Here is a 57,671-nt window from a genome sequence, read left to right as displayed (position 1 = left end):
GGATATTGTGTTATGTTTTTGTAGGAGGGAGTTATATGTCCAAGAAATTAAAAATTTTCTTATCTATAACGGCTATTTTGTTAGGGGTATATTTTTTAAATTTAACATTAAAAGATGATGTTAAAGAAATGAAAAAGGCTGTGTACTCATTAAATCAACCTATGACAAACATTGCTCATATTGAATTTTTGGATAACAATCAAGCAATCGTCTTTTATGAATGGGGAAATCATGAAAATCAACATTTCGGAAGTGCACTTTTTAAAAAAAACTTATTAGGCTGGGGATTTGTTAGTGGAGGCACTGGTTCACTTGCTCACGGATATAAATTAGATTGGGGTTTCTCAAATTTAGAATACTACTTTTCTGATTATACGGATTTAATCAGAGGGAAGATACTTGACCCTGAAATAGATGAAGTAAGCATTAAAACTAAGGATGGAAACTTATTTAAAGCCAATCTAATTGAGTATAACAATGACGAGAAGTTTTGGTTTTTAGTGAGTGATGGAGAGGACCTTGTAGGTTCTACAATAACAGGGTTGTCTTCGGACGGAAAAATAATTGAACAGATAACAAAGTGATTTTTCCTTCTTCAACAAACGGGGAGCATTAATTAAATAGGATTTGTGAAATATTACATCAAAAAGCGCTCAGAAAATAATCTGAGCGTTTTTCTTTGCAATTTATATTGCCATTTTGTTGTCAAATTCCGTGCTAATTATTATGTTATTTACAATCCTATTAGCATTTTTCTCTCCCCAAACGGAACCCGTTACAACTTTAGACACGTTTCTTTTTTATAGATGTTTTTTAAACCATTCGACAGATGCTAACAAGCCCGCTCTTGACACTTTATGATCAGCACGCGAATCTGCTATAAATGACAGGTTCTCTTCTTTCTCGGTGTAAAGTGGTTTAATCTCTTCATAAAATGTATATGTGTAGTGGAATGGTACCACTTCATCTTTTTCACCGTGCCAAAATAACAATGGCCTTCCGTTAACTTTTTCTGGCTGTTGGCTTAGGTCATACTTACGCAACTCTGCGTACATCTCTTCTAATTGTGCCTCAGTTAATGGAAGTTGAACATTATGTCGCTTTAATTCTTCAATTTGCCCACGACAAAAATCCTCATAATACGGACTACCCATCAGACTTACAGCAGTTTTGATCCAAGGATATTGAGTAAGTGCCCCAAGTGTAACAATTCCTCCCATAGAAGTTCCAGCTACACCAATTCTTGCTTCATCAATTAACTCTTGTTTCTCTAATTCATCTTTAATAATTTGAAGCTCTTTGATTTCATTCACGACAATTTCCCAGAACTTGAAATTCATTTCGAGATCTTTTAATCCCTTGTCTCTTTCGCCGTGATAGTTTGCCTCAGGTAAAACAACTCGATACCCTTTTTCTGCGTATAAGTAAGCATAATGTAGATTATGTTCCTTTGCACTTCCAAACCCGTGTATAAAAAGAATTACAGGTAATCTTTCATCTTTTATTTGATTTTTTACAATATGTAATGCCGGGATATCTGCATACGTATTATGTTCAACGATTATCATCTGTGTATACTCCTTTATGTAAAATAGCTCCGTAATTAGTGTATCATTAAATGTTCATTTTTTGTAAATATTGGTTTTTCATTTGACGATTTTTTTATTTTCTGTTTAAGTAAAAAGAGATACTAACAGTGGACTAGGGGGATAATATGACGAAACAACATTTAATTGCACTTGACCTAGATGGAACTTTACTCAAGGATGATAAAACCATATCAAATAGAACAAAGGAAACGTTAGTAAAAGCAGAACTAGCAGGTCATAAGGTTATGATTGCAACAGGTAGACCGTTTCGTTCTAGCTCAATGTACTACCAGGAACTAGGTCTTACAACCCCAATCGTTAATTTTAATGGTGCTTTTGTCCATCACCCTCTGGACAATAACTGGGGCGTGTACCATGATACGCTTGATCTAAAAACGGTAAATGAAATCGTAGAGGTTGCAAATAGCTTTCGAATCAAAAATATATTAGCAGAAGTAATTGATGATGTATATTTTCATAATCATGATGAAACAATGCTTGATATTTTCGGTATGGGAGAGCCAAATATTGCTACTGGGGATTTGAGGGAAATTTTAAAAGATAATCCTACCTCATTACTTATCCATCCGGAAGAACCAGATGCTGATAAAATACGTAAATATCTCTCTGACATGCATGCAGAGGTAGTTGATCATCGAAAATGGGCGGCACCTTGGCACGTTATTGAAATTATTAAGCTAGGATTAAATAAGGCGGTCGGAGTTCAAAAGGTAGCCGATTATTACAGCATACCTAAGGATCGCATCATTGCATTCGGTGATGAAGATAATGATTTAGAAATGATTGAGCACGCAGGCCACGGAATTGCAATGGGGAATGCAATTGACGATTTGAAGAATATTGCAAACAACATAACCCTTACAAACGAGCAAGATGGGATCGCCCTTTACTTAGAGGAAGTCTTGAAGTTAGGGAAGAATTAATCGAAACCAGTACGAACTGGTTTCTTTTTGTTTTGTAGGTCATGGTTTGAAATACCACTGCGATTTCCTGCTATATCGATTATTTGTATTTTTTCTCATAAGTGACTACTAGTCTTTTATATCTCTTGTTTACGTTAAAGTATTTTCCATGTTTATCCAACAATTCGGTTTATCCGTTCTTTTATCCAAAACCAAAAAACAGCAGTTATAATACACCGTATTTTTTACTACTTAGACCGACATTCTGGTGCTCACCAGTAGATAAGAACCTCAGAAATAATTACCTGCTATTAGTCACCTGTAACAAACAAATACTAGTACTGGCGTTATAAAAACGCTTCTTTTAAAGCTGTTAAAGGGGGAATTACGGATGGGTAGTAATAAATCAAAACGATTTGTTCATCAAAGTGCAGATGCAGTTCAACAACATGCTCAGCGCTTTCCTTACCGTTCAACTTTAGCTGAGGCAGAAGCAAAGAAAAAACAGAATGTTGAGAATTCATCACTTGGGGGAATTTAACATGGGTAATCGTTTATTCCAAAAAGCTCGTGAAACCGTCGAAATTGCAAAATTAGCGAATACGGGTCAAAGTGATGCTTCAGTAGACGATGCGATTTCTGTTGCAAAGAATGCACTTTCTTCTGCTTATGCCAACTCTACAACAGCCGAGAAAGAACAACTCCGAGAATTACAGAATGAATTAGATCAACTCCAATAGTTGGTGCTAATTCAAAAGAAGCACAAGGTGATTGCTTATCGGCTTATGACCTCAAGCCGATAGCACCTTAAGCAGACAATCGAGTAGAGGGAAAATAACTTAATTTATTTCCGCCCCTCTCACAACACCGTACGTACGGTTCGCGTATACGGCGTTTCAATTTATATTCCAGTGTGTACTTTTAGGTAACGTTCCAAGGCAGAGGGAATTCCCCTCTGCTTTAGTCTTTTATTTGAAAGTGCTCTTTGAACTACTTTTGATAATCCTATATATCGGTAGCCTTTTCGACAAAAGGTTAATCCTTTCGCTTCTTCCTTTGGAATTCCTAGTTGAATTAGCGATTTGATTTGTTTTCTCGGTACCTTCCATTGTTTCCATATGATTACCCTAATTCTTGAGCGTAACTTCTCATCAATACGAGTCATTACCTTTTTCATATTTGATATTCTAAAGTAATTTACCCATCCGAAAATGACTTGTTTCAATTTCAATATTCGGTAATCTAACGGAATACTCCAGTTTCGCTTTGTCAATTGTCGAAGCTTCCTTTGAAATTTCTGTACAGAAGTTAGGTGTGGTTTCACTTGATATCTTCCGTTTTTAGCATCGTAGTAGTAACCAAAGCCTAAGAACTTCAAATCTCCCGGACGGGAGACTTTACTCTTTTCTGTGTTGACTAACAAGCCTAATTTCTCTTCTATAAATCTCACGATTGATTTCATCACTCTATTAGCTGCTTTCTCGCTCTTCACAAAGATAAGAGCATCGTCAGCGTACCTAACGAATCGTAGTCCTCTATTTTCTAGTTCCTTATCTAGTTCGTTCAACATAATGTTACTTAAGAGAGGGCTGAGATTGCCTCCTTGCGGAGTCCCGACTGGTGTTTCTTCATATCTACCATTCACCATGACCCCACTAACTAAGTATTTTCTTATTAGTGAGATAACATCTCCATCGTCTATTGTGTTGGATATAATTCGCATTAGTTTATCATGGTGGACTGTATCGAAAAACCTTTCAAGGTCAATGTCCACTACCCAATCGTGTTCATCATTCAGAAATTCCAAGCTTTTTATAATTGCCATCTCACAACTTCTTCTTGGTCTAAAGCCATAACTGAATTCACTGAACTGCTTTTCAAATATCGGACTAAGTACTTGATGAATGGCTTGTTGAACTACTCTATCCACTACTGTTGGTATTCCCAATTTGCGCATCTTTCCATTTTCTTTTGGGATTTCCACTCTTAAGGCAGCTTGTGGTTGGTATTTTCTTGTTCTGATGCGCGTGCGCAATTCATCCTTGTTCTCTTTCAGATATTGTTTAAGTTCGTTGACTGTTACTCCATCCACTCCACTTGTGCCTTTATTTTTATATACACGCAAGTAGGCTTCATTCATGTTTTGATTACTTAGAATTTGTTCTAAAATCGACACACTCGTTTCCCCTTTCCTCTCACGTAATAAGTGATAGCTCTATCTTTTGGTTATCCTTTGAGATACGCTCATACTTTCACCATTAACACATTCAGAGTTCGTCACTTACGCATTCGTGGTGTTGAAACACTATAAATTGTTCAGCCCTTCATGATTTAACTCATTACTATGGCTTCTGCTGACTTCTTGCGACTAACCTTTTCCGACTGTACTACTGTACATCCGCAAGACCTCCCAGGGTAAGACAACTATCTTTCCTCTTTTACTCGCCTGATTTACTCTACAAAGTACGCACATCTTTTGGACTTTGACTTGTTATGGAGCCTCATCCCCTTATAGAGCCTTAGTATCAGATTTCTGTACGTCGAGCCAAGATTTTATTCCACGCTTCCTCCAGCCCTTATCTCACGATAAGTACCTTGCGCTTCCTTAGTGGTTGGTGATGTGTACCCCCACAGTGGACTTTCACCACCTAGATAGCTGCCATGCCTGGCACACATAAAAAAGGGTCAGACATTACGTCTGGCCCTTCCCCATTTCTTATTGAAACTGCTGAAGTTTTGCATGATAAAGATTAGTGATTGATCCATCTTTCGCACTTCTTTCATACAAATGAAGAATTAATGCACCGTTAGCAGGTAATTTTTCCTTAGGTATGGATATTTTTATTTCAAATGGTGCCCATGCTGGTGCACCCTCAGATGCGTTTTGAAGCGTTTCTGGAATTACATAATCATGACCATCTTCAACTGCGTAGAAAAATGTTGCTTCAAAGACTCTTACTTCTCCTGTTACAACATATTCTCCATTTTCTCCTAACACTTGCACATTTCTAAATGCTGTATTTCCCTCAGGCTCTGCAGGAATTGTGAAATTTTCTTCATTTTGTAAATCGTCTGCAGCAATCGTTTGGCCATTTATCTCGGATACTGTTAGTGCGACAGTCGCTTTGTACTCCCCAGCAGCTAATCTAGATCCATCATTCGATGTATAATTCCATGGTTCTTCCCAAACCTTTTCTTCTCCTGGTTCAAGCTCCATTTCTTCAATGGACTGAATGAACATCTTATCTATGGAATAGCGATAGACTTCCTGATTACTCTTGTCAGTCACCACAATCTCATACCTTTGCCCAGATGGAATTGTAACCTTCACTGTATCCTTACTTGTATTCTTTAACGAAATCGTAAAAGTAGCCTCATTTTCACCAGCGTTAACTGATAAGTTCGTTTCGAGTTTTTCTAACACGTTCTCATCAACTCCAGTGTCTTCTTTCTCTGTTTGAGGTGGCGTTTCACTTTCAACCTGCTCACCGTTACCTGAGTTGACTGGTATTGCGTCCTCAGTAGATGCCCCACATCCTAAGAGTAAAAAAATACTCATTATAAATAATGAAACTAGTAGAAGCCATTTTCTCATGTTTGTCACCCCTTTATCTTATTTGTCGAGGAATACCTCAAAAAAGTTACTATTCTTTGCGAAATAATCCATAGACTCCAATTGTTTGTACAATATTTGTGAAAGCTTGAGGGTCAACCTCTTTAATGACATGCTCCAAATCAAATAATTCATATCGTGTTAAAACAATCATTAACATGTCCTTACTTTCACTCGAAAATGCTCCTTTTGCTGGTATTAGTGTAATTCCTCGAACCAACTTAGAGTGGATCGCTTTTTTTAACTCATCCGCATGCTTCGTTACAATCATGGCGGTTACTTTCACATGACTAGTATGAACCATATCAATAACCCTTGTTGCAACATATAACGATACGAGTGTATATAATGCTTTTTCCCACCCAAAAAGGAAACCCGCGGTAATGATAATGAGTCCATTAAGCGCAAAAATGTACGTACCAATAGGCTTATCCTTTGATCTCGATAACACCAATGCTACAATGTCAAGCCCACCAGTAGAAGCACCCCATTTTAGTGTCAGGCCAATACCTAGAGCCTGTATGACACCTCCAAAAACCGCGTTAAGTAAAATATCATCTGAAATTCGTTGAAGTGGAATTATTGCTAAGAATAAACTAGTTAAGGCCACCGAGATGAAACTATATAACGTAAAAGACTTGCCTACCTTACGCCAACCTAAAATTGCAACAGGTATATTTAAGAGTAACAATATAACACCTGTTGAAATATGAATAGGCGTATAATCACCAAGAATTCGGAAGAGCAATTGTGATACACCCGTGAATCCCGAAGAATATACGTCAGCAGGAATTAAAAACAGATTTAAACCAATTGCATTTAATAAAGCACCAATAATAACAATGAAAATTTTCTTACCCTCATTATGTAACATAGTTTGTCCTCCCGAAAATGCATTCAACATTAAGTTACCCCAATAAAAGATTATTAAGAACAATCATCACAAAATTTCCCCACAATTTGTTGTAATTTTATTCAATACTCGCTACACTTAACGGTAGACACCGATAATTTGTCTAAGCTTGATAAATGTAAAAGAAGGTGAAAAAATGACCGTTAGAATTCTTACAGATAGCGGTAGTGATCTATCACTTCCATTTTTAAAAGAAAACAATGTTACTTTATTCTCCTTAGGAGTTCATCTAGATGGGCAAGACTATGAAGATATAGCAACAATTGAGCCGGTCCAAGTGTACAACGCAATGAGAGATGGGAAGTCTCCAAAGACGTCACAAGTTTCTCCGCATCGGTTTAAAGAAGTATTTACCGAAATCGCAAAAGAAAAGCAACCAGCCGTATACATTGCTTTTTCATCACAATTATCAGGTACCTACCAAACAGCGGTAATGATGATGGAAGAAGTAAAGGAAGAATACCCTGAACTTGATTTAACAATCGTTGATACTAAATGTGCCTCGCTTGGTCAAGGTCTTGTGGTAAGAGCAGCTGTGGAGCTTGCTTCCAAAGGTGCATCAAAAGAAGAAGTTATGAATATCGCAACATTTTATAGCACCCATATGGAACACCTTTTTACCGTGGACAATCTGGATTATTTAGCTCGTGGAGGAAGAATTAGTAAAGCATCTGCGTTTGTTGGGGGACTTTTAAATATTAAACCTCTTTTAAATGTAGAAGATGGAAAGCTCGTTCCTCTTGAAAAAATTCGTGGCAAAAAGAAGGTAAACAAACGAATCCTTGAGCTCATGGAACAACGAGGAAAAGACTTATCTCAACAAACAATTGGAATTAGTCATGCGGACGCTGAAAATGAAGTACAAGAATTGAAACAATTAATGGAAGACAAGTTTGGTTGTCAATCATTCTTTATCAATAATATTGGTGCTGGGATTGGTTCACACGTTGGACCTGGAACAATGGCTATATTCTTTTTAAATGGTTTACCGAATAGCTAAGTTTACATATGTTTACTGACGACTGGATATCCTAATTTTGAAAAGGATTGAAGGGAGTGTCATCAATGCCAAAGACTAGTGATAACGATAAAAAAGCACAAGATAATAATGCTTTACGTCACGAAAAGAATATGATGAGAGAAAAGAATCGTAAAGCTGGCAAACACCAATATTCTAAGAAAACTGATCATCTATAAAAAAGCTCTTGGTGGCATCGTTCCAAGAGCTATCCAGTAAGTAACGCATCGGCTCATATAACCGATGCGTTTTTTCATTACTCGTCTTTTTTGAAATAGGTCCAGCCTTCCTCTTGATAGACCTTTCCTTCCTTCATAAGCTTACCTATTGCACGCTTGAAGGCTGCTTTACTCATATCAAATCTAGCTGAGATATCCTCGGGAGAGCTTTTATCCCAGTACGGCATTGCACCACCACGGTCTTCCATGTACTTGAACACTTTCTTTGCATCATCATCCATGATTTCATGACCTCTGCCAAGAAGTGAAACATTTACAGAACCATCCTCTTTAACATCAATAATGCGTCCCTCTACTTTTTCGCCAAGGCGCGGCTCTCTTTTCCGTTGGCTCTCATGAATAAAGCCTACATATCCTTCTTCCGATATGATAAATGACCCTACTAACAATAATCGATATACCGTCCCGGTAATGTTTTTATTAAAATCTTTTCTGGTAGCAGGCTTCGAAATCGAACGAATAACGTCCTCAGTAGCAAGTTTTCCAAAAAGTCTTCCGTTTTTATCCGTTTTTAACGATACATATAAGCGGTCACCTGGCTTTGGCCATAGGTCCCATAGTTCATGAAGGTCATCCTTTGATACTAGAATGTCCTTGTTGATGCCAATATTAACAAAAGCACCTAGTTCATGTTTAATTTCTACTACTTCTGCCCAATCATATATACCATTTTGAACAGTAGGAATCTTCATGGATGCTGCTAGTCTTCCTTGATGATCTTGAAAAAGGAAAACAGTTACATCCTCATCCTCGTCAAATCCTTCCAAAATTTCGTTTGTATGAAGCAGAACCTCTTCCTCACCGTTTGTTAAAAAATAGCCAAACGGGGCATCTCTATCTACACGTAACGTTACTACCGTACCTGGTACTAATGCTTCCATCAATTATTGCCCTCTTTCATTTGTACTTATGCGTTAGCGCATTATCCTTTACATAGTATAGACGTTATCGCCTATCTTTTACTAGTATAGTTTTGGAAAAAGTTGTCCAAAATGCGAACATTTACTATAATTTAATTTAAAGAGGATGTTCAAAAAGTCACCAAAATGATAAGCGGCGAATCTCAGCGTCACTCGGCCTCTCCGGTCCTCACGTATTAATAACATACGCTCCGGTCCTCACGTATTAATAACATACGCTCCGGTCCTCAAGTCGCGAGTTCCTTGACCTTCTTGCTTCTGATTCGTCGACTTTTTGAACCTCAATAAAGGATACTATTTGGAGGTAAATGATGTCAAAAGAAAGCTCATTCGATATTGTGTCAAAGGTGGATTTACCGGAAGTAACAAATGCAATTAGTATTGCCAAAAAAGAAATTCAAAATCGCTATGATTTCAAAGGCAGCAAAAGTGATGTGACACTTGATAAGGAGGAGCTAGTTTTAATCTCTGACGATGAATACAAGCTTGAGCAGTTAAAGGATGTACTCATTAGCAAAATGATTAAACGAGGAGTTCCAACTCGAAATATCGACTATGGAAAAATTGAAAATGCATCAGGTGGAACTGTTCGTCAACGTGCTAAGTTAATTCAGGGGATTGATAAAGAGAATGCAAAAAAAATAAATACTATCATTAAAAATAGTGGACTGAAGGTTAAGAGTCAAGTCCAGGATGACCAAGTGCGTGTTACCGGTAAAAACAGAGATGATCTGCAACAAATTATTTCAGCTATCCGTGGAGCAGATTTGCCGATTGACGTACAATTTATTAATTATCGCTAAGAAAAGCGCAAGCGCCAGCCTACGTACTTAGTTTTCTATGTCTAGCTTCAGGCGCCATTGTCTATGTGACCTCGAGCCGAACTTTCTTACCTTTTTATAAAACAATGCAGCGGAATTTTGAGCCGCTGCATGCTTTATTCAAAGATATAGCTTATTACGTCTAATGCTTGGTCAATAGTCTCAACCGTTACGTTTGCTTTATTTGAAAGTTCCTTTAAGGGATGAATCAGTGAGGCAGGCCGAATGATTATTGTTGGCTTGTTCATAGTTATGGCTGCACTTGCATCCATTGCCGTATTCCATTGCTTGTATTTTTCTCCAAATAATGCAATGACAACATCAGATTTTTGCATGAGTACTTGAGTTCTGAAATTGTTGATGTCAGATGCTGCATCGTCTTTATACAAGCTGCTTGGTTGGTTACCTAATATTTCTTCCCCAATATTATCAGACTTTTCATGGTTCGTCTGTGGACCAACAAATGACAAAGGTAAACTTTTTTCATTCGCTTTTTCCCTTATTTCCTCTCGCCAATTATCATGAATTTGTCCTGCTAAATATACTGTAATCTCCATTATAATCCCTCCTACTTGTTTTCTACCATGGTATCATACAATGACACCTATTTTACAAATTTATACATTAAAATCTCATCTGCATACTCGGATTCACTTAATTTAACAAATTTCACTTTTCTTCCTTCTTCCTGGAAGCCTAATTTTTTATACAGGTGTATCGCTCGATCGTTATGGGAGAATACCTCTAGGCATACCTTCTCAAGACCTGGTTCTAGCTTTGCCCATTGAAGTAAATACGTTAGTAGACTTCGACCAATTCCACGATTGCAGTACTCCTCTTGAATACTTATTCCAAAATATCCAATATGAGAAAGTCGTTTATGTTTTTTTGTTTGAAAGTTCAAATTACCTATGATTCTTCCATCGATCTCTGCCACAATAAGTAAATTACCCTGGTTAGAATGATTCTCAATCCATTCTTCCTCTTGGTCAACGGTTAAAGTAAATTCATCTGGTGAGGTTAGCAGGAACGTCGACTCATTTATAACCTTTTTTGTATGTTCAAGTAAGTGGGCTGCATCTTCTTTTGTTACATGTCTTATTTTTACTTCCATATTTTCCACCTAATCCCCTTTGTTTATCTTTATCTTTATCTAATTCTTTATAAACTTAGAAATCCCCTTCAACATATAGCCAAAAGAGACTTCTCACATTTGAAAAGTCTCTTTTTCACTAGCCATCTAGAACCAATACAAGTCTGCTTGGACTAAGACTGGATAGCAGGAGTGCACAGAAATACCGTGAGTCCTCCTACAATCGCTAGTATCACTCCAATTGGACTGAAAGAAGACAAATAGATTCCTAATGGGAATATAACTGCACCCGTAACAAATAAGATCTTTGCAAGTTTCAAACCATCACCTCATTTACCTACTAACTGACTCCTTAAATCTATCAATCATCCAACGTCTTCTTATAGAATTTCCCCAATCTTCCTTAGATTGTTGTAATGTTTGAATTCTCCAATACATGGGTGGGTGAAGCATAAACTGAAATTCTAAAAACCTCCATAGAACTGAGCCTCTTTCAATTGAAGAAATATCCTTATCATTCCGCTCCTTTACCGTACTATAGTCAAGTGATTTATTAATTGCCTCATCTTGTGCTATCGATAATGTCGTTAAACTCTTCGCCATTTGTTCTTTCCCTTTACTAAGAAGTGTTGCACCAAGGTGATCAGCTCGAACCTCCATCCATTGTGAACAGAAAGACTGTAGAATAGGGAAAAGCATCATTAGTGACCAGATGATAATGAAGATAAGAGTTTTATAGTCTTCTATTAATGGCAAAAGCTCTTGGATGAGTAGTACTGCACCTATCACGACGATCATATAGCCAAATCTCCATAATTGACCCCAAAGAACGTCACGTTTTTTTACATGTATAGCTTCATGGGCCAAAATACCCTCAATTACTTCAGTTGGTAGTTTAAGTGTTGCACTAGTAAGAGTGACCATTGATTTACCAATACTCATTCCTGTCGCTAAGCCATTGTATTCTGTACTCTCAGATTCATATAGACGAATATTGGGTACTCCTGCTTTTTCAAAAATGCGTTGAGCCACTTCAATTAAATGTTGGTTTGTCGTTTCCTTTGCATCCATAGCGACCTTAAGTACTTGATCAGAAATGTAAAGATTAAATAACCAATACAACATAATGATACCAACCATAATCCAGGATGGGACTTCGAAATAGTACAGGAGAAGGAGCAAACCTGTATAAGCTGATACTCCCTTTACTGTGGTAGCAAAATATAATTTTCCAACTAATCGCTTTATATTTCTGATATGCCATAACGGCAATACGGTTCGCATCTCTTGAATTTTTTCATCTGGCTTGGAAAATTGTTCAAAGTACAACTTCCATTTCTCCGGCTCCTGTACAGTTAGATATATCTGTTCCCCTGGAAAAGAAAGACATAGCACTCTTTGTAAACTCGTTGTAAAATCAGTATTTGGTGAAAACAATGTGAGCAAAGGGTGGAGCTTTAGTATATCTACATTTGATTCAATTCTCGCACCTTGCAAATCATCTACAGGTAGCTTCCTCGACTCAAAATGTGATGAAATATATACTAGTTTTTCCGGCTTAGCGATGTACACATTAACAGTGGTAAATGTCACTATCCTCTTCGTCAATTCTGTAACCGCACTTACCAGTCCAAAAACAATGAAATACTTTAACGGACTATGCTCAGGTCCATATATGCAAAAAGCGAGTGCTCCAAGAAGTACAAGAACAGTTAGACCAATATCAATGAATAGTCTTTTCCAATTTCTATGAAACTGAATTCTTTCTGCTACAACGTTCATTAACTCATTATTTATTTCATTTCGTTTTTCTTTACCCGAGGTTAACGTGCTCGCTGAGAGGTATCCACTAGCCATAAATGCGATATAGATAAACACTTCTGTAATAGAATGTTGATATATTACGAAACCTAGTATGAGTATTACAAGGCTGATTTCAACAGAGGTACTGACTTTTTTGTTCCACTTTATAAAGAGTAAACCAATTAGTTGAATCACAATACCCATAAAAATGAAGATTATTATTTCATACCAGCTTGGCAACATTGATTCACCCCTACAAATCTGAACTGAACTGCATATTTTTAGTCAAAGTAATGACTTCTTCTATTGAAATGTCAGGATTTTGAGGAATAATCGTGTATCGGAGTCCATCCTCATCCCATGATAGGGCATTAATAAAATCATCATACTCTGCATCCTGTCCTCGAACCTGCCATTTACCTGGCTTTAAACTCATCCCTTCTCCCTCAGGAGTTGGAAACACAGAGACTATTAATGATGGGATATTCTGATCCATATAATATACTGTTACCTCGGTCCGGTTGGTCTCTCCTTTAAGGTCAGTGATTTCTACGCTTTCCAAAGTCAGATCGTCCTCCCTAAAAACAAGAATGGACTGACCAATCGCATGCTCCGCATCATGAATTGTTCCATTGGTAGAATTGGATTTTGAATCAATCTGAGTGATTGCAACATTCTCAGGAATCTCAAGAGTAAACGTATTTTCACTAAAATCTGGTGAGAAATCCAGAACTTTATATTCAACCTCAGATTTTGCTTCACCTACAATAGAAATGATTTTTACCATTACCCATGTCTTTTGATCAACCCAAATTTCAACATCTCCTAGAAAACTACTATCCGTTTTTGATGTAGCTTTTACATGATATACCTGTAAATCATGTAAAGTCTCTTCCCCAACAATTTCATAATCATGTGTATCCCTAATAGAATCTAACATGACCATAAGTTGTTCTTTAGGTGAACCAAGAGCAGGCATTTCCTCAGCTGAAAGATCCATACGTAACGCTTCTTCACTGTCTTGTTCGTAAGAAATAATTTGTTTTCCATCGTTCAAGGTATATGATTTTTGATTATTTTTCATATGGTCAGTTAAGATTATCTTACGTTTACCATCTTCAAGTGCAAATTCTTCAAACGTTGCATGCTCTGTTACTTGATCATTCGTAAGAAGCTTCATTACACCTTCCCCATAATAGGAAATATTTTTCTCCTTTGAAGCCAGTACATTTGAAATGATCTCTTCAGACGACACAGTCATCTCCTCCTTACAGCCTGTTAAAAGGCATATTAACAAGATTGAAAGTAGTACCACGTTCCATTTTTTCATTTTATTTCCTCACCCTCATTAAGCCAACATGCCACCAGTGTACCTACATTTTCCGCTGACCAGATTTTTATTTTTCCATTGTGTTGTTCCATTAGCATTTTCGCTATACTAAGTCCTAGTCCTGAACTACCGCCATTATTTCTTGCCCGTTCTGCTTGGTAGAAGGGTTGATAGACATGTTCTACTTCTTCGTTGGGGATACCTACCCCTTCATTTTGGATAACTATGATTGTTCCATCCTGCCTCCAGGATTCAAGTTCTTGATAAAAGTCCTTAAAGATCCATTTCGGAAGTTCTGAATTACTGGAAAGTGCACTTAACCAGATAAACTTTCCTTTATCTGTGTGTCGGATTGCATTTCCCATTATGTTATCAACAATTCGAATCATTTGTTTCGGATCAAGCTGATAGATATCTTTAACAGACTGTTTGACAATGAGCGATATTCCTTTTCTGTTACAAGGCTCCTCATAGCCAGATAATAGCATTTCAAAATATTCGTCACCTTCAACCTCGACTAAATCTGTCTGTTGCTTCGAAGTTTGTAAATGAGTATACACAGATAAGTCATCAAGCATTTGTTTCATATAGTCAAGCTTGTCGAATAGGATTTCTCTATATTCCATCCTTTCTTGCACAGATAAATCTCGATTTTTCTCTAATGCCTCCGTATACGTACGGATTACGGTTAGTGGAGTCTTTAAATCATGTGATAGTGCTGCCACAATAAATTCTTTATCTTTTTGTTCGGCAGCTAATTCTGCTTGTGTCTGTTCAATCTGAGCTTTCATTTTTTGAAAATGTTTAATTAGCTCCCCTATTTCATCTTTCGATTCTCGAATCTGATTCGAAGAAGACTTTCCTTGTGCGAACGCAATCATGTGAGCCTGCAAGTGGGCTAACGGGCGATTTAATTTTCTATTTAATAATTTCACCACAACAATATAAATAAGAAAGAAAATAATGCTAAAGCTAATTCCTAAATAAATGTATCTGTTTGATACTCCTTTCATCCAAGCTTCCCTAGCAATTGAAATTTCAAAGACCCCGATAATTTCTCCCGAATTAATTACTGGTTTTTTCAGTGAATATGTTCGGGGATTCTTTTGAATTTCGTTTAAATTTTGATAAAGTCTCTCCATACTTTCTGTAACAAACCCAAAAGAACCTAGATTTGGTATAGAAGAATATACGACTACTCCATCTGGGCGATATAACGATATTTTAGTAGACTCATTTGCGAGCGATTTTACCACTTCATACGTATCAACTGGCTGTATTTCATATAAAGTAGGTTCAAGAAGATGTTTTTCTATTTCTTGCATCTTATTTGACACCTCAATATACTCTACAAGGGCCTGTTTATCATCAAGATTACAAAGACTGACATACAGAAAATATAGAGCCACAACTGGCAGTAACATGACAACAAAGAAGCTCACCATCAACCATTGTTTAATTTTCATACCATTGTTCCCCTATAAAACGGTAGCCTACTCCCCATACTGTTTGGATAAATTTTGCTGATCTTGTTGTATCTCCTAATTTTGTTCGTAAACTTTTAATGTGAACTGTAACCGTATTATTTCCTTCGACATCCTCCTGTTGCCAGATATGCTCATATAATTCCTTTTTTGAAAAAGTCTTTAACGGATTTCTTGCTAATAAGAAAAGTAGCTCTAGTTCCTTTGAGGTCACTTGGATTATAGAACCTTTTAGAAAAACAAGTTCATTTGTGAAGTCAATCGTGAGGTCATTCAGATAGTTGATTAAATTATCAGTAGTGACATTATTGTTGTATCTCCTAAATCTACGTAGATGAGAGCTAATTCTTGCACCTAACTCCTCAAGGCTGAATGGCTTTGTGACATAATCATCCGCTCCAAGATTGAGTCCTCTTATTTTACTTTCCTCTTCATTTCTTGCACTTAAAATGAGTAATGGAATTTCACTTTCTAATCGGATTGACTCACAAAGTGTATATCCATCCATTTCAGGAAGCATTAGATCAATCAACGCGAGATCATACTTTTCATGTTTAAAATCTTCCCAACCCTCTTTACCAGTAGATGCCCAAGTGACACGATAGCCTTCCTTACGTAAATAATCGACTACGATTCGGGCTATTTCTTTATCGTCTTCTACAAGCAGAATATTTTCTTTTTTTGTCATAAGCTATATCCCTCTTTCTATCTACTTTCATTATAAAGCAAGTTTTGAGGAGACATTATTATTTTATAATTACTTAATAATTGTCTACATGTATATTCGAGCCCACTTTATAAGAAAGTAAATAAGGTATATTCAATCTATAAAAGAGGTGTTTTTGTATGTCTACTAATAAGGGTAAGAATATTTTACCTCCCCAGCATCAAAATCAGCAGCCGGGTATAGAGTCTGAAATGATGCCTAAGCCAGTTTCAGAGGATCACTCCTATCAGGGCAGTAATAAGTTAAAAAACAAGGTTGCCATCATTACTGGAGGTGATAGTGGCATTGGAAAAGCAGTAGCCATTGATTATGCAAAAGAAGGCGCAAATATTGTCATTGTCTATTTGAACGAGCATGATGATGCGAAGGAGACAAAACGCCAAATTGAAGAGGAAGGGCAAAAATGTTTGCTTCTAGCTGGTGATATTGGGAATGAAGAATTTTGTAAGGAGATCATAAAGAAAACAATTGATACATTCGGTAAACTAGATATTTTAGTCAACAATGCAGCTGAGCAGCACCCGCAAAAGAGTATTACGGATATTACGTCTGAACAGTTGGAACGAACCTTTCGAACAAATATCTTCTCCTATTTTTATTTAACGAAAGCTGCTCTAGCACATTTACAACAGGGTAGCACTATTATTAATACTACGTCAGTTACAGCGTATAAAGGAAATGAGCAACTAGTAGATTATTCAGCTACCAAAGGAGCAGTTGTATCATTCACGCGGTCCCTCTCTGCCCAAATTGTTGGAAAGGGTATTCGGGTAAATGGTGTTGCTCCAGGACCTATTTGGACACCACTCATTCCATCAACCTTTACAAGTGATCAAGTTGCGAAGTTTGGCTCAACTACACCAATGAAACGACCTGGTCAGCCTGAGGAGGTTGCACCAGCTTATGTCTTCCTAGCAAGTGACGATTCCTCGTATATGACTGGGCAAATCCTACACGTTAACGGAGGAGAGATTGTTAATGGGTAATTTCATTAAGTGAATTTAGCCATATAATGCAAAAGCATCATCCCATTGGATGATGCTCCACTTATTATTCAGGTTTTGTTTTACCATGTCTCTTTTTATTTAAATATAAGAAGCCAATCATGAGGATGGGAATAATAAAGACAGATATGAATAAGACATAATTGATACTAGTTGAATTTTGGACAAGGTATACCTCAGCAATATCTCGTTTTACAACAACATGAAATGTATCTTCAGTTGGACGAATTAAATCCTCTGTCAATAGTCCAATTAACTCCTTATCTTCTCCAACCTGCTCAGTTGACAATGTGAAGCTTTGGGTTTCAGTTGTATTGTTTAGAGCTACAAAAGTAACTTGGTCTTCATGCTCACGTTTAAAAACGAGCAGACCTTCTTTGTTTAATACTAATTCGATAGTCCCTTCAGTTAAGGCAGGAACCGTAGACCTTACTTTCGCTAGTAACGTGATATACTCAACTATTTCTTGATCTGTTCGAAAATTCATAAATCCTAGGTTTGTTGGTGGTTCACCACCATTTAAAGCGATCTCAGTACCATAGAAAACTGATGGTATGCCAGGTGTTGTGTACATATAAGCTAAAGCTAATTTTAATCTTGGTGCTGGGTGCTCATTTTCCTCTGTAGCCAAATAAGTAAAACGAACGGTACTTGGATTATCAATAAATTTAACAAAATTAGATGTATTTGCAAATTCTTCAAATGCCTGATCCCATATTTTTTCTACATCCGAGAATGATTGGTCGGGAACACTATAGCTCGTCAGACCTTCATACGAGTCTGTATGAAAAAATAAATCAATACCTGCTGATTCAAATTCACCTACATTTTGTGATGTCATTTTTTCCGGCTGTCCAAAAAAGATAAAATCTTCCTTTTCTGCTTCTACAGATGTTGTTAAGTTGTTAATGAAGTCAGTTGAAAGATCAGGAACAAGATCTAGTTTGAAACCATCAATATCCGTTTCCTGAACCCACCATTTTGCAGATTCCACTATTCCAGCTTCATCTAGAGGTTTTTTTTCTAATTGAATGCCTAAGTCAAGAATAACTTTCATATCCTTCTTATGTGTGAGTTCCACTAATTGTTTAAAATCATCAATTGATCCGTAGTGTTCATCAACCTCTTGTCTATTTTTTAAATTAAAGGGTTCATGAGTATTTGCTTCATTGGCAAATACCGGTGATAGTAGTATAGATGTAAAGCCCATGTCTTTGAGATAATCGAGCTCATCTATAATACCTTGAATATCTCCCCCGTGATACGCCATTGGATTTGTTGGATCTGCTTCAAAATCATTTGACGTATCTCCATTGTTAAAGCGGTCGATTACTATATAATAGATACTTTCTTCCCCTAGACCTCGTTCTTTCTTCTTCTCGTCTGCAAATACTGGCATGGCAGCTAAAAAAAGGAAAGGAATAAGGCAAGCTATTATGTATACCTTTTTCTTCATCATGCGACTCCTATCTCTTATTAATGTACTATTTAAGGTAACCTCATCGGTTCTAAAAAGTCAAATATAACAAGTGGTAATTCATATATCGTTCATATTTTCATGTTTTTTACGTTTACTAAAAACCAACTATTGCTAATGAAAAATTTATACTTTGCGGAACTATTCTGTGATAAACTATTGTAGTTTAAATTTATTTAACTTACGAAATAACAATAAGCGTTCACGGTTACATATAACTTTGATGTAGAATCTAAGTAAGAACCTGACACTTTGATTGTACCTAGAGGGGTTGATACATCTTGAGCACTACTATGAACACGAAAAAACTAACTTTATTTGCTTTAACCTGGCCTATTTTTATTGAATTGCTCCTACATATGTTAATGGGAAATGCTGATACGCTAATGTTAAGTATGTATTCTGATAATTCTGTTGCCGCAGTAGGAGTGTCAAATCAGATTTTATCATTAATTATTGTGATGTTCGGATTTATTGCAACCGGGACCGCAGTTTTAGTCGCACAGCATTTTGGCGCTAATAATGAAAGAAGTGCATCTGAAGTAGCGGTTGTTTCAATTGCTACTAATTTTATATTTAGTCTTATTTTAAGTATTGTTGTTTTTTTGTTAAGCAAGAAATTACTTCTGTTAATGGATTTACCGATTGAATTGTTAGATGAGGCAGACAGCTACCTTCGAATAGTAGGTTTGTTCTCATTCCTTCAAGCACTGATTATGACAATTGGAGCAGTACTACGAAGCTATGGATTTACACGAGATACCATGTACGTAACAATCGGAATGAATATTCTTAATGTTATAGGAAACTATATTTTTATCTTTGGACCATTCGGATTACCAGTTTTAGGTGTTGAGGGAGTCGCTATATCTACTACTTTTAGTAGACTTGTAGGGTTAGTCGTTATTTCATACCTACTGGTAAAACGAATTGACCACGGGCTACCTTTTAAAAAAATCTTTTCCTTGCCTGCCCATCATCTTCGAAATTTACTTAAAATCGGCATACCATCTGCAGGAGAACAACTCTCCTATAATTCCTCACAGATGCTTATTACGTATTTTATTACGATTATGGGTACTCAGGCTCTAACAACAAAAGTGTATGCTCAAAATCTAATGATGTTTATATTTTTGTTTAGTATTGCAATTAGTCAAGGAACTCAAATATTAGTCGGGCAAATGATAGGAGCACGTGACATCACAAATGCTTATAAGCGCGCTATTAAAAGTCTAAAACTTGCTATTATCATTTCGTTTGCAATGGCTCTCGTATTCTCAATTTGTAAGGATCCTCTACTCTCCATCTTTACTACTAATGAGGAAATTATTCAAACTGGTGGATTACTTATTCTATTAACAATTATTCTTGAACCTGGTCGGGCTTTTAATCTTGTTCTCATTAACGCGTTGCGCGCTGCTGGTGATGTGAAATTACCTGTTTATATGGGAATCCTGTCGATGTGGGGAATTTGCGTGCCAATTGCGTACGTGCTTGGAGTTCAACTTGAATTAGGCCTTGTCGGCGTATGGATATCTTTCATTGTCGATGAATGGTTCCGTGGCTTAGTCATGCTATGGAGATGGCGCTCTAGAGCTTGGGAAAGAAAGTCTTTTGTTCCATCAGTTGAAAAAGCTGTTTAGCACTATCCTTATCTGGTTCAACAGCCTGTTTTATGCAGGCTGTTTTTTTGTCGTCATTATTTAAATTTTGTTAGAACCTCCACCTTAAAAGTACAGGTTATAAATTCTCTCACTTTTGTCTAAAAAGAGGATAACAATACTTAATCAAATAGACCTTAGCGGATTGCCAACCCAATCACTTTAAATAATCGTGGCATCCACGGAGGGATAACTTTATTCTGTCGATACTCCGACTGTATAAAGTTGCTATTACACCAACGGATGGAGGATTTACTTTGGATCTACAACAACGTCTTGGCAGCATAAATGAGCAACAACGTTCTTTTGTAATGGGTACGACTGAGTGTATAAATGATCAATGGATATTCTTTGATGCTGAAACTGATGAAGCATCAATGTTGGAGGAAATGATAGGAAAGGAAGTAGAAGTATTCACACTTAATAAATGGGAAAAGGGGCTATTTGTTGAGGATGGCCTTATTCAAATGTGCGATTATTTTTACAAGCTTGAAAATGGGGATTGTCTTCGCTTTCGAAAAAGGCTTAACCTTGCATATAAGGAGTTACTTGAAAGCTTCTCAGAAGATCAATTTTTACGATTCACCTCTACTTTAAATAAACTTTCTTTTTCATTATATGATTGCATTCATTGTCACAATCAACTAATGTATCTTCAAGAAGAAGATGTACAAAACGAAGGTGTAAACTTTCTTTTATTTGATAACACAGATCTACTTTTATCTATTCATCATCATTTTACCCGAGGCAAATTAAAAAAGGATCGCTTTGAATTTACATTGGCCAATGGAAAAAGAGCCATTCTTTCTACATTATATAAATAGAAAAGGGGGCTGTCCATAAGTCTACGCTTAGACTATTGGATGCCCTTTATTTATAATGTTTTTACATGTATAAGTCCTTTTTCAAATTCTTTAGATTTCATTGGTCGATCAATATAGAAACCCTGTGCATAATGGCATTCAAGTTCTTTAAGAAGGGCAATTTGCTCATTAGTTTCCACACCCTCAGCAACCACTTTTACAGCTAGACCGTGCCCCATGGTAATGATTGCTTTTACTATTGCAACATCAGAAGTATTTACTTTAAGATTATTAATAAAGGTTCGATCGATTTTTAACGTATTAATAGGCAAATCCTTCAAATAACTTAGAGATGAGTAGCCTGTTCCGAAATCATCAATTGAAACCTTTACACCAAGCTTCTGTAATTCCTTCATAACAAACACACTATGAGTTATGTTTCTAAGCATTACACCTTCTGTTAGCTCAAGTGTTAAATATTGCGGTGGTAATCCTGTCTCTAATAAAGCTTCCTTCACTTCATCTATAAAACTAATTTGCTGAAATTGGTTCGCCGATACGTTTACAGATATCGTTAAATAATCAAACCCCATATCATGCCATTTTTTATTCTCTTGACACGCTTTTGTAAGTACCCATTTTCCAATTGCATGTATAAGCCCAGTCTCCTCAGCTAATGGAATGAATTCTCCTGGAGGAACAAGTCCTAGCTTTGGATGCTCCCATCTTATCAACGCTTCACTACCGTATATCTCTCCAGAAGCTAAATCGATTAAAGGCTGATAACATAAGTGAAATTCTTCTTTTTCAAGTGCTCTTCGTAAATAGCCTTCAAGTTCAAGTTGATACAAAACTTGTTGATTCATTTCTGTCGAATAAAATTTCATTTTATTTCCGCCATGTTGCTTCGAGAGGTTCATTGCTGTATCTGCATGTTTAAATAATAGCTCTGTGGTAATTCCATCATTAGGGTACAAACTAACTCCAATACTTCCGGTTAAAAAGAACTCCCTTGCTTCATACATAATGGGCTTAGCAATATCATGCAGAAGCTTTTGACCAAGGTCAACAATCCTATCGATTTCTATGTCCTCTGTCAGTAAAATGGTGAATTTATCACCACTAAATCTCGCAAGATTGCTCTTATCTGGTATGAGCACTTGAATTCGATTCGCTAGTTCCTTAAGAATAATGTCACCAGCATGATGCCCTACCGTATCATTAATAATTTTAAATCGATCTAAATCAATAAACAGCACAGCTAACCTTTTCTTTTTACCGTTTTGAACTATTTCCTCAACCTGATTTGTAAAATGAAGTCGATTTGGCAAGCCAGTATGTGCATCAAAATAGGCTAAACACGCAATCTTTTCTTCGGCCTTTTTTTCATAATACTCCTCTAAATCACTTAAAGATCTATGTATCGAGTCAGATAAAATCAAGAAATCTTGCAGCTCATCCTTTTCTAAAATTGACCGTATTTTTGCCATTTGTTCTGAATTAGAGAAAATGGTGCAGATCATTACAACGCCGTTTGTTACCTTTGTACTCCCCTGATATTCATTGTTTTTTGATACATCCACTATTGTCGCAAATGGCATCTGTTCACTAATTCTAGTTACTACACTTTCTATAAAAGATTTTCCTGTCATTTTTGTAAAGAGTTGAATCAATACATTTTTCTTAGTAGAAAGATGGTGTTGCTCTACGAATTCGTTAATTTCATTTACCTTCTCACAAACTACGCTATAGGTTCTCAATATGAGTTTCACCACTCTTATTTACTCTTGAAGTATATCTACTTTTAAAGATAGCATAATTTTTTGTCGAAAAACACAGAAAAAAACAAAAAAGCTACCATAAATGGTAGCTTTTTCACAATATTGTTAAGAACCCCATAAACCGAGTGGAAGTCTCATGCCTAATGCAATCGTTAATACAATCGCTATGATTAATAGAACCCAGAAAAGACCAGTTGGCTTACCTTTACTAGAGCGCGCTAAGATCATTTCCATGAATCCAATGACCAAGATTCCTAGAATTGCTTTTCCTATGTATTCTCCGTCAATTGCTACTCCACCAAATAGAAGAAGTGCTCCTGTTGCTAAAACGAATAAATAGAATAAACGGAGAATCATTTTAACAATTTTTTGTGATTTCTCTTTTCCTGCCTTATTTAGAACTGTCGCTGCTATAACGAATAAGATAATAGCAACTGCCCAAGAAGTAATATGTGCATGAGTGTTTACTGTCATGTACTACTTCCTCCCTTTTATCATTTTACATTCAAGGATTATAATAGCATGTTTATAGCAAAAATAAAAAGGTTCAATCTAACGAATTCACTATCTCTACAGTAAATATGTCATTTTTGTGAAGCGACAATTCCGTTGATTCAACTGTTTGAATAAGCTATTGTAAAGATATAAACTATTTTACCGGAGGGATTAACTTTGAGTAAATCAGAAGAACTCATTTCATTAACCGATAGATACGGAGCTCATAACTACCACCCACTACCAATTGTAATCTCAAAAGCTGAAGGTGTTTGGGTAGAGGACCCAGAGGGTAACAAATATATGGATATGCTTAGCGCTTATTCAGCAGTCAATCAGGGACACCGTCATCCAAAAATTATTCAGGCATTAAAGGATCAAGCTGATAAAATTACATTAACCTCTAGAGCATTCCATAATGACCAGCTTGGACCTTGGTATGAAAAAATAGTAAAGCTTACTGGTAAAGACATGGTCTTGCCTATGAATACAGGTGCTGAAGCTGTAGAAACTGCATTTAAAGCAGCGCGTCGTTGGGCATACGATGTAAAAGGTGTAGCTGACAATCAGGCAGAGATAATTGTTTGTGAGGATAATTTCCATGGCCGAACGATGACAGCGGTTTCAATGTCATCTAGTGAGGAATATCAACGTGGCTTCGGCCCAATGATTCCGGGGATCAAGGTGATTCCTTACGGAGATATTGATGCATTAAAAGGAGCTATCACGCCCAACACCGCTGCCTTTATCTTTGAACCAATTCAAGGCGAAGCTGGTATAAATATCCCACATGATGGCTATTTATCACAAAGTTATCAGATTTGTAAGGAAAATAATGTCCTATATATCGCAGATGAAATTCAAGCCGGTCTTGCTCGCTCTGGAAAAATGTTTGCTTGTGACTGGGAAAACGTTGTCCCTGATATGTATATATTAGGGAAAGCGCTTGGCGGTGGTGTCTTCCCAATCTCTTGTGTTGCTGCGAATCAAGATATTCTTGGAGTGTTCAACCCTGGTTCTCACGGTTCCACTTTTGGAGGGAATCCCCTTGCATGTGCTGTATCCATTGCAGCAATTGACGTAATACTTGAAGAAAAGCTTGCTGAGCGTTCACATGAGTTAGGAACATATATGGTTGAAAAACTACGTGAAATTAACAACCCAATCATAAAGGATGTCCGAGGTAGAGGATTATTCATCGGTGTAGAGCTTACAGAAGAGGCTCGCCCCTACTGTGAAAAACTAAAAGAAGAAGGTCTACTCTGTAAAGAGACACATGACACAGTGATCCGTTTTGCCCCACCATTAATTATTTCTCAAGACGATTTAGATTGGGCCATTGAAAAAGTGAAAAAGGTATTATCTTAAGAACAAAAGTGCAAGCACTCGAAAGGAACGTCCACTAAAGGTTGCCACGTCATGTGGCAAACGCTGATGACAGCACATCCTTGAAAATGCTGTGCATTTTCTTCGTACTATGATATGCTGTCGAAGCTTGTCCTGTCCTGTGCAAGTCCGACAAGCATAAGACGATTTAGAATAGAAGGCGCTCTTTGCCTTCAATTCTAAATTGGCTTATGACCTCGAGCTACTCAGTAAGCTTTTCGCTAGATACCCTTAGAAGCCTATTCAAGGTGAAAATTGGCTATGCTCTGGAACTGGATGTTGAAATACTTACCCACAGTTCAAGAATTTTATAATTTCCCAAACATGGGCAAAAGGGCTTCCCAAATGAATGGGAAGCCACTATTTGTTCTCACAAGAGTATTCTCTTTTCCTTACTCCTCTATCTTGTTTCGCAATGTACCAAGACCATCAATTGTAATTTCAATTACGTCTCCCGCTTTTAGGAAACGTGGTGGGTTAAAACCCTTTCCAACGCCAGCTGGGGTTCCTGTAGCAATGATATCACCTGGTTCTAATGTCATTCCCTGAGAAATGACTGAAATAATTGTTTCGATAGGAAAAATAAATTGATTTGTATTACCTGATTGTCTAACTTCTCCATTTACCAAGGTTCTTACCGAGAGATTATTATGATCTTGAATTAATGATTTATGTACTAGCATTGGGCCCATAGGGCATGAAGTATCTAGACTTTTTCCAAGAAAGAACTGTTTGTGTCTAGATTGAATGTCACGAGCAGTTATATCATTTATGATGGTATATCCAAACACATAATCTAACGCTTCGTTTTCCTTTATGCCTTTACCTGTTTTACCAATTACAACAGCTAATTCACCTTCGTAGTCCAATTGTTCCGTTATATTCTTATGATTTAACACGGTTTCTTCATGACCTACTACTGTTGTTGGCGTTTTCGTAAACAACATAACGTGTTCAGGAATATCATCTACATTTCCCATTTCAATAACATGCTCTGCATAGTTTTTCCCAACACAGAAAATATTTTTACTTGGTCTAGGAATTGGCGCCTTAATTAAAACGGTATCTATCGGATATTTAACATTCGCTTCAGGACGTTCTACTGCCCACTTTTCAATTTCTTGGATCCTGTTAAGAAACTCATCGCCTAGAGCAATACATTCAACTAGAGTTTCTGGAATTTGTGATGGTACGCTCATTTGCTTTTCTGCAGAATGAACATCTAGGACCATATCAACACTCTCGTTCATTACACCGATAAATTGCTTTCCATTCTTTTCAGCTGTTACAAACCTCATTATGATCACCTCATTTATCAAATGCGCCTCAGCGTATTTGCGCCCGACTTTTTTGCCCACAGGAAGTCGTTCATAAAGACGATGCCATAGGAAGTAGCATAGATAGTCTTTTTATCTTTTTGCTCGAAGCACTTCATTGAAAAATCGGGGCAACAGCCAGAGGCTTTGGGCCAACACGATGTTGGTCACTCAGACGTTGCCGCAGGATGTGGCGTCTCTGTCTTTAGTTCCTTAATTTAAGCCGGGGTATGAACCCCACTAAATCGATTACTCTTACTGCATACATTTCATCACTTAAAAAAGTTGGGACTTTTGCCTAATACAGTATATATTCTATATTCACATATCTTTTTCCTCCTCTGTAATTTTGTAGAACTTTGTAGTATTTTGTAATTATTTTAGAGGTTTTAGCGAACTTGTTTTATTCTAAACCAAGGTAGGTATAATAATAGTACAAGCGCTTCTATACTACTTTAGACTAACAACCATGGTAATTTGTACTAGTAGAGATTGATAAATAAGAGGCTGTTCAAAAAGTATGTGAAAATAACACATCCAGAAGTTCCAGCAACTCACATTTTTCACCTCCTTTTTGAATACGTACTAAAAAAATGGAGAAATGAAAATGTTCATGTTGAAAATTGCGATTGAATTAAAGCGCCGGAAAATGACAAATTTAGCAAACCGGCATGGCTTTACTGCTGGAGAGACAGTGAAGTGTAGTCAAGAATTAGATGAATTATTAAATATGTACCAAAAAACAAGACAGAAAAAATTAAAGATGGTAAATTAGAAAAAGCAATTCGCATTAGCGAATTGCCTTTTTTCTTATGTCAACTTTCTGAGCATACGTTAAGGTTCTCCAAACCCACTCAAAAGGACCAAACCGGAACTTTTTTAACCATACATAACTAATTCCAATTTGGACGATATAGATTCCGATGGCGAGAAGGAAACCAGTAAATAATTGTACTTCACCATATAGCCCCAACCCATAACCATAAAAAATGAATGTACAAACGATTGACTGTAGTAAATAATTACTTAATGAAAGCCTTCCAACGAAAGCTAGTGGGGAAAGGATTTTCTGCCAAACTGGTAATCTCATCAATAATACAATCGATGTTGCATACAAAATAGCTGTACCTGGACCCCCGATTGTATCTTGTAAATATTCAGTGGCAGGATTCTTATCTGTATAATATGGAAGTAGTTTCATAGGAACACCCACAACAAGTGAGACTAGCCAGAGTATCTTTACCTTTTTTATATGTTCACTTGCCTCAAACCATTTTGCTTTTGCAATAAAAGCTCCTAAGAGAAACATTGGAAGCAGTGTAATTAGTAACGGAATTGCACTTGTCAAATTGTTGACATAGTACCAGTCCTCAAATCTCTGTGCTGTGATTTCCCAGAACCCACCATTAGCGTAAACTTCAGCTGATGCTAATGCAAGGTGTTCGTTGTACATAACTGCACTTATATCTGGTTCAATCATTACAGCTAAGAACATTAGACCTCCAAGAATTAGGTTAGGAACAAATAGTAAGAGTAACGACCAAATAAGTAAGGTAATAGGTTTTGCCTTATGAAATAATAATAAAATGGTGCCCACAATCGCATATGTAATTAATATATCGCCATGCCAGATAAGAAAGGCATGAATACATCCAAATAATAAAAGCACAATCAGTCTTCGTGAAATAAGTGGATAGAATGAATATCCTTTTGCAACTGCTCTTTCTTTAAAAAGAATCATTCCAAACCCAAATAGAAACGAAAATAATGTATAAAAGCTAGCTTGTGCAAAAATATCGACAAAGCTATTTGTCCATTGATTAAGTTCTCCAGTCCACCATGTACCTTGATTCATATAGAGAATTGGCGAGAAGAAAGATGGCATATTCACTAAAAAGATACCAAAGATAGCTAATCCTCTAATCACATCTATGGACTGAATTCTTGCAGTCCCCATTACAGGTGTTAATTGTTCATTTCTCACTCTTACAACTCCTTTACTTTTCTCTATACGATTATAAAAGAATAAATCTGGAAAGACTAGGAAAACTTTCTAGTAGTCTCTCATTCACAATTTCTGGGCAAGAATCATAAAATACAACAACTTCAGAATGAACCATAATAAAATCGTCAAATTTGCGTTGTAAAAAGGGTGTTATATATGCCAGCAATTGTAGGAGCAATAAAGGTAAATAGTATCGGTAATAGCAGTGTCATGAATATTGGTGATGTATATCAAATTTCCCCTAACAGCACTGCCAAAACTTTTGCAGGTGCTGGTTCATTTAACACTGGAGATGGACTTCGAATTTATAATAATCAAAGTGTAACAAACACATATGATACAGATAAAATTGACAGCGTCATTGTTGGAAATGCATAAGGAGGGACACACTTATGAACTTTTATATAAATCAAAGCATTTGTATTCAGACCTTACGAATAGGAAGTGTGAGTAACTCTTCTGTCCTACAAATAGGAAGTGCAGGCTTGATTAAACCTTCTTCCCATCTTTATAATACTGGGGGTTTTACTGAACCCGCTCCAGAAATTGGAGAGCAAACTTCCCCTGTGGAAACACCAGCAGTTCCACTTGTTTCTCCTACCTCTTCATAGGCATTCACCCATTGTGCATAACATGCATAATGTAAACCATCAGCATTTTGGAAAGGGTGAATGCCTTGTACTCGTATCCTTATGATGTTACCCCTTATGTTCGGAGTCTTCACTACTACATGGATCAGCAGAACCAACGAATCAATCAATTAGAGGAAATCATTCAATATTTACAAAAAGAGATTGATGAAATCAAGAACAAGCCTATCACTCGAATTGATAAAATTGAATATAAGTTTGACCAACTTAAAGTTGAGACGTTAGAAGGAACATTAAATATTGGTCTTAACCCAATGAACGGTGAACAAGTAGAAGATTTTTCTGTTTCACAATCTAAGATGAATGTTCCAGATGTAAGACATATCCACAAGGACTTAATAAATAAGGTTCATGATGAAATAGATACGTTTTTAGATCATGATTGCTCCAATTATATTCATGGTTTCTTAAAGCAACAAAGAACAACAGTTTCAGAAGAGCATGTCCAGTTTATAATTGAAGATATCCGAAAACAAATAGATGAGCGGATCATTATCTATCTAGAACAAAAGCAAACTGAGCTCCAGGATCCGAACAGAGAGAATGAAATATCTCAATCAATTGTTCAAATGGTAAAAACGGATATTCAAAACTCCCTAGATGCGTATCTAGGAAATCTCCCAGAAAATTTAAAAGAGGGGAAATAGACATGAATTTTACAGTAGTAAATAAGGAAATACATGTAGGTAACATTGAAATAGTCGGTGTTTCAACATCATCTGTTTTTATTGTTGGGGATGCAAAAACAATTTCTATGGCTTCTGCATTTGATACGCCTCCTGAATCCTTAATCATCGGCCCATATGTCCCACTTGCACCACAAGGATGATGTAACGTGAATCGAATATCCATCGTTGATTATATTAAAGTCAATTCGTTATCTTTTAGTAGCATATTAGAGATTGGAGATTCCAAAAGTATCACTCCTATTTCTCAAGCACTAGCCGTTCAAAGGGAGGTACCACTTTTCTTTACAAATGAAGGAGATTTTTCCGAATTTCCTATTTTTTCTAGAGATTTACCGAAAGTAAAAATGAATGAAGTTATCGACATGAAAGTAGTTAATCAGAACCCGATTATTAAGGTGAATACTATAAAAGTAACTGGTGTTTCCTCTGCAGCTGTTATGCAGGTCGGTTCGACTGAGCAAATAAGAACTGAATCAAAAGTAAAGCATATACGAAAACTTCTTGATGATAAAAGTGGAAAGTGAGTGGTCACGAAACGCCTATCTCAACATAATGTAGTAGTATGAAAATTGTATTTTTAAAATTACTTGTTCAAAAAGGAGGATGAAAAGGACCTCGTCGACAAGAACGCCACGTCCTGTGGCATTGTCGACACTAGCACATCCTGTGCGTCGAAAGTTCGAGGCGGCGCAGTTTTGAGTAGCGGAACGTATGTAGTTAATACGTGAGCAACGGAAAAACAAGCCAACGAAGAAATTCGATGTGTCATTTTCACCGGACTTTTTTGAACATCCTCTAAAAGGATGACGTAGTATGCCCTCAATTGTAGGACCAATAAAAATAAACAGTGTAGGTGGCGGAGTCGTAAATTTCGGAGACTCCTTCTATGTATCTCCAAAGAGTACTGGTAAGAGCTATTCCGGATCAGGCTCATTTAACACAGGAGATTTCTTATGTACGAATAATGGAGTGAATGCAACAAATACAAATGATGAAGATTTTGCAGATCAGCTTATAAAAGCAAATGCGTAAAAAAGTGTAGACAAAGCTTATAATGACTTTGTCTACACTCAGTTATTGCTTTTTTACAAGGTTTCCAGTCTTACCATCGTTCCCCTTCCTGACGGTTCAGCCGGTTCAACAATAAGACGTTTCGGCAATCTTGCCCTGAGTTCCTGTACATGACTAATGACACCAACTGCTAACTGTTTGGAATGAAGCTTTTCTAGAGCAGACACAACCGTGTCCAATAAATCAGCATCCAACGTTCCAAAACCTTCATCTAAAAAGAAGAATTGTAATGGATATTCACCTCGTAGTTGAATTTGTGCCGATAAGGACAACGCAAGAGCTAAGGATGTTAGGAAAGTCTCCCCCCCTGAAAGAGAAGACACAGGACGCCTTACGCCCCCATTTGCATCGTCCCGCATGATAAAGCCACCCTGGGAATCAACCTCGACTGCATAGCGTTGTCTTGTTAAAATACCAAGACGTTCGGTCGCTTCACGACTTACATGAACAAGTTGCTCCTCCGCAATAAATTCTACAAAACTGTTTCCTTTAAAAATAGACTGAAGCTTGTTATATTGCTCTACTAAGGTCTCGAGTTCATTTCTGCGTTCCTCAAGCTCCTTAAAACGATCATGCTTATCCATAAGAACTTGTAGTGCATTTAAAGCAGCCCCTCTTAATTCAACCACTTGATTAAGCATTTCTTTCATCTCGGAACGAACTTTTTGAATTTCGTCCCATTTCTCCTCTGATATCTCTTCGCCTTTTAGTAAATCATTTACCTTCTGTAAGTCAGTTTGAACTTGCTTGAAACGATCCCAATAGCTCTCAATCCTTGTGTGAAGGGTTTCTAATTCAAGTTTTGAAATAATAGATTCTCTTACACTAGAACTCTGAGTAAATGTTGTTGAAGCTAACGCTTGGTTCCATTTCGTCTCTGCCTTTTCTAGACGGACTTTACCATCCTGTAGTGCTTGTAAAGCAGCATGTGTTTCATTTTCAAGCTTTTGACATTCGGTTTGTATTTGTTGCCAAGTTTCATAACTGGTAGCTTCAGTTTCTTCCAGCTTCTTAATCTCTTGTTCAGTTTCGTGAATAAGTAGGTCTATGTTATTGTCTCCTACTTCGTTTGAAAGTTTTTCTCGCGCTTCATGCAATGCCTCTTGTTTACTACGTAGGGTCGAATTGGTTTCTGCAATCTGTCGTTCAAGTTCATTGCACTCGTCTTGATATCGTTTCCTTTCTATTTCTTGTCGTTCATGAAGCATTGTACTATTTTCTATTTCCGTCGATAGGGCTTGTGCTAATTTATCATTTTTGGATATTTGTTCAAGTCTCGTTTCAACCGAGTCTAAATCAAGATTTGAGTATGTCTGCTTCCAATCTTTTACTAACTTAGTCTTCTTTTCGTGTAATTTTCCAACACGTTCCTGAAGCTCAGTGAATGTTTTTTGATTGTACGACCTCGTATGCTCCAAATGACTTACTTGTTGGACAAAAGATCTAACTTCTTGGATAACTTTTCTACCAGTTTCTTGAAGTTTCAAGTAATCCTGATGCAAAGATTTCTGTTCCACCATAAGGGATTGGAGGCTGGCATGTACATCTTCAACATTATCATTCGTTTTATCCTGTTGTTTAGCTTGTAGTGGAACGCTCATTTCACCAGGGTATTCTTGTGTTAGTCCATGAGAAATTTGTTCTAACTTTAGTTTTAAGGTTGAAAATTCTTGCTGGATACTCCTTGTATTCACAATAGCCTTAGTTAGTTTATCCATTTGAGCTTCTATTGCTTCACTTTGATCCTCGTGAACCAAAACAGGATTTGGATGATGCGTAGAACCACATACAGGACATGCTTCTCCAGTTTGCAGCTGTGTTGCAAGTTGGATAGCGAGAGTATTTCTTCGATTTTGCTCTACTTCTCCCTTCAATTCAGAAAGACGTAGCTCCACTTTATGAATGAGTTTTTCACTCTCTCTTACTTTTTCACAAACAACTTCATAAGCACCCGCATTTTTTAAAAATAAGGCTTCCATTCTTCGTTTTGCTTGAAGTAACATATCATTTTTTAAAACAAGTTCTTTTTCTGTTTGTTCAAGCTGTTGACGACTATTTTCTAGTTCAGACATTTGCTCCTTAAGGCTAGCATCTGTATACAAAATGGTTTGTTTTTCATCATAAGCTTTTCTAAGTTCTTCACGTACATCCACAGATACAGATAGTGATGCAAGCTTTGATTTACGCTCTTTTTGTTTCTCCACATTCTCAGCAATAGAAGTAGAAATTCCCTCTATTTGTTTCTGTTTAGTAGCTGCGATAGATTGTAGGTTATCTATTTTCTTCTGTAGCTCATAGGCATCCTTTTCTAGAACAATAGCCTTTTCCTGCACCGTTTTAGCATCTGTAAGTTGCTGTTTTTTTGTTAGGTAGAAAGGTAGTTTTTCAGTTTTTTCTTGTCGGGCTATATGATATTCTTTCGCTTTGTTCTCATTTTCTGCTTTTTTTGTTGAAAGAAGGCCTTGAAGAGATTGATAACGATTTTGTGATGCAAGTAATGCTACATTTGCAGACTCATATTCCTCTAGATAAGGAATGATCCGTGAGGCTGTTTCAGCATTTTCCACCTTGTTTTCAAGTTGCTGAATTTGCTCTTTTTCACTTTCTATGTCAGTCAGCTTCTTTGTTAACGTGCTCTTTTCCTTTTGCCATTCCCAAATATTTTTATTTTTTTCATAGTCTGCTTCCACTTTATCCACTTCGTTTTGGCGCTTTTTAAGAAGCAACTCTACATCCTGGAGATCTTTTTCAGCAGCTTGAATAGCCTCAGTGGATGCATCTCCCAATCCGGTTTGTTCAGCTATTACCTCAGATAGTTCGTGTTTGGCATTATTTAGCTTATTTTTCAGCTTTTTGTTAAACTTGTCTCCATACTGCTCAAGATTAAAAAGGCGCTGAAGCATTTGTCTTCGGTCCACGCCCTTTAACGACAAAAATTCTGCGAATTTCCCCTGTGGGAGCACAACTGCTCTTGTGAAGTCATCAATTGTTAAACCTAATAATTCCTGTATGTGAAGATTGACTTCAACAATTTTATCTGCAAGCACAATAGACTCATCACCTATTTCAATAAGGCGACTCGTTGAGGACTTTACTTTTAACTCATCCTGGCGTTTAAAGCTTCTCTCAATCATATACCTCTTTGCACCTTTTGCGTTTTCCAGCTCAAATGTTAAAGAAACATGAAGCTGATCTTCTGCATGATTTAGGATTCCATGTGTATTATTAGAAGCTCGTTCAACTTTTCCATAGAGTGCCAGAGTCATAGCATCTAATATAGAAGATTTACCACTTCCAGTTGGTCCAAAAATACCAAATACTCCCCCTTCGCATAGGGAACCGAAATCGACTATTTGTTTCTCCCGAAAGCTATGAAGCCCCGCTATTGTAAGTGTGACTGGTTTCATCCTTCATCACCTTCCTCTTCACCTTCATCTGTTATAAGCTCTAAGAACAATTTGGTTAATTCAGGCTCTGGCTTAGCTCCACCGGTTTGTTTTTCATAAAACCGTAAAAATAACTCATCAATTGGAGTGCTCATTTTCACAGATCGCTCAGATTTTTCTTTTTCCAACTCCTCAAAAATAGGACGTATATGAATCAGACCGCTATGATGCTTTCGCAATCGATGTATCTCTTCAATTGAAAGTGCATTTGTAACGTGTATCTCGAGGTCAATCCATGCGTTTGCATCTTTTCCTTCATCAAGCCATGTGTATACCTGTGAAAGACCCTCTGTCGCTTTCCATCTTACGAGCGGCTTACCACTCGATAAAAATAACTCTGACATTTCAACCGGCTGTGATGGTTTTGCATCTAATATAGTAACTGATTTAGCATAACCTGCCTCTGAAAAGCTGTAAGCTAACGGTGAACCTGAATATCTAGCCATCGTATTTGCCCTTTTAATCATTTGTGGACGGTGTAAATGTCCTAAGGCTACATATTGGGCTGATTCAGGAAGACTTGTTGCAGCTACTGTATATGCTCCACCCACCTCAATTGGACGTTCTGAATCCGAACCACTACCACCTGTTACATAGATATGACTCATAGCCATATTTACCGTTTCCGGAGTAAATGACCGACTCATTTCCTCAAACATCCCTTGAATTCGTTGATCATATTTATCTCTCAATAGTAATTCTTCATGGGATTCAGATAATACTTCTGATAAACGAGATTCAGAAGGATATGGTAGAGCAGCAAGTTTTAATGTTTCACCTGTAGTTGGAACATATATTGTTTGCACATGCATTGTTGGTAAACCCAGTAATTGAATCCCTTGTCCATGAGCGAGTGGCGAGGCTGCTGAAAGTCGTTCTGGATTGTCATGGTTTCCTGCAATCACTGAAACTGGACGCTTTCCACCATTGGATAAGCGTGAAATACTCTCATAAAATAATTGCTCGGCTGCTGCAGGTGGGTTAACCGTATCAAAAGCATCTCCAGCCATTAACACCACATCGATTTTTTCTTCTTTAACGATTTGTATAAGCTCATCTAAGAACTGGGCTTGTTCTTCTATTCTACTTCTTCCTTCTAGAGATCGACCCAGATGCCAATCAGCCGTGTGAAGAATTCTCATTTTTTAACCCCTTCCATTATCCGTTTACTTCGTACCACTATTTTATCATAGGAACTTGTCCAAAAATGGGAACGATAATTGGAAATTAGCAACTTACATAAATGGAAAAAGTACTGCCAACAATGAGGCAGTACTTTTCTTCTACACTTCTAACAAATGACCTCCGTCAAAGAAATAAAGATATCTTTCCGTCAGTGGCTTTCTCCAAATATGTTCAATTGCTTTACTATATAATTCAAGCTGTACTCGATAACGTTCTTCTAATACAGGCTTTGCCTCCTCGAAGTCTTCGAATTTCCCTGTAATAGTATCAGTTTTATAATCAATCAACACAATTCCCTTTTCATCTTCAAAGATACAGTCGATAACCCCCTGAATCAGAACATTTTCCTGTTGATCATCAGACCAGTCAGCATAGGCTTGTTGCGCCGGAATTGCTACACTAAAGGGAACCTCTCGTCTTATATCTTCGGAAGCTAACATCCGCTTTGCAATATCTGTACCAAAAAAACCAACAATATTTGTAACATCAATCACATCAGCTTGCTCTTGCGTTATCAATTCATTGTGAACCATCCGCTGGATTTGCTCGCGGACAGACTCCTCATTAATTGAGTCAGTTAGGCTTACATGTTGCATCACCATATGCATAGCTGTACCACGCTCTGCTGCAGTTAATGATTTTTGCTGCATAAAACGCGGTCGATCCGCACTTGCCGCTCGAAACTTCGGAAGAAAAGCCGTATCGCTATGCTCATCCTTATTCTCCCGTTGTCTTTTAATCTCCGAAACAGATTGCTTAGAACGCTTATTTGCTGCAGATTTAAAAGGATAGCTCCAATTTAATCGTAGCGTTATTTCTTCGGAGACATCACTACTGACTGGAATCGGTCTTCCTTCTTTCATGGCAGCTTCAATTTGTTCATTTTTACGTTCTTCACCAACCTCAACTTTTTGAAGTTCGATAGCTGGAATTGTACGAATGACCCATTTTGCCGGGTGGTTTACAATTGTGTCTGGCAACTGATTAATTGTTTCTTCACCACGAAGCAACTCTCCATCATGGTGTCTTATTAAACCAGGACCCACCCAATCAATATAAGATTTCGCTCCTGCTCTTGTATGATCAGCAAGTAACCAATCTTTATTTTGTAAGGTAGCTTGCCATTTCCCAATTTGTTTATCCAAATCCTTTACTGTCCCTACTAAATAAAGCTTTTCCTTTGCTCTAGTAAGCGCAACATATAGGACACGCATTTCCTCTGAAATCAATTCGAGGTGCATTTTCTTTTTAATTGCCAGCATAGGCAGGGTTGGATAGCTAATTCTGAGCCTTGGATTCACATATTTAGAGCCAAATCCAAGCTCTTTATCTAAGAGGTACTTTTTATTTAAGTCCATCATATTAAATTGCTTTGAAAGTCCACCTACAAAGACAACGGGGAATTCAAGTCCCTTACTCTTATGGATCGTCATTAACCGGACAACATCTTCTTGTTCACCTAAAGCCCTTGCCGCTCCTAAATCATCGCCTCGATCCTGCATTCGTTCTATGAAACGCAAAAATCTGAACAAGCCTCGAAATGACGTGGCTTCATATTGTCTCGCACGATCATATAAGGCACGCAAGTTTGCTTGACGCTGCTTTCCTCCAGGCATACCACCAACAAAGTCATAAAAATAAGTCTCACGGTACAATTGCCAAATTAAATCTGACAGTGAGCCAGTTCTTGCCCTTGTACGCCAATTATCTAATTTTTGATGAAATTCCACTACTTTTTGATGTGTTTCATCATCTGATGACGCTTCTTTTAGAAATACCTTCAATGCCTCGAAGTAAGGACTATTTTTTTCAAAGGAGCGAATTTTTGCTAGCTCTTCTGCTTCCAGTCCAACAATTGGTGAACGGAGTACAGAGGCTAACGGAATATCTTGATACGGATTATCAATCACTTTCAATAAAGACATCATAATGGCTACTTCTGTTGCATCAAAATATCCCGTTGAGAGATCTGCATAAACCGGAATCCCTTGTTGTTTAAACTCCTCCATAATCTGTGGAGCCCATGGCATTGAACGCATCAAAATGACAATATCTCGATACGTTACGCTTCTCATTCGATCTTGCTTTCGATCATACACTTGGAATTGTGAAGAAATCATTTCTTTTATTTGCTTCGCCATCGCACGTGCCTCTAGTTGAGCCGTTTCAAGCTCCGCCTCATTAAAAAGAACTATTCCCTCTTCATCCTCGGAACCTTCTTCTACTTCATAGCTTGGTGCCTCTTGTCCATTTTTATCAATAAGCAAAAATTCCGCAGCCATTTGATCATTAGTTGGGTAGTCAGCACCGAGCTTTAATTCCGCATCATCGTCATATTCGATTTCACCAACTGCTTCACCCATAATTTGCTTAAACAGAAAATTCGTTCCGTCTAAAACTTCTGCTCGACTTCGAAAGTTCTTTGATAGATCAATTCGTAAGCCTGAATTTTCTCCCGTTTGTGTAAACCGTTTATACTTGCTTAAAAATAGCATTGGTTCTGCTTGACGGAATCGGTAAATAGATTGTTTGACATCTCCTACCATGAACATATTTCCGGTCACTTCTCCGTCTTTCGTTACTAGCTTAAGAATAGATTCTTGTACCATATTTGTATCTTGGTACTCATCAACAAAAACCTCTGCAAACTGTAAGCGATATTCAAGTGCAGCTTCAGATGGTACGAGTTCATCAGCCGGGCTACCTGCTTGACGAAGAATTTCTAGACAGTAATGCTCTAAGTCTGAAAAATCAACAAGTCCTTTTTCTTCTTTTACCTTTTGAAATCTATCAGAGAATTCCATTACAAGCTGTACTAGCATTTCAATGGATGGTTGCATTTCCTTAATATCCTCTAAATAGCTTTCGGGAGCTCGACTGAACAAGTCTTCTTTTATTTTTTGAACAAGTTTTTTTGAGTCATCTCTAAGTTTTGTAACCTGATCTTTTAGTTGTTCATCGTACTCATCACCCTTTACAGCTTTGGCTGTTTTAAAAACAAGGGTTTGCATTTCGTGGTAAAGTGCTGTCCATGAATGATCCTTAGCACGCAATAGGCGGTAAATCTGTTCCAGGTCTGCCTCAATTGTTTCTGCACGTGGTGCTGGCCCTCCTGGTAATCGAATTAAATCCATTGCATACTCTAAGTTAGATTTTGCTCCCTCAAGTTGAAGCGTAATGTCTGCAAGTAGATGTGGGATGTATGGTGTGTGATCTAACGTTTGTTGATCAATCTGATAATCGCTAACAATTTGTTCAAGCCACTCGCTCGGTGTTGGGTGTGATCTTGAAAATTCATATAATGTCCGAATCATATCTTGCAGCTCAGTATCTGTACGGTCATTCGTAAACCGGTCTACCAAATCGAAGAAACGGTTATCCTCTATATTGCTATAGTGTTCTTCAAACAGTTCTTCCATTATTTCGTCCCGTAAAATTTGCGCCTCTGTGGAATCAGCAATCCGAAAGCCTGGGTCAATATCAATTAAATAATAAAACTTCCGAATTACCTCTAGACAGAAGGAGTGGATGGTTGAGATTGACGCTCGATTAAGCAAGCTTAATTGGCGTCGAATGTGTAAGGAGGCCGGATCATCCTTTAAGGCTTTTTCAAGAGCCTCCCCAATTCGGTTTCTCATTTCTGCTGCTGAAGCATTTGTAAATGTAACAACAAGTAATCTGTCTACATCAATGGGATTTTCGGACGAAAGGATTTTTCTTATAATCCTTTCAACTAGTACCGCTGTTTTACCGGAACCCGCTGCCGCTGCTACGAGAATATCCTGCCCACTTGAAACGATTGCTTTCCATTGATCATCTGTCCATTGACTTCCCTCTGGTTTTTCAATCAAATTACTCATGGATCTTCACACCCCCATTCCTAATCCTGTCTAAGATTACCTCTTTATTTTCATTTGGAAGCACGCGGTAATTATTTTCTTCTAAGCTTTGGTCAAACTGGCAAACTGATTTAAACGAACAAAACGTACACGGTGTTTTATCCTTAAGTTTATATGGTGCTATGTCGATTTCACCATTTGTTATTCGATTTCCAGTATTTTTAAAGACTCCTCGTACATGGTTGCGAAGTTCTCCTAACTCTTCTTCACTTGCTACTTGAGAATTCGAGTAGAAACTTCCATCCTTTTTGATAGCGGCCGAAACAATCTGAGAATAACCTGTCCCAAGTGATTGGTCCATTAAGCGGACAGATTCCTCTTCACCAAGTAGTAGACCCTTCATTTTAAACCGTTTAAAGATTTCCTCTTCAATTTTATCCTCAGGCATTGCTTTAGTTGAATGAATTAACGGATCATGTATATGAAAATATAGTACACCCGCTGGTTTTGCGGTTGTTCCAATCCATTCCTTAGAATGCGTGATTATCACATCCAAATAAGTCAGCATTTGAAGAGCGAGTCCATAATATACCTCTGAAAGATTAAGTGCCTTTTGACTTGACTTATAATCAATTACTCGTAAAAGAACACCATTGGAGCTCTCTGCTTTATCAACACGGTCTATTCGGCCTACCAACTCCATCGTACTACCATTATCCATCTGAAAACGGATTGGTGGTAACGGTCCCTTCTTACCAAATCCAAGCTCAAGACCTACTGGAGCAAATCCACTTGCTTTTGCATGATCACTTAAAATTTTAGATGCACGACTAATTATTTTTTGTAGCTTTTGCATGATATAGTGATAGCGATTTGAGCTTAGTAATATCTCTTTCTGTAATCGTGGTGCAAGTTCCTCTACTGCTTTTGTAGCTAGTTGATCACACTGTTCTTTTGTCAGGTCACGCCAATCAATCCCGTTCACTCGTAAAGAATCTGCAATCTTCTTTAGTGCAGCATGAAATAAATCCCCAATATCTGGTGATTCCAATCGAAATACCTTACGTTCCCTTAATCCAAGTCCGTAACTCGCAAAATGAGAGAATGGACAGCCTTGGAATACTTCCATTCTTGAGACACTACCTTGAATATGGTCACCATATAAGGCCTCGGTTATTTCTTTCGATAGCTTTTTCGGTTTATTTTTATAAAAAAGACTACTTAATACCAGTCTACTTTTCTCTCTCATCACATCATGATTGGCAAAATAGTTATATACATCCCACCATAAATCTTGAATGGGATATTGTTTTTTCCAAGCTTGCAATTGTGTTGCTAAGGACGACAAGGCAACATCTGGATTTACGATATAATGTAGTTGTTCAGTTGCTGATAGCTCTGATGGCTCATTCATAAAGAACATTTCGTTTATAGTTGGGAAAAGATCCTTTAGGCGTTTGATAATTGGTGAAGGAAGTAATGATTTTCCCTCTTCATTTGCTAGCGGAAAGCTGATATACAAAGCCTCCTGGGCACTCGTTAGTGCACAGTAAATAAGGAAGTTTTCATCTAAAAGTGTTTCCCGACTTCCCGGAGCCAAGTGTAATCCAACATCACCTAACGCTTCTCGATCTGTCTCCGAAAATACTCCTTCTTCATTTGGTCTTGCAGGTAATACCCCATCATTCGCACCGATTATAAAAGTCGATTTTATATTAGAAAACCTTGAACGCTCCAAGCTTGCAACAAGGACCTGGTCAATCGCTGGTGGTACAAGGGCAAATTGCATACTTTCGAGCCCAGTTTCAATCATATTGGTAAACATCGTTAGTGATACTTTCTCTTCGCCTATTATTTCTACATATTGATCAAGTAGCTCTAGTATCGAATTCCATACTTGATCATGTTCTCTTGCTTCAGATAAACGGCCTAAAGTTTCCGCATTTAACTTTAGTTCTTCCATTTTCGCTGGGATTTCAAGCTCTTCTAAATATAGAAAAAGTGCCTCACACTTGCTTCTTCCATTCTTCGCTTTTTGAAGACGTTTTTGAAATCTTACTAACGGTTCAACAATCATGTTACGTAGGTGATTAAGAGTGTCCTCATACTCTCGCTCTTTATCTGTTTGAGGAAGGTCTTGATCTTCTAATCCTCTAATTCGTTTATATTTCCACCGCTCACCATTCGTCCATCTATACCCTTGAACACCATATTCAAGCACATAATTTTCAAGCTTGTCCATGTCCTCACGAAGAGCGGAGATTTCTTCACCGAATGGATACAACAGATCCGTTTTCACGCAACGAAATACTGATTCATATCGCCAATTACTACTAACCACCTCAAGGCTCGAACGGGTGAGTTCAATTAATGGATGATTTAGCATAGAGCGTTTTTGGTCAATAAAAAATGGAATGTGATAATCTTGAAAAATAGTTTCGATTATCTCATGATAATCACCAGCATTTCGAACAAGAATAGCAATATCGCGGTACCTATAGCTCTTATCTCGAACAAGTCTTTGGATTTCACGAGCAACACCTTCTATTTCTGCGCGCCTATTCACGGCTTGTCCCAATGTAAGTGGTGTTTCTCCATGAAATGGAACAGTAGGTCTTTCATCAAAATATTTTTCTAAGTGAGCTAAGGAAGGTTCTGTCGAATAGCGATACGATTTTGTTAATGTAATAGGCTCTTCTATTTGAATTCCGGTTTCACTCGCCAATTGAATAATAGATTGATAGGTCATACCAGTCAGACGAAATAAGCTTAGATCATGTGGGGGGGCATCCTTATAAGCTTTATCGACTGTCAGAGCAATCGTCACCTTTTTGGCAACCTTCATGAGCTGTCCCACTACTTCAAGCTCCTGTGGGGTAAAACTATGAAATCCATCAATCAAAATTTCAGCTTCTTTAATATAGGAAGATAGAGGAATTTTCTCTGCTAACAATCGTAAATAATCCTCAGAATCTACGTATTTCTCAAATAAGTGTCTTTCTAACTCATTATAAAGAAGTTGTAAGTCATGTAATTTATCAGAAAGAACTTTGTTTTCATTTGAAACTGCATTCCGTTGTTCTTCTAACATCTCTGGTGTCACACAATAGCGTTTAAACTCTGCGACCATTTCTTCCATTTGGGTAATGAATCCATTTTTATCAGCAGCACGTGTAAATACCTTAAGATCCTGCTTTTTAGTTTCTATAATTTTTCGAAGGAGCATGTTTACTCCCACATTATTAACGTGGTAACGACTCATGCCACCTGTTTCCTGCAACACTCTCCACGCCAGACGCGTAAAGCTAAATACTTGAGCCCTCATCATTCCACCAATTCCAGGTGTATTGATAAGATCATATTCGGATTGAAAGGTCATTTGATCTGGGACTAAATACACAATGGGAGAGCCTGTAGGATCGGAAATAAGCTGTTTCCGGATGTCTTCTAAACATGCTGATGTCTTTCCAGTGCCGGCTCGTCCCAAAATAAATTGTAATGACATATATTGTAAACCTCCTAAAAGTAGAAGAGACTTTCGTTTCATTTCTATCATCTAATTGTACCAAAAAGTTCGTTGTACATGTAAAAACAACACCTATCCAAATTATAGAATTCAGAATGTAAGAACTGACAAAGAATACCTATCTGGCATATGTTACTACAGGTGGTGATTAGATTGAAACGGTTGTTTTTAGTTGCATTTCTCCTTGTTATAACAGGGACGTTTATTGCAAGTAATATTTATACATTAATCCCTATCTATGGACCTATTTCAGATTCATTAGGTATTACAGTTAACCAAGCTGTCATTGGCGGCAGCATCTTTTCATTTTTCTATGCCTGTGGGTTACTTACCTTTGGACCGGTGTCAGAAAGAGTCGGTAGGAAAAAGGTAATTCTCTACGGCTTACTATTCTCATTTCTTACAACTGGGTTCGTGGGATTATCATTTAATGAGGAAACCTTATATATTTTTCGAGGGTTGCAGGGATTCGCCCTAGGAAGCTTTGCCCCTGTAGCATTTGCGTATACATTTGAGGTATTTCCAGTTCGACACCGAACCTTAGTCCTCGCCTTAATCAATAGTGGATTCTTGATAGCTGGTATCCTAGGACAACTAGTCAGTTCAAGTATAACTAGTTTACTTGGCTGGGAATATGTTTTTATTTGTTTTGCAGGGTTTTATTTACTTCTTTTTATCTGTGGGGTGCTCGTCTATCCAAGCGTTCCATTATCAAACCTAGAGGGAACTGCTTTCGTTCAAGATTTATATAAACTTGTGAAAAACCCATCATTACTACTATGTTATATCATTACTTTTTCGGTACTACTAACCTTTGTCTCATTCTACGACGGACTCGGACAATATCTACTTGAGGAATACAACATTAACCAACAAACATTATTTAAGATTAGAGCAGTTGGCCTAATTGGGGCATTGTTATCATTGTTCACGGGAAAACTGGTTCAACAATTCGGTGACCGTCGAACGCTGTTAATTGGTTTAGGTTTGGTAGTCTTCAGTCTAGTTTTTGTTTTATTCGCAAGTACGCCAGGACTGTTGGCCATGCTCACAATACCTTTTGTCGCGGCCATTTCCTTGCTTTTCCCTGCCATTATTTCTTTGGTCGGTAAACTAGGGGAAAAAGCCCGAGGAACAGCCATTTCACTATATTCATTCACTTTGCTAACAGGGGCTAGCATTGGCCCCCTTCTTGCTTCCTTTCTAAGTTTCCCTACATTACTTATTGTTCTAACTTTGATTTTTGTCATCAATATCCTCTTACTCTACAAATTAAAGGGAAAAATATCGTAGGAATAGGATCCTCACATTAAGTAAGGTTTGTACTTTTTAAGGTAAAAAGGAACTTTTAGGCATTTCCGTTTGACACAATTAGCTTTTGACTTTTTTAGGGCAGGCTCATAGACTCTTCCGTTGAGCTCAGCTTAGCTTTTGTCCTTTAGAGCCTGGCTCAAAGACTTTTCCGTTGGGCGCAGTTTGGCTTTTGTCTTTAAGAGCCTGGCTCATGGACGTTTCCTCTGGGCGCAGTTTGACTTTTGTCTTTGAGAGCCTGGCTCATATACATTTCCTCCGGGCACAGCTTGGCTTTTGTCTTTGAGAGCCTGGCTCATGGACGTTTCCTCTGGGCGCAGTTTGACTTTTGTCTTTTAAGAATCGCTTCAAGGATATTTCTTTAAAACACAATATGACTTATGTCCTTGTAATAATGCCCTTATTAAGAGAACAGCTTTGATGGTACATGTTATGACCGATTACACCGATAAACCATTTTTCACTTCATGTAGTGCTCGTTGCATCACGGATTCTACAAACCGTTCAAATCGGGATTCGTCAATATGCTGTGGCATTAGTTCAATTTTCAATGTCGCAGCTAGGTTTGAGTGTACATATAACATATCTCGAAACCTATCAACCGCTCCACAAAAGTTTGGATAAAATTGGTCGCCTGTACCAACGACTCCTGTCACGATATCCTTATTTCTGCTATTTTCGAAGGCTCGATATACCCCGAGCATCTCATGTGGTATGTCACCATTTCCCCATGTATATGTCCCGATAATGACTACATCAAAACTATCTAAATCATGATATGGAAAATAATCAACAGGAAATAGAGTATAGAGGTTTGTGTATTTTTCAATATAAGATTGCACAATCCTTATTGCCTCCTCTGTGTTACCTGTTATTGATGTGTACACGATTCCAACCTTGATTTTATAACTCATCAAACCCATTTGATTCGGATACCTTCGTATAGGTACGGGATTTTTGTTCAAAGAAGTCTGATTTGGTTTCATTCATCATCTCATCACTAAATACATGGATCCAGGGCATTGGGTTCTCTCTGTCCTCATACAGATTTTGAAAACCTAACTGACGCAGCCTCTTATTTGCAAGATATTCGACATATGCTTCAAACTCGTTTAAGTCAATCCCCTCAATATCTTTCAAAATATAATAGGCCCATTCTTTTTCAAGCTCTACGGCTTGTCCAATTGCATGGTAAACATATCTTTTATTTTCCTCACTATTTAACTCGGGATTTTCTGATAAAAGGATTCGTACAAACTGAGCAATGAAATATGCATGTTGCATTTCATCCCGTTGTATATAACTTATCATTGTACTTGTTTTTAACATTTTCTGTTGTCTTGCCAAGTTGTAAAAAAAGGCAAATCCTGCATAAAAATAGATTCCTTCAAGATTTATCGAATTAATGGCCAGTTTAAACAAGTTTTGTGGTGTAGGATCTTGCCTAAAGCCCTCATAGGCTTCAAGAATCAGTTGATTTCTCTTCTGTACGATAGGATCTTCTTTTGCCTGATTAAACCGTTCCTTTTGTTCATGTAAAGGCACAAGTGAGCTCAATATATAAGAATAGGATTCATTATGTACTGCTTCTTGCTGTGAAATTACCGCAAATATTGCCTTAAAACTTGAGTCGGTCACATAGTCCATCACTTGATTCATCGTCGGTGTTTGCAGACTATCTAATGAGGCAAGCTGCGTATTGATTCGTAAAAATACATCCTTTTCAATGGAACTTAAATGATCCCATTGCTTAATATCATCCTGCATATTAATCTCTTGTGCTTTCCAAAAGTTTGCTAGCAATGTTTGATATAGAGTATACATTTGTGGATAGGCGATATCATTCCAATTCAAAAGTCCTGAGGTTTTTCCATTGATTATCCCAGTCGATTTATTGGGAAATTCCGGGTTAAATAATTTTATTTTTGTTAGTGATTGATTGTGTGTCATCTGATCCATTCCCTCCTATTTTAGCTATGGCATAATTCGCATTCTTCAATTTCCGACTGTGAAGTACTTCTTACGTAATAAGTTGTTTTTAATCCTTTGCGCCACGCCTCCAAATGAAGCTGTAAGAGTTCTTTTGCTTTAATATCATGCCTCACATAGAGATTAAAGCTAATACCTTGATCAATATGACGTTGTCTTGCAGCATTTTGCCTAATACTCCAAATTTGATTTACTTCATGACGAGCCTTTCGGTAAAACTCATATGTCCTATGGTTGATGTCTGGAGCTGTTACCTTGAACTTAAAGTTCTTTTTCTCCTCTGCATACTCCGCCGCATAGATAGGATCAATTCCATCCGTTGAACCGCCAATTTTTGCTGTTGATGAATTCGGAGCGATTGCCATTAACCAGCCATTCCGAATACCGTCCTGAGCTACATTCTCTTGAAGTTTTTTCCAACGCTCTGTACGATATTTTCTACGGGTAAAATACTTTCCTGTTTCCCATTCAGATCCCGTAAACATTCGATAGGCTCCTTTTTCTTGCGCAAGCTCCATTGAAGATCGAATCGCATAGTAGGCAATATCCTCGTAAAGCTCATCTGCAAATTGAACCGCTTCTTCAGATTCCCAATAAATCCCCTTCACTGCTAAAAGATGATGCCAGCCAAATGTACCAAGACCTACTGCTCGAAACTTTTTATTGGTAATCTCTGCTTGTTTCACTGAAATCGTATTTAAATCAACAACATTATCTAGCATCCTAACCTGTATCCTCACCAAACGTTCCAATACCGAATCTCCAACAGCTCTAGGAAGATTAATAGATGAAAGATTGCATACGACAAAGTCGCCTGGTTTTCGAATTATGATAATATTGCCTTCTTCATCGATGTATTCCTTTGTTACAGCTGTGACAGACATGTTTTGGGCGATTTCAGTACATAAATTGCTGCAGAAAATGGCTGTACGCCCTATTCCTAAAAGGTGTTTATTAGGATTTTGTCGGTTGACTTCATCACGGTAGAACATATATGGTGTACCCGTTTCTAACTGAGCAATCATGATTCGTGCCATGACGTCCATTGCTCGATATGTTTTACGTGGTAATAGCGGATGGTTTACAGCTTCCACATATTTGGTAGTAAAGAACTTCTCATCTTCTTCATCATAAAAATCCTCTAACCCGAGTGGATTTCCGTGTTCATCTTTCCAGCCCATTATTTGCTTCACTTCATGTGGACAAAAGGTATGCCATTCTCCTATACTTCTGCCGTTACCATCTACTTCTTCTAACTTTTTCATAAACAAATCAGGGATAGCGACTCCAGTGAAAATATCATGTGCCTTCCGACGTTCATCCCCATTATTCGTTTTTAAATCTAGAAAACCATTCATAATATCCTTATGAAAAAGGTCAAGATAGATGGCAATGGCTCCCTGCCTTTGACCCAGCTGATCAACGCTTACTGCCGTATCATTTAAAAGCCGAATCCAAGGAATGACCCCTGATGAATTACCTTTAAATTTTTTTATGTCCGAGCCTAACGAACGAACCTTCCCATAATATACGCCAATCCCACCACCATCTTTTGACAATCTAGCAATATCCCAATTATTTAAATATATTCCATCGAGAGAGTCTTCAACTGTGTCTATGAAGCAGGAAGATAATTGACCAAAACTCTTACCCGCATTTGATAAAGTTGGGGTGGCAACGGTCATATATAAATTACTTAATGCCCAATAGGCCTCCTTAATTAAACGCAGACGAACTGTTGGATTCTCATTCTTCATGAGTGTCATTGCAATTACCATGAAACGTTCCTGTGGAAGTTCATAAATATTCCGTTCATAATCTCTAGCAAGGTACCTGTCAGCAAGTAGAAATAAACCGATGTAGGTAAATAAAAGGTCCTTTGACGGGTCAATTACAGCTCCTAGTTCATCTACCTCTGACTGTGTATAGGTCTCCAGCAGTTCCGAAGAGTAAATACCTTTGTTTGTTAATTCAATTAGTAATTCATAAAAACTACCATATTTTAATTCTCGATCATACTTACGATTTACTGCCGCTTTATCATATAATTCATTCAAATATAAATGTGCTGCTAAATAGGTCCAATTTGGTTGGTCCATCTCAATTTTATGTAATGCATAAAACATTGCCTGTTGGTTTGCCTCAAGTTTGGTAACATTCATCTCAGTCAATTTGTTTCTAATTTGTTCAGTCTCAAGTTGGTACGTACCTTTTGCGTAATCAAGTGATTTAAATACTGAATTCATGTCTCCATCCAAAATAATACTCAAATCTATTCTCTCCCTTACTTGAAATAGTGTTTCAAAACAACAAAAAAATCCGCTCAAATTGAGCGGATGAAACGATAACATCAAGAGAAAAGAAGAAAAGTATAGCCTCTCAATCGCCATCGTTTCATCTTCTCAATCCCCGAAGAAGTTGAAACATCTCAAGAAAAGACAGGTCTCCTGACTTATGCTTCACTCTACTTTGAACCCTTCCCATATAAGATACAGTGGTTTGTTCATTTCGTCAGCATTTACAGTTGCGGGGGCAGTTCTGGATTTTCACCAGATTCCCTTTTCAGCCTAATGGCATCTTTTTCTCAAGGCAAAACACAATATGTAGTTTTATATCAACTATTTCAATCAATATCTATTATTCTATTTAATAATAAGTGACTACTTCTTTTTTAGCAAGACATAAATTGACATATTTTTCTTAGGTAAAAAAAGTCCCAGCTATATAAGCTGGGTAAATGCAATGATAGTATAGGAGTTAGTAAGTTTTTTTATAGCCTCTTCTAATAAAGCTTTCGCAACTCCCTTTCCCCTATGTAGTTCATCAACATACATTGCCACTATATTTGCTCTATGTCTTATTTTTGCTCGCGTTTCCCTTATTAAGGTCACCGTACCAATCAAACTACCATCTTCGAATGCCCCTAAGGTTTGAAAGTCCACTGACTGAAAACTTTTTTCATATTGTCTGATAGGATTTTCCTTTTCCTTTTCCTCTTCATATGTGACCAAAAATGCATTTGGCTCTGTTTTGAGCGCCTTCAACCTTAATTCCCAGTACGCATGTGCTTCTTCTGGGATAAGCTTTCTTATTTTCATATTCTACCTCTTTTACAAGAACGTTTGTTCTTGTATTTTTTAGTTTCTTTCATTATAATAGGTTTAAAGGAAAATTTATACAAAGATGTATGCATACTTCAAGAAAAAGAAATCCTAGAATTTGGTATTAAACTAATGAAAAAAGGAGTGTTTAATATGAAAGGGCAAGCAACACCTTATTTAATATTTGATGGTAATGCAAGGGAAGCTTTGGAATTTTATAAGGATACATTTGATGGGGATATTATAGAAATTCAAACCTTCGGTGAAGCTGATTATCCAACTCCACCAGAAGCTGATAATCGCATCATACATGCTAAGTATAAAAAAGACGATCTGTACCTTATGTTTTCCGACACATTTCCAGGTCAAGAAGTGACTGTTGGGAATCATATTTCTCTAACACTTGAATTTGAAAGTGAAGAAGAAATTACAAAAGTCTATAATCTACTAAGTCAAAATGGTTCTGTGTCAATGGAGCTGCAGGATACATTTTGGGGTGCAAAATATGCAAAAGTAAAGGACCAGTTCGGCATTATTTGGGATCTTAATTACGAAAAAGGCTAATCAAGAAAAATCCACAGAAGAGTACATTCACTTCTGTGGATTTTATTGCTACTTATTCTTTACTTCCCATTCATGCTTTAAGAGACCATAGGAATACATATCAAATCGTTTTCCGTCACGTTCTAAAAATTTTCTTGAAGTGCCTTCTCGTACAAATCCAAGTTTTTCATATAAAGCAATCGCTCTTTCATTATACTCAAATACCGTTAATTGAATTCTGTATAGATTGAGTTCCTGAAATGCAAAATCTAAAACTAGACGCATCGCTTCGTATCCTATCCCTTTATTCCGGTTTCCTTCGCCACCAATAGCAATCGCTAGCCATGCATTTCGATGAGGCCACATAATACTGTCGATGTCTACAAAACCAACTAATTGATTAGTCACTAAATTTTTTATTCCAAATACAAATGCATTCTCATTTTTTTGGTCCACCCATTCCTTAAACGTAGATGGATGTTTAGGAAAGGATGGTAAAGTATCTAAATTTCGTAAAAACTCTTGGTCTTCATACCAACTGACAATTGTGGGTACATCTTCTTCTTTAAATCGTACAAGTTGTACTTTGCTTCCTTTTAGTAGATTATATGTAATCATTTAAATGACTCCCTTATTTTTACTAAGGTAGTAATTCAACATTTCACTCTAAATCTCCTTTAGTAATCAATTTAACTTTAAAAATATTATCTTTTCATTAGAAAAGCCATAGAAACAAGTTCTATGGCCTGTGCTTACCTTAACTAGTTTTGTTGTGAAGTTTTTTTTCTGTTAAAGTAAATTAGTCCGACTGCAACAAGGATTAGCATAAGTCCTACCACTAGCATATTAAACGTATTTGTTGCTGTAATTGGTAGTTTTTTGCCCTCTTCCGAATCTTGTGTTTCTTTCTCATCATCTGGAGTTACTTGAGGTTTTTCAGGTTTTTCTTCACCTGGAGTTGGTTTCTCCTCACCAGGTGTTGGAACTACTTCATCTGGTATTGCATCAGTATCAACATATCTGCCTTCAATCTTAGTTGGTATTCCTTCACTTCCAAGGCTTACTAAATGTTCACGGAAGTTTTCCCAATCCGAAAGACCTAAGTCAGTTACACGTCCTTCTTCATACGCTTTGGCGAATACATCATAGCCGTCTCCGCCTTTAGCTGTGAACGCATTTGTTGCAATGATGTACGTAGTTTTATCATCGACTGCGACAAAGCTACCCTTCTCATCTTTGATGTATACTTCAACAACGCGTTCTCCTGCTGGTTTGGAAGAATCGAATTCTACCCTACCACCAGCCACATGTAAATATCCACCATTTTCTTCTGGATATTTGCTTACCGAAATTTCAAACGCTTCTTTTAACTCAGCACCTGTTAATTCCATGGTAGCTAACGTATTACCGAATGGTAATACTGTAATTACTTCACCGACTGTAATTGGGCCAGCATTGATTGCAGAACGAATACCGCCGCCATTTTGCAATGCCATAACTACATTTTTCCCTGTAAAACTTCTTGCCTTTTCAAGCATTCCGTCCGTAATCAAGTTTCCTAAGATTGTTTCGTTTTTACGTACACTTGGTTTTGTATTATCGCCATTTGTACGTGGATTTTCTAACTCAATCGGAGTTGATACACCAATTTCTTCTTGAGCAACTTTATCAACAGCTGCTTTAAATGGTGCTAATACTTCTGCTGCTTCTGGATCAGCCTCCTGATCGCCGATTGCAATCAATTCCCCAGCATGTGCAGTTACTACACCATTCGCATTAAATAAAACATCTAGAACGCCTAAATTGCTATTTGCATTTCCAGTTTGGACGATAACAGTTGGAGTTTCACCCTCAATTACAACTGGTTCTTCTAAGGCTGTATGGCTGTGTCCTCCAACGATAACGTCAATGCCTTCTACTTCCTTTGCAAGAATTAGGTCATTGTCTACTGCTGCATTATCATCGTATCCAATATGTGTTACAGCAATAATCTTGTTGACACCTTGTGCTTCGAAAGATTGAACAGCTTTCTTTGCTTCTGTAAGATAGTTTTGAAATGCGATGGAATCTGGACTTGAAATATCAACTGTTTCTTCTGTTGTTAAACCAAAGATTCCGACTTTTTCACCGTTTACTTCTTTGATAATTCCATTATAAATTTGACCATTTTTACTATCAGATGAAATTGTATCATTAAATAATCCATTGAATTTAGTATCGTTTGAGAAATCAACGTTTGCACTTACGAATGGGAATTGTGCATTCTTGATAAAGTCAACCAATGCTTGATGACCTTCAGTAGAAGAACCTAAGTCAAACTCATGGTTACCAAATGTCATTGCATCAAATTTCAGTAAGTTCATCATTGCTAAATCTGCCTTACCTTGGAACTCATTGAAATAGAGTGTTCCAGTAAATGCATCTCCAGCATGTAAAAGTAGGGCTTCGGGATTCTCCGCTCTAACCTGCTTCACTGCAGTTACTGTTTTCGGCATATCGTCAAGGGCTGCATGTGTATCATTTGTGTGCATAACCGTTAAATTGAATGCTAAATCAACGATTCTGCCTTCAACCTTAGTTGGTATTCCATTACTTCCAAGGCTCACTAAATGTTCACCGAAGTTTTCCCAATCTGAAAGACCTAAATCAGTTACACGTCCATCTTCATATACTGTTGCAAATACATCATAGCCGTCTCCACCTTTAGCGGTAAAAGCGTTGGTAGCTACAGTGTAGATACTATCATCTAGTACTTCTACAAGAATACCTTTTTCATCATAATAGCCTATAGATACGACGCGTTCTCCTGCTGGTTTCGTGGAATCAAATGTAACTTTACCGCCTGCAACATGTAAAAATCCGCCATTTTCTTCTGGGTAATTCTTTACCGAAATTTCCATCGCCTCTTTCAATTCAGCACCTGTTACATCCATGGTAGCTAACGTATTAGCAAATGGAAGTACAGTAATTACCTCACCAACAGTAATTGGTCCAGCGTCAATAGCAGCACGGATTCCACCACCGTTTTGCAATGCCATAATGACATTCTTGTCAGTGGATTCTTTCGCTTTTTGAAGCATTCCATCTGTAATCAAGTTTCCTAAAATAGTTTCGTTTTTACGTACACTTGGTTTTGTATTATCTCCGTCAGTACGTGGATTTTCCAACTCAACTGGAGTTGATACTCCAATTTCTTCTTGAGCAACTTCATTAACTTTGTCGCTAAATGGTGCTAGTACTTCTGTCGCTGTAACATCAGCCTCTTGATCGCCGATTTCAACTAATCTACCATTATGAGACTCTACTACACCATTATCATCGAAGTTAATGTGTAAAACACCTAAATTACTATTTGCATTACCGGTTTGAACAATTATTGTCTGTGTAGCATCTTTCTTTACAACTACTGGTACATCTAATGCTGTATGACTATGTCCACCAACAATTACATCAATACCTTCTACTTGTTCAGCTAATTGTAAGTCGTTATCAATTGCTGCATTATCGTCATACCCAATATGAGTTAATGCAATTATTCTATTCACACCTTGAGCCTCGAAAGCTTGTACAGCCTTTTTAGCTTCTTCAATGTAATTTTCAAATGTAATGGAGCCAGGACTGGAAATATCTTGTGTTTCTTCTGTTGTTAAACCAAAGATTCCAACCTTTTCGCCATTAACCTCCTTGATAATCCCATTGTAAATGTTACCGTTTTCGGGTTGTGCTACGATAGAATCAGAAAATAGTCCGTCAAATTTATCATCTTTTGAAAAATCTACGTTTGCACTTACAAATGGGAATTTTGCACCCTTGATAAAGTTAACCAATGCTTGATGGCCTTCCGATGAAGACCCTAAGTCAAATTCATGATTACCAAAAGTCATGGCATCAAAGCCCATTAAATTCATCATTGCTAAATCTGCTTCGCCTTGGAACTCATTGAAATATAGTGTTCCTGTAAATGCATCCCCTGCATGAAGTAGTAGTGAATTAGGATTACTAGCTCTTACTTCTTTTACAGCAGTTACCGTTTTCGGCATGTCCTTTAGTGCTGCGTGTGTATCATTTGTATGCATGATTGTTAAGTCAAAAGCATCTTCAGTTACACTGCCACTTTCTACTGCTGCACTTACAGTAGGTGCAAAGTTTACTAGAGTAGTAGGTACTAGTAAACTAAAAACAAATACGAACGATAGTATCTTTCTTACCATGTCCTTTTTCACGAATTTCTCCCCTTTTATTAGTAGATTAGTAAATCTTTACTATTATAAGATACTGTTTCTAGAGAATTCAGTCAACACCATTCACGAAAATTAAATGCTATTTCCACACTAATTATCCCCCAGAATACGAACTTAAGTAAATTTCAACCAACAAACGTTAAGATTTAGCCCTTAAATTGTAAACTTTCTTTAAATAACTTTTTTCTTACTTAAAAAACATTTCTATTATTCATATGTAACAAATCAAAAAAGACTACATAATCAATTTAGTAGTCTTTTACCATCACATTTTATTTGAACTAGTTAACCCACCAGATTTTCATATGTTTTTTGCAGATGGTTTTTATCAATCTTACCAACATGTGTTTTTGGTATGTCCTTTACGAAAATAAATTCTTTTGGAACCTTATATTTACCTATTTTCGATTTACAGAACTCCGTTATTTCTTTTTTTGAGACATGTTGACATGACTTTAGCGATACAACAGCTACTACCATTTCACCCCATTTCTCGTGTGGGACACCTATCACTGCCACCTCATTAATGGCTGGATGTTTGCTAATACACTGCTCCACCTCTAATGGATAAACATTTTCACCTCCAGAGATGATCATCTCTTTTTTCCTACCTACAATATAATGATATCCTTCCTTATCACACTTCGCTAAATCACCTGTATACAACCATCCATCCTGGTACGCTTCCTTTGTGGCATTAGGATTGTTCCAATAATGGTGAAAAACATGTTTTCCTCGAATTACTAGTTCTCCGACTTCCCCAGGTTCTACTTCCATCCCTTCCGGTGAGACAATTTTCACATCATTAAAAAACATCGCTTTACCAACAGATCCTCTTCGAAACCTTGAAATTTTCGGATCAATATAGAAATTATTTGGCCCCGCCTCTGTCAAGCCATAACCTTCTTTAAAGGATAAACCCTTTTCCTCAAACGCTTGGTAAATTTCAAGAGGACATGGCGCACCTCCAGATAAGAAAGTATGCATAGTTGGGAAAGTTATATCTTTGAATGTTGGACTATTAACCATCATATGATACATGGTCGGTACTAATAGTACGATTGTACATTCCTCTTGATTTATGATCTGGATTGCACGCGTCGGTTCAAAGTTCCTCGCAATAACAACCTTGCCTCCCATCATTAAAATGGGAATCGATAAGGCGTTCAAGCCCCCGGTGTGGAACATGGGCATATAGGTTAATGTCACATCTTCTGCGGATAGATTCCAGCTTAAGATTGTATTCAAACCATTCCAGATAATGGACTGATGGGAAAGCACAACTCCCTTTGGTTTGCCAGTTGTCCCACCTGTATATATAATGGCTAACGGATCATTTTCAGTAATGTGTTCTGCTGATTCAAAAAAATCAATTTCACCACTCGCAAGGTTATGATACTCCTCGGAATCTACTTTAAGTTTTTTCTTTGTTTCTTTATTTCGTATTAAATCCTCTAATCCACTTGACAAAGCAATCAAGTTGGGAGATGAGTCCAACAATATATACTCGATTTCCGAGCTAGATAATCTCCAATTTAATGGTACAAAAATTGCACCGATTTTTCCACAAGCAAATAGAAAATCAAAATAACTAACATCATTAGGAGACATTAGTGCAACCCGATCCCCTTTTTGTATTCCAATTGACTTAAAATAATTCCCTATATTTGTAGAGCGCTTATTTAAATCATGAAATGTAAAACGGTTACCTGTTTCTCCATCCACAACAGCAATTGAATCAGGTGATAGTCGAGCCCGATTTGCAATCCAATCTAGTTCCCACCTCACAACTATCTCTCCTTACGTCACTTAATTCTATTACTACTATAGATGAGGGGAGTTACATCGAAGTTACAAGAAATTTAGGGGCATGAGTATTGGGGATTTGTATGACCTTGACTGGTTTTATTATTGCATTTTGATTCATGCACTCATATGGATTATGAAAGACATTTTGACTTCGCTATTGCTCTGTTTTGTCCTTCATCGAGGTTATGAAGAACTTTTCTGGCTCTTTTCCACTTCGTTTTGTCCTTCATCAAAATATAAGCAAAAAGGGGGTGTTCAGAAAGTCTTTGTCTTTCCGAACACCCCCTATCTCAATTTACATCATTATACCGCCATCGACGTGTAAAGTTGTTCCGTTCACATAATCTGATTCATCTGATGATAAGAATAAATAGGCATTTGCAATGTCTGAGGGCTTTCCAAGTCTTTGTAATGGAATCATTTGCTTCATTTGATTGACGACCTTTTCCGGAATTGTGGCTACCATACTTGTTTCAATAAAGCCTGGCACAACAGCATTTACATTAATGCCCTTTCTTCCGAGTTCCTTTGCCCATGTTTTCGTCATGCCGACAACAGCTGCCTTTGATGCAGCATAATTCGTTTGACCAACATTTCCATATACACCAGTAACTGAAGATGTACTTACAATCTTACCTTTTCCGTTAGCTATCATATGTGGAACAACGGATTGTGTACAATTAAATACACCCGTTACATTAACATCAATTACCTTTTGGAAATCTTCTTGGGACAGCTTTGTCAGCATTCCATCGCGTGTAATGCCCGCGTTATTAATCAATATATCAATCTTTCCAAAGTGGTTCATTACAGCATCAACCATCTGATCAACGCTTTCTCTATTTGCAACATCTACCTGGAAAAACTCAACATCAGCTCCTTGTTCTTTTAACTCTTTCGCTCGTTCTGTACCAGTAGTGTCATAGTCTACTAGCGCAACATTTGCACCCTCACGAACAAATGTAATAGCAGCTTCTAATCCTAATCCATTAGCAGCTCCAGTAATAATTGCAACCTTATCCTTTAATCTCATTTTGCTAGCTCCTTTTGTTCTATGAATGTATGCATTTCACGCAGTACTAGATCTAGGTTGTCTATTAATGGGGAATGTCCACAGTCTTGCAATTCAACAAATGTGGCGTTATCTCCTAAATCCTCCAATATTTCCTTGGCCATATTTTCGAGTACAACAAAGTCCCTATCACCACGCATTACTAAAACGGGAATCGTTATGCCATCAACCTGCCCTGTGCCCTCTGTTAAACCATTATGGTGATGACTAATATTGAACGTATTTAATGAATAATAAACGTCAGCAAGGTTTCGCTGTGTCATCATATCCTCCAAATACTCATCATAATGAGCCTCATCCGGTTGATTTTTTGTATAAATTGCTGCGTTCCAAATTGCTTTTAGTACATCCTTATTTCTTGTATCATAGGCAGTTTGGATTGGGATGGTTCGTGCTAAGTCTTTTTGAATATCATCTAATGACTTCAAGCGGTTTGAAAAATCCATCTTTCCATCTGTACCAAGACCGAAGAATGGATAGCCTCTTGTTGATGCTGACGCAAGTAATAATAACTTTGTGCAATAACCTGGATAATCTGCAACAAACTGCATCCCTACTGCTCCACCAGTTGACCATCCTACAATTACAAAATTTTCTAACCCTACCTCATCAACAAAGAGTTTGATATCATCTGAAAAATCCTTGATTGATTGAACAGGCTTGTAATAAGTTGATATTCCAAAACCTCTCATATCAACCGCATATACTTTGTAATCGCTCTCAAAATTTTCGATTACAACATCCCAATGCTTTGATGAGGTCATATTACCATGAATCAACAAAACAACTTTTTCGCCA

General features: G+C 37.4%; 50 protein-coding genes and 1 riboswitch (1 of these 51 only partly in view). Of the genes, 20 read left to right on the top strand and 30 right to left on the bottom strand.

What is annotated here, in order from left to right; all coding sequences use genetic code 11:
• Positions 1–35 precede the first annotated feature (35 nt).
• Positions 36–584 carry a hypothetical protein gene (locus ACWNMY_RS16920; protein ID WP_449536378.1) on the top strand — a complete coding sequence of 183 codons (549 nt, stop codon included), beginning with the start codon at positions 36–38 and terminating at the stop codon, positions 582–584.
• A 216-nt stretch (positions 585–800) separates the two neighbouring features.
• Here ACWNMY_RS16920 and yjfP read toward each other — a convergent pair whose 3' ends face one another.
• The gene (gene yjfP, locus ACWNMY_RS16915) at positions 801–1,568 is read right to left on the bottom strand and encodes an esterase (RefSeq protein ID WP_449539428.1); all 768 of its coding nucleotides are present in this window, start codon (positions 1,566–1,568) and stop codon (positions 801–803) included.
• A 146-nt stretch (positions 1,569–1,714) separates the two neighbouring features.
• Between yjfP and ACWNMY_RS16910 the strand changes: the two genes are divergently transcribed.
• The 3 genes from ACWNMY_RS16910 to ACWNMY_RS16900 all read left to right on the top strand — a co-directional run bounded on the left by ACWNMY_RS16910 (position 1,715) and on the right by ACWNMY_RS16900 (position 3,252).
• Complete coding sequence (locus tag ACWNMY_RS16910; protein WP_449539427.1) at positions 1,715–2,533, top strand: Cof-type HAD-IIB family hydrolase; 819 nt, start codon at positions 1,715–1,717, stop codon at positions 2,531–2,533.
• Between the two features lie 370 nt (positions 2,534–2,903).
• Positions 2,904–3,053, top strand: coding sequence for a competence protein (locus tag ACWNMY_RS16905; protein ID WP_449539426.1), 150 nt, complete (start codon positions 2,904–2,906; stop codon positions 3,051–3,053).
• A gap of 1 nt (position 3,054) precedes the next feature.
• Entirely contained in the window at positions 3,055–3,252 is a 198-nt protein-coding gene (locus ACWNMY_RS16900) for a DUF3813 domain-containing protein (RefSeq protein WP_449539425.1), read from the top strand.
• A 161-nt stretch (positions 3,253–3,413) separates the two neighbouring features.
• Here ACWNMY_RS16900 and ltrA read toward each other — a convergent pair whose 3' ends face one another.
• The 3 genes from ltrA to ACWNMY_RS16885 all read right to left on the bottom strand — a co-directional run bounded on the left by ltrA (position 3,414) and on the right by ACWNMY_RS16885 (position 6,999).
• On the bottom strand, positions 3,414–4,688 hold the full coding sequence (gene ltrA, locus ACWNMY_RS16895; RefSeq protein ID WP_449536735.1) for a group II intron reverse transcriptase/maturase: 1,275 nt from the start codon (positions 4,686–4,688) through the stop codon (positions 3,414–3,416).
• A gap of 540 nt (positions 4,689–5,228) precedes the next feature.
• Positions 5,229–6,107, bottom strand: coding sequence for a BsuPI-related putative proteinase inhibitor (locus ACWNMY_RS16890; RefSeq protein WP_449539424.1), 879 nt, complete (start codon positions 6,105–6,107; stop codon positions 5,229–5,231).
• Between the two features lie 49 nt (positions 6,108–6,156).
• Positions 6,157–6,999: a YitT family protein gene (locus tag ACWNMY_RS16885; protein ID WP_449539423.1), complete on the bottom strand. Its 843-nt coding sequence runs from the start codon at positions 6,997–6,999 to the stop codon at positions 6,157–6,159.
• Between the two features lie 175 nt (positions 7,000–7,174).
• Here ACWNMY_RS16885 and ACWNMY_RS16880 point away from each other — a divergent pair, with 175 nt between their 5' ends.
• Both ACWNMY_RS16880 and ACWNMY_RS16875 read left to right on the top strand, forming a co-directional pair.
• A complete protein-coding gene (locus ACWNMY_RS16880; RefSeq protein WP_449539422.1) occupies positions 7,175–8,038 on the top strand; it encodes a DegV family protein in 864 nt (287 codons plus the stop codon).
• A gap of 65 nt (positions 8,039–8,103) precedes the next feature.
• On the top strand, positions 8,104–8,235 hold the full coding sequence (locus tag ACWNMY_RS16875; RefSeq protein ID WP_449539421.1) for a DUF3941 domain-containing protein: 132 nt from the start codon (positions 8,104–8,106) through the stop codon (positions 8,233–8,235).
• Between the two features lie 77 nt (positions 8,236–8,312).
• Here ACWNMY_RS16875 and ACWNMY_RS16870 read toward each other — a convergent pair whose 3' ends face one another.
• Positions 8,313–9,176, bottom strand: coding sequence for a CvfB family protein (locus ACWNMY_RS16870; RefSeq protein WP_449540475.1), 864 nt, complete (start codon positions 9,174–9,176; stop codon positions 8,313–8,315).
• A 350-nt stretch (positions 9,177–9,526) separates the two neighbouring features.
• On the opposite strand from ACWNMY_RS16870, the gene ACWNMY_RS16865 reads away from it, so the two are divergent.
• Positions 9,527–10,018: a YajQ family cyclic di-GMP-binding protein gene (locus ACWNMY_RS16865; protein WP_449539420.1), complete on the top strand. Its 492-nt coding sequence runs from the start codon at positions 9,527–9,529 to the stop codon at positions 10,016–10,018.
• 134 nt (positions 10,019–10,152) lie between these two features.
• Here the strand turns inward: ACWNMY_RS16865 and ACWNMY_RS16860 are convergent, their stop codons facing one another.
• The 7 genes from ACWNMY_RS16860 to ACWNMY_RS16830 form a co-directional block, all read right to left on the bottom strand.
• Positions 10,153–10,593, bottom strand: a complete 441-nt coding sequence (locus ACWNMY_RS16860; RefSeq protein WP_449539419.1) for a YtoQ family protein — start codon at positions 10,591–10,593, stop codon at positions 10,153–10,155.
• 47 nt (positions 10,594–10,640) lie between these two features.
• Positions 10,641–11,150, bottom strand: coding sequence for an N-acetyltransferase family protein (locus ACWNMY_RS16855; protein ID WP_449539418.1), 510 nt, complete (start codon positions 11,148–11,150; stop codon positions 10,641–10,643).
• A gap of 152 nt (positions 11,151–11,302) precedes the next feature.
• On the bottom strand, positions 11,303–11,449 hold the full coding sequence (locus tag ACWNMY_RS16850) for a hypothetical protein (protein WP_449539417.1): 147 nt from the start codon (positions 11,447–11,449) through the stop codon (positions 11,303–11,305).
• Positions 11,450–11,462: 13 nt separating this feature from the next.
• Positions 11,463–13,175, bottom strand: coding sequence for a M48 family metalloprotease (locus ACWNMY_RS16845; protein WP_449539416.1), 1,713 nt, complete (start codon positions 13,173–13,175; stop codon positions 11,463–11,465).
• Positions 13,176–13,185: 10 nt separating this feature from the next.
• Positions 13,186–14,187: a LolA family protein gene (locus tag ACWNMY_RS16840; RefSeq protein ID WP_449539415.1), complete on the bottom strand. Its 1,002-nt coding sequence runs from the start codon at positions 14,185–14,187 to the stop codon at positions 13,186–13,188.
• A gap of 71 nt (positions 14,188–14,258) precedes the next feature.
• Complete coding sequence (locus ACWNMY_RS16835; RefSeq protein ID WP_449539414.1) at positions 14,259–15,728, bottom strand: ATP-binding protein; 1,470 nt, start codon at positions 15,726–15,728, stop codon at positions 14,259–14,261.
• Entirely contained in the window at positions 15,718–16,434 is a 717-nt protein-coding gene (locus ACWNMY_RS16830; protein ID WP_449539413.1) for a response regulator transcription factor, read from the bottom strand. The genes ACWNMY_RS16835 and ACWNMY_RS16830 overlap by 11 nt, the downstream gene beginning before the upstream one ends.
• A 158-nt stretch (positions 16,435–16,592) precedes the next feature.
• On the opposite strand from ACWNMY_RS16830, the gene ACWNMY_RS16825 reads away from it, so the two are divergent.
• On the top strand, positions 16,593–17,459 hold the full coding sequence (locus ACWNMY_RS16825) for an SDR family oxidoreductase (protein WP_449539412.1): 867 nt from the start codon (positions 16,593–16,595) through the stop codon (positions 17,457–17,459).
• A 64-nt stretch (positions 17,460–17,523) separates the two neighbouring features.
• Here ACWNMY_RS16825 and ACWNMY_RS16820 read toward each other — a convergent pair whose 3' ends face one another.
• Positions 17,524–18,933 carry an alpha-amylase family glycosyl hydrolase gene (locus ACWNMY_RS16820; protein ID WP_449539411.1) on the bottom strand — a complete coding sequence of 470 codons (1,410 nt, stop codon included), beginning with the start codon at positions 18,931–18,933 and terminating at the stop codon, positions 17,524–17,526.
• Between the two features lie 314 nt (positions 18,934–19,247).
• On the opposite strand from ACWNMY_RS16820, the gene ACWNMY_RS16815 reads away from it, so the two are divergent.
• On the top strand, positions 19,248–20,597 hold the full coding sequence (locus ACWNMY_RS16815; RefSeq protein WP_449540474.1) for an MATE family efflux transporter: 1,350 nt from the start codon (positions 19,248–19,250) through the stop codon (positions 20,595–20,597).
• 275 nt (positions 20,598–20,872) lie between these two features.
• Positions 20,873–21,439 carry a DUF2777 family protein gene (locus tag ACWNMY_RS16810; RefSeq protein WP_449539410.1) on the top strand — a complete coding sequence of 189 codons (567 nt, stop codon included), beginning with the start codon at positions 20,873–20,875 and terminating at the stop codon, positions 21,437–21,439.
• Positions 21,440–21,489: 50 nt separating this feature from the next.
• Here the strand turns inward: ACWNMY_RS16810 and ACWNMY_RS16805 are convergent, their stop codons facing one another.
• Both ACWNMY_RS16805 and ACWNMY_RS16800 read right to left on the bottom strand, forming a co-directional pair.
• Entirely contained in the window at positions 21,490–23,178 is a 1,689-nt protein-coding gene (locus ACWNMY_RS16805; protein ID WP_449539409.1) for a putative bifunctional diguanylate cyclase/phosphodiesterase, read from the bottom strand.
• 126 nt (positions 23,179–23,304) lie between these two features.
• Positions 23,305–23,673: a YisL family protein gene (locus ACWNMY_RS16800; RefSeq protein WP_449539408.1), complete on the bottom strand. Its 369-nt coding sequence runs from the start codon at positions 23,671–23,673 to the stop codon at positions 23,305–23,307.
• 198 nt (positions 23,674–23,871) lie between these two features.
• Here ACWNMY_RS16800 and ACWNMY_RS16795 point away from each other — a divergent pair, with 198 nt between their 5' ends.
• Positions 23,872–25,062, top strand: a complete 1,191-nt coding sequence (locus ACWNMY_RS16795) for an ornithine--oxo-acid transaminase (protein WP_449539407.1) — start codon at positions 23,872–23,874, stop codon at positions 25,060–25,062.
• A 410-nt stretch (positions 25,063–25,472) separates the two neighbouring features.
• Here the strand turns inward: ACWNMY_RS16795 and ACWNMY_RS16790 are convergent, their stop codons facing one another.
• Positions 25,473–26,378, bottom strand: a complete 906-nt coding sequence (locus ACWNMY_RS16790; RefSeq protein WP_449539406.1) for a fumarylacetoacetate hydrolase family protein — start codon at positions 26,376–26,378, stop codon at positions 25,473–25,475.
• A gap of 625 nt (positions 26,379–27,003) precedes the next feature.
• On the opposite strand from ACWNMY_RS16790, the gene ACWNMY_RS16785 reads away from it, so the two are divergent.
• Positions 27,004–27,171 carry an aspartyl-phosphate phosphatase Spo0E family protein gene (locus tag ACWNMY_RS16785; protein WP_449539405.1) on the top strand — a complete coding sequence of 56 codons (168 nt, stop codon included), beginning with the start codon at positions 27,004–27,006 and terminating at the stop codon, positions 27,169–27,171.
• A 15-nt stretch (positions 27,172–27,186) separates the two neighbouring features.
• Here ACWNMY_RS16785 and ACWNMY_RS16780 read toward each other — a convergent pair whose 3' ends face one another.
• Positions 27,187–28,380, bottom strand: coding sequence for a DUF418 domain-containing protein (locus ACWNMY_RS16780; RefSeq protein ID WP_449539404.1), 1,194 nt, complete (start codon positions 28,378–28,380; stop codon positions 27,187–27,189).
• A 177-nt stretch (positions 28,381–28,557) separates the two neighbouring features.
• On the opposite strand from ACWNMY_RS16780, the gene ACWNMY_RS16775 reads away from it, so the two are divergent.
• The 6 genes from ACWNMY_RS16775 to ACWNMY_RS16750 all read left to right on the top strand — a co-directional run bounded on the left by ACWNMY_RS16775 (position 28,558) and on the right by ACWNMY_RS16750 (position 30,772).
• Positions 28,558–28,779 carry a spore germination protein gene (locus ACWNMY_RS16775; protein ID WP_449539403.1) on the top strand — a complete coding sequence of 74 codons (222 nt, stop codon included), beginning with the start codon at positions 28,558–28,560 and terminating at the stop codon, positions 28,777–28,779.
• A gap of 14 nt (positions 28,780–28,793) precedes the next feature.
• Entirely contained in the window at positions 28,794–29,012 is a 219-nt protein-coding gene (locus ACWNMY_RS16770) for a spore germination protein GerPB (RefSeq protein ID WP_449539402.1), read from the top strand.
• A 119-nt stretch (positions 29,013–29,131) separates the two neighbouring features.
• A complete protein-coding gene (gene gerPC, locus ACWNMY_RS16765) occupies positions 29,132–29,698 on the top strand; it encodes a spore germination protein GerPC (protein WP_449539401.1) in 567 nt (188 codons plus the stop codon).
• A gap of 2 nt (positions 29,699–29,700) precedes the next feature.
• Positions 29,701–29,880 carry a spore gernimation protein GerPD gene (locus ACWNMY_RS16760; protein WP_449539400.1) on the top strand — a complete coding sequence of 60 codons (180 nt, stop codon included), beginning with the start codon at positions 29,701–29,703 and terminating at the stop codon, positions 29,878–29,880.
• Positions 29,881–29,886: 6 nt separating this feature from the next.
• The gene (locus ACWNMY_RS16755; RefSeq protein ID WP_449539399.1) at positions 29,887–30,264 is read left to right on the top strand and encodes a spore germination protein GerPE; all 378 of its coding nucleotides are present in this window, start codon (positions 29,887–29,889) and stop codon (positions 30,262–30,264) included.
• A 289-nt stretch (positions 30,265–30,553) separates the two neighbouring features.
• Positions 30,554–30,772 carry a spore germination protein gene (locus ACWNMY_RS16750; RefSeq protein WP_449539398.1) on the top strand — a complete coding sequence of 73 codons (219 nt, stop codon included), beginning with the start codon at positions 30,554–30,556 and terminating at the stop codon, positions 30,770–30,772.
• 53 nt (positions 30,773–30,825) lie between these two features.
• On the opposite strand, the gene ACWNMY_RS16745 is transcribed toward ACWNMY_RS16750, so the two are convergent.
• The 4 genes from ACWNMY_RS16745 to addB form a co-directional block, all read right to left on the bottom strand.
• Positions 30,826–34,218 carry an AAA family ATPase gene (locus ACWNMY_RS16745; protein WP_449539397.1) on the bottom strand — a complete coding sequence of 1,131 codons (3,393 nt, stop codon included), beginning with the start codon at positions 34,216–34,218 and terminating at the stop codon, positions 30,826–30,828.
• Positions 34,215–35,399, bottom strand: a complete 1,185-nt coding sequence (locus tag ACWNMY_RS16740; RefSeq protein WP_449539396.1) for an exonuclease SbcCD subunit D — start codon at positions 35,397–35,399, stop codon at positions 34,215–34,217. Before ACWNMY_RS16740 ends, ACWNMY_RS16745 begins: the two co-directional genes overlap by 4 nt.
• Positions 35,400–35,540: 141 nt before the next feature.
• Complete coding sequence (addA, locus tag ACWNMY_RS16735; RefSeq protein WP_449539395.1) at positions 35,541–39,302, bottom strand: helicase-exonuclease AddAB subunit AddA; 3,762 nt, start codon at positions 39,300–39,302, stop codon at positions 35,541–35,543.
• The gene (addB, locus tag ACWNMY_RS16730) at positions 39,295–42,786 is read right to left on the bottom strand and encodes a helicase-exonuclease AddAB subunit AddB (protein WP_449539394.1); all 3,492 of its coding nucleotides are present in this window, start codon (positions 42,784–42,786) and stop codon (positions 39,295–39,297) included. Before addB ends, addA begins: the two co-directional genes overlap by 8 nt.
• A gap of 174 nt (positions 42,787–42,960) precedes the next feature.
• On the opposite strand from addB, the gene ACWNMY_RS16725 reads away from it, so the two are divergent.
• Positions 42,961–44,100 carry an MFS transporter gene (locus ACWNMY_RS16725; RefSeq protein WP_449539393.1) on the top strand — a complete coding sequence of 380 codons (1,140 nt, stop codon included), beginning with the start codon at positions 42,961–42,963 and terminating at the stop codon, positions 44,098–44,100.
• Positions 44,101–44,558: 458 nt separating this feature from the next.
• On the opposite strand, the gene ACWNMY_RS16720 is transcribed toward ACWNMY_RS16725, so the two are convergent.
• The 4 genes from ACWNMY_RS16720 to ACWNMY_RS16705 form a co-directional block, all read right to left on the bottom strand.
• Positions 44,559–45,032, bottom strand: a complete 474-nt coding sequence (locus ACWNMY_RS16720; RefSeq protein WP_449539392.1) for a flavodoxin domain-containing protein — start codon at positions 45,030–45,032, stop codon at positions 44,559–44,561.
• Positions 45,022–46,068: a ribonucleotide-diphosphate reductase subunit beta gene (locus ACWNMY_RS16715; protein WP_449539391.1), complete on the bottom strand. Its 1,047-nt coding sequence runs from the start codon at positions 46,066–46,068 to the stop codon at positions 45,022–45,024. Before ACWNMY_RS16715 ends, ACWNMY_RS16720 begins: the two co-directional genes overlap by 11 nt.
• A 20-nt stretch (positions 46,069–46,088) precedes the next feature.
• The gene (locus tag ACWNMY_RS16710; protein ID WP_449540473.1) at positions 46,089–48,353 is read right to left on the bottom strand and encodes a ribonucleoside-diphosphate reductase subunit alpha; all 2,265 of its coding nucleotides are present in this window, start codon (positions 48,351–48,353) and stop codon (positions 46,089–46,091) included.
• A 174-nt stretch (positions 48,354–48,527) separates the two neighbouring features.
• Positions 48,528–48,703, bottom strand: a riboswitch (cobalamin riboswitch).
• A 124-nt stretch (positions 48,704–48,827) separates the two neighbouring features.
• Positions 48,828–49,205 (bottom strand): GNAT family N-acetyltransferase, encoded by a 378-nt coding sequence (locus ACWNMY_RS16705; protein WP_449539390.1) that lies wholly within the window; start codon positions 49,203–49,205, stop codon positions 48,828–48,830.
• A 156-nt stretch (positions 49,206–49,361) separates the two neighbouring features.
• Here ACWNMY_RS16705 and ACWNMY_RS16700 point away from each other — a divergent pair, with 156 nt between their 5' ends.
• On the top strand, positions 49,362–49,772 hold the full coding sequence (locus ACWNMY_RS16700) for a VOC family protein (RefSeq protein WP_449539389.1): 411 nt from the start codon (positions 49,362–49,364) through the stop codon (positions 49,770–49,772).
• A 48-nt stretch (positions 49,773–49,820) separates the two neighbouring features.
• On the opposite strand, the gene ACWNMY_RS16695 is transcribed toward ACWNMY_RS16700, so the two are convergent.
• The 5 genes from ACWNMY_RS16695 to phaZ form a co-directional block, all read right to left on the bottom strand.
• Complete coding sequence (locus ACWNMY_RS16695; protein ID WP_449539388.1) at positions 49,821–50,369, bottom strand: GNAT family N-acetyltransferase; 549 nt, start codon at positions 50,367–50,369, stop codon at positions 49,821–49,823.
• A gap of 143 nt (positions 50,370–50,512) precedes the next feature.
• Positions 50,513–53,827 carry a 5'-nucleotidase C-terminal domain-containing protein gene (locus ACWNMY_RS16690; protein WP_449540472.1) on the bottom strand — a complete coding sequence of 1,105 codons (3,315 nt, stop codon included), beginning with the start codon at positions 53,825–53,827 and terminating at the stop codon, positions 50,513–50,515.
• 450 nt (positions 53,828–54,277) lie between these two features.
• Positions 54,278–55,780: an acyl-CoA synthetase gene (locus ACWNMY_RS16685; protein WP_449539387.1), complete on the bottom strand. Its 1,503-nt coding sequence runs from the start codon at positions 55,778–55,780 to the stop codon at positions 54,278–54,280.
• 316 nt (positions 55,781–56,096) lie between these two features.
• A complete protein-coding gene (gene fabG / locus ACWNMY_RS16680; protein WP_449539386.1) occupies positions 56,097–56,834 on the bottom strand; it encodes a 3-oxoacyl-ACP reductase FabG in 738 nt (245 codons plus the stop codon).
• Positions 56,831–57,671, bottom strand: partial view of an intracellular short-chain-length polyhydroxyalkanoate depolymerase gene (gene phaZ, locus ACWNMY_RS16675; protein ID WP_449539385.1) — the 3' portion only. It continues 71 nt past the right edge of the window; only the last 841 of its 912 coding nucleotides appear in the window; the start codon falls outside the window, past its right edge; it ends in the stop codon at positions 56,831–56,833. Before phaZ ends, fabG begins: the two co-directional genes overlap by 4 nt.

Source organism: Ferdinandcohnia sp. Marseille-Q9671 (assembly GCF_976954385.1).
This window is presented reverse-complemented; position numbering and strand designations above follow the sequence as displayed.

Coding starts and splice junctions, on each gene's coding strand:
- ACWNMY_RS16785 (WP_449539405.1), top strand. CDS start 27,004: ATGTTCATGTTGAAAATTGCGATTGAATTAAAGCGCCGGAAAATGACA.
- ACWNMY_RS16890 (WP_449539424.1), bottom strand. CDS start 6,107: ATGAGAAAATGGCTTCTACTAGTTTCATTATTTATAATGAGTATTTTT.
- ACWNMY_RS16815 (WP_449540474.1), top strand. CDS start 19,248: ATGAACACGAAAAAACTAACTTTATTTGCTTTAACCTGGCCTATTTTT.
- ACWNMY_RS16820 (WP_449539411.1), bottom strand. CDS start 18,933: ATGAAGAAAAAGGTATACATAATAGCTTGCCTTATTCCTTTCCTTTTT.
- ACWNMY_RS16875 (WP_449539421.1), top strand. CDS start 8,104: ATGCCAAAGACTAGTGATAACGATAAAAAAGCACAAGATAATAATGCT.
- ACWNMY_RS16750 (WP_449539398.1), top strand. CDS start 30,554: ATGCCCTCAATTGTAGGACCAATAAAAATAAACAGTGTAGGTGGCGGA.
- ACWNMY_RS16790 (WP_449539406.1), bottom strand. CDS start 26,378: ATGAGGTTTGTAACAGCTGAAAAGAATGGAAAGCAATTTATCGGTGTA.
- ACWNMY_RS16855 (WP_449539418.1), bottom strand. CDS start 11,150: ATGGAAGTAAAAATAAGACATGTAACAAAAGAAGATGCAGCCCACTTA.
- ACWNMY_RS16745 (WP_449539397.1), bottom strand. CDS start 34,218: ATGAAACCAGTCACACTTACAATAGCGGGGCTTCATAGCTTTCGGGAG.
- ACWNMY_RS16720 (WP_449539392.1), bottom strand. CDS start 45,032: ATGAGTTATAAAATCAAGGTTGGAATCGTGTACACATCAATAACAGGT.
- gerPC (WP_449539401.1), top strand. CDS start 29,132: ATGGATCAGCAGAACCAACGAATCAATCAATTAGAGGAAATCATTCAA.
- ACWNMY_RS16835 (WP_449539414.1), bottom strand. CDS start 15,728: ATGAAAATTAAACAATGGTTGATGGTGAGCTTCTTTGTTGTCATGTTA.
- ACWNMY_RS16865 (WP_449539420.1), top strand. CDS start 9,527: ATGTCAAAAGAAAGCTCATTCGATATTGTGTCAAAGGTGGATTTACCG.
- ACWNMY_RS16740 (WP_449539396.1), bottom strand. CDS start 35,399: ATGAGAATTCTTCACACGGCTGATTGGCATCTGGGTCGATCTCTAGAA.
- addA (WP_449539395.1), bottom strand. CDS start 39,302: ATGAGTAATTTGATTGAAAAACCAGAGGGAAGTCAATGGACAGATGAT.
- ACWNMY_RS16920 (WP_449536378.1), top strand. CDS start 36: ATGTCCAAGAAATTAAAAATTTTCTTATCTATAACGGCTATTTTGTTA.
- ACWNMY_RS16705 (WP_449539390.1), bottom strand. CDS start 49,205: ATGAAAATAAGAAAGCTTATCCCAGAAGAAGCACATGCGTACTGGGAA.
- ACWNMY_RS16760 (WP_449539400.1), top strand. CDS start 29,701: ATGAATTTTACAGTAGTAAATAAGGAAATACATGTAGGTAACATTGAA.
- ACWNMY_RS16770 (WP_449539402.1), top strand. CDS start 28,794: ATGAACTTTTATATAAATCAAAGCATTTGTATTCAGACCTTACGAATA.
- ACWNMY_RS16830 (WP_449539413.1), bottom strand. CDS start 16,434: ATGACAAAAAAAGAAAATATTCTGCTTGTAGAAGACGATAAAGAAATA.
- fabG (WP_449539386.1), bottom strand. CDS start 56,834: ATGAGATTAAAGGATAAGGTTGCAATTATTACTGGAGCTGCTAATGGA.
- ACWNMY_RS16715 (WP_449539391.1), bottom strand. CDS start 46,068: ATGACACACAATCAATCACTAACAAAAATAAAATTATTTAACCCGGAA.
- ACWNMY_RS16910 (WP_449539427.1), top strand. CDS start 1,715: ATGACGAAACAACATTTAATTGCACTTGACCTAGATGGAACTTTACTC.
- ACWNMY_RS16905 (WP_449539426.1), top strand. CDS start 2,904: ATGGGTAGTAATAAATCAAAACGATTTGTTCATCAAAGTGCAGATGCA.
- addB (WP_449539394.1), bottom strand. CDS start 42,786: ATGTCATTACAATTTATTTTGGGACGAGCCGGCACTGGAAAGACATCA.
- ACWNMY_RS16870 (WP_449540475.1), bottom strand. CDS start 9,176: ATGGAAGCATTAGTACCAGGTACGGTAGTAACGTTACGTGTAGATAGA.
- ACWNMY_RS16690 (WP_449540472.1), bottom strand. CDS start 53,827: ATGCATACAAATGATACACACGCAGCACTAAAGGACATGCCGAAAACG.
- ACWNMY_RS16800 (WP_449539408.1), bottom strand. CDS start 23,673: ATGACAGTAAACACTCATGCACATATTACTTCTTGGGCAGTTGCTATT.
- ACWNMY_RS16885 (WP_449539423.1), bottom strand. CDS start 6,999: ATGTTACATAATGAGGGTAAGAAAATTTTCATTGTTATTATTGGTGCT.
- ACWNMY_RS16700 (WP_449539389.1), top strand. CDS start 49,362: ATGAAAGGGCAAGCAACACCTTATTTAATATTTGATGGTAATGCAAGG.
- ACWNMY_RS16710 (WP_449540473.1), bottom strand. CDS start 48,353: ATGAATTCAGTATTTAAATCACTTGATTACGCAAAAGGTACGTACCAA.
- ACWNMY_RS16775 (WP_449539403.1), top strand. CDS start 28,558: ATGCCAGCAATTGTAGGAGCAATAAAGGTAAATAGTATCGGTAATAGC.
- yjfP (WP_449539428.1), bottom strand. CDS start 1,568: ATGATAATCGTTGAACATAATACGTATGCAGATATCCCGGCATTACAT.
- ACWNMY_RS16695 (WP_449539388.1), bottom strand. CDS start 50,369: ATGATTACATATAATCTACTAAAAGGAAGCAAAGTACAACTTGTACGA.
- ACWNMY_RS16825 (WP_449539412.1), top strand. CDS start 16,593: ATGTCTACTAATAAGGGTAAGAATATTTTACCTCCCCAGCATCAAAAT.
- ACWNMY_RS16845 (WP_449539416.1), bottom strand. CDS start 13,175: ATGTTGCCAAGCTGGTATGAAATAATAATCTTCATTTTTATGGGTATT.
- ACWNMY_RS16900 (WP_449539425.1), top strand. CDS start 3,055: ATGGGTAATCGTTTATTCCAAAAAGCTCGTGAAACCGTCGAAATTGCA.
- ACWNMY_RS16880 (WP_449539422.1), top strand. CDS start 7,175: ATGACCGTTAGAATTCTTACAGATAGCGGTAGTGATCTATCACTTCCA.
- ACWNMY_RS16860 (WP_449539419.1), bottom strand. CDS start 10,593: ATGGAGATTACAGTATATTTAGCAGGACAAATTCATGATAATTGGCGA.